Annotated in this window: 43 protein-coding genes, 3 other RNA genes and 2 pseudogenes (2 of these 48 cut by a window edge); 16 read left to right on the plus strand and 32 right to left on the minus strand. The window is 64.5% G+C overall.

Features of this window, described 5'->3' with window-relative positions; translation table 11 throughout:
* On the minus strand, positions 1 to 163 hold the 5' portion of the coding sequence (locus ABQZ00_RS14430) for an RNA polymerase sigma factor (protein ID WP_115512300.1). 362 nt of this gene lie to the left of the window's left edge; only the first 163 of its 525 coding nucleotides appear in the window; its start codon is at positions 161 to 163; its stop codon lies beyond the left edge, outside the window.
* 280 nt (positions 164 to 443) lie between these two features.
* Between ABQZ00_RS14430 and ABQZ00_RS14435 the strand changes: the two genes are divergently transcribed.
* From ABQZ00_RS14435 to ABQZ00_RS14445, 3 genes are read left to right on the plus strand one after another with little or no spacing between them, the layout of a single operon-like run.
* Positions 444 to 1,028 (plus strand): (2Fe-2S)-binding protein, encoded by a 585-nt coding sequence (locus tag ABQZ00_RS14435; RefSeq protein ID WP_323537980.1) that lies wholly within the window; start codon positions 444 to 446, stop codon positions 1,026 to 1,028.
* Positions 1,001 to 2,089: an FAD binding domain-containing protein gene (locus tag ABQZ00_RS14440; protein ID WP_323537979.1), complete on the plus strand. Its 1,089-nt coding sequence runs from the start codon at positions 1,001 to 1,003 to the stop codon at positions 2,087 to 2,089. The genes ABQZ00_RS14435 and ABQZ00_RS14440 overlap by 28 nt, the downstream gene beginning before the upstream one ends.
* Entirely contained in the window at positions 2,086 to 4,383 is a 2,298-nt protein-coding gene (locus tag ABQZ00_RS14445) for a xanthine dehydrogenase family protein molybdopterin-binding subunit (RefSeq protein ID WP_323537978.1), read from the plus strand. The genes ABQZ00_RS14440 and ABQZ00_RS14445 overlap by 4 nt, the downstream gene beginning before the upstream one ends.
* Before the next feature lie 303 nt (positions 4,384 to 4,686).
* Here the strand turns inward: ABQZ00_RS14445 and ABQZ00_RS14450 are convergent, their stop codons facing one another.
* Positions 4,687 to 5,262 (minus strand): TetR/AcrR family transcriptional regulator, encoded by a 576-nt coding sequence (locus ABQZ00_RS14450; protein WP_323537977.1) that lies wholly within the window; start codon positions 5,260 to 5,262, stop codon positions 4,687 to 4,689.
* A gap of 132 nt (positions 5,263 to 5,394) precedes the next feature.
* Here ABQZ00_RS14450 and ABQZ00_RS14455 point away from each other — a divergent pair, with 132 nt between their 5' ends.
* From ABQZ00_RS14455 to ABQZ00_RS14465, 3 genes are all read left to right on the plus strand, one after another.
* Complete coding sequence (locus ABQZ00_RS14455) at positions 5,395 to 6,468, plus strand: NAD(P)-dependent alcohol dehydrogenase (protein ID WP_323537976.1); 1,074 nt, start codon at positions 5,395 to 5,397, stop codon at positions 6,466 to 6,468.
* A 183-nt stretch (positions 6,469 to 6,651) separates the two neighbouring features.
* Positions 6,652 to 7,029 (plus strand): hypothetical protein, encoded by a 378-nt coding sequence (locus ABQZ00_RS14460; protein WP_323537975.1) that lies wholly within the window; start codon positions 6,652 to 6,654, stop codon positions 7,027 to 7,029.
* On the plus strand, positions 7,020 to 7,676 hold the full coding sequence (locus ABQZ00_RS14465) for a fibronectin type III-like domain-contianing protein (RefSeq protein WP_323537974.1): 657 nt from the start codon (positions 7,020 to 7,022) through the stop codon (positions 7,674 to 7,676). The genes ABQZ00_RS14460 and ABQZ00_RS14465 overlap by 10 nt, the downstream gene beginning before the upstream one ends.
* 234 nt (positions 7,677 to 7,910) lie before the next feature.
* Here ABQZ00_RS14465 and ABQZ00_RS14470 read toward each other — a convergent pair whose 3' ends face one another.
* From ABQZ00_RS14470 to ABQZ00_RS14480, 3 genes are all read right to left on the minus strand, one after another.
* On the minus strand, positions 7,911 to 10,445 hold the full coding sequence (locus tag ABQZ00_RS14470) for an excinuclease ABC subunit UvrA (protein WP_323537973.1): 2,535 nt from the start codon (positions 10,443 to 10,445) through the stop codon (positions 7,911 to 7,913).
* A 338-nt stretch (positions 10,446 to 10,783) separates the two neighbouring features.
* A non-coding RNA gene (locus tag ABQZ00_RS14475) (sX9 sRNA) lies at positions 10,784 to 10,859 on the minus strand.
* A gap of 373 nt (positions 10,860 to 11,232) precedes the next feature.
* Positions 11,233 to 11,871: an HD domain-containing protein gene (locus ABQZ00_RS14480; protein WP_323537972.1), complete on the minus strand. Its 639-nt coding sequence runs from the start codon at positions 11,869 to 11,871 to the stop codon at positions 11,233 to 11,235.
* A gap of 177 nt (positions 11,872 to 12,048) precedes the next feature.
* Here ABQZ00_RS14480 and ABQZ00_RS14485 point away from each other — a divergent pair.
* Both ABQZ00_RS14485 and ABQZ00_RS14490 read left to right on the plus strand, forming a co-directional pair.
* Positions 12,049 to 12,124: non-coding RNA, sX9 sRNA (locus tag ABQZ00_RS14485), on the plus strand.
* Positions 12,125 to 12,164: 40 nt separating this feature from the next.
* Positions 12,165 to 12,911, plus strand: coding sequence for an EAL domain-containing protein (locus ABQZ00_RS14490; RefSeq protein WP_323537971.1), 747 nt, complete (start codon positions 12,165 to 12,167; stop codon positions 12,909 to 12,911).
* Between the two features lie 196 nt (positions 12,912 to 13,107).
* Here the strand turns inward: ABQZ00_RS14490 and ABQZ00_RS14495 are convergent, their stop codons facing one another.
* The 4 genes from ABQZ00_RS14495 to ABQZ00_RS14510 all read right to left on the minus strand — a co-directional run bounded on the left by ABQZ00_RS14495 (position 13,108) and on the right by ABQZ00_RS14510 (position 16,450).
* Positions 13,108 to 13,413, minus strand: a complete 306-nt coding sequence (locus ABQZ00_RS14495) for a UBP-type zinc finger domain-containing protein (protein ID WP_115512307.1) — start codon at positions 13,411 to 13,413, stop codon at positions 13,108 to 13,110.
* Complete coding sequence (locus ABQZ00_RS14500; protein WP_323537970.1) at positions 13,410 to 15,119, minus strand: FAD-dependent oxidoreductase; 1,710 nt, start codon at positions 15,117 to 15,119, stop codon at positions 13,410 to 13,412. The genes ABQZ00_RS14495 and ABQZ00_RS14500 overlap by 4 nt, the downstream gene beginning before the upstream one ends.
* Positions 15,120 to 15,334: 215 nt before the next feature.
* Positions 15,335 to 15,964, minus strand: coding sequence for an alpha-ketoglutarate-dependent dioxygenase AlkB (locus ABQZ00_RS14505; protein ID WP_323537969.1), 630 nt, complete (start codon positions 15,962 to 15,964; stop codon positions 15,335 to 15,337).
* 126 nt (positions 15,965 to 16,090) lie between these two features.
* Positions 16,091 to 16,450 (minus strand): hypothetical protein, encoded by a 360-nt coding sequence (locus ABQZ00_RS14510; protein WP_323537968.1) that lies wholly within the window; start codon positions 16,448 to 16,450, stop codon positions 16,091 to 16,093.
* Positions 16,451 to 16,691: 241 nt separating this feature from the next.
* On the opposite strand from ABQZ00_RS14510, the gene ABQZ00_RS14515 reads away from it, so the two are divergent.
* On the plus strand, positions 16,692 to 19,052 hold the full coding sequence (locus ABQZ00_RS14515; RefSeq protein ID WP_323537967.1) for a GH92 family glycosyl hydrolase: 2,361 nt from the start codon (positions 16,692 to 16,694) through the stop codon (positions 19,050 to 19,052).
* On the opposite strand, the gene ABQZ00_RS14520 is transcribed toward ABQZ00_RS14515, so the two are convergent.
* The 4 genes from ABQZ00_RS14520 to ABQZ00_RS14535 all read right to left on the minus strand — a co-directional run bounded on the left by ABQZ00_RS14520 (position 19,046) and on the right by ABQZ00_RS14535 (position 23,635).
* The gene (locus ABQZ00_RS14520) at positions 19,046 to 19,762 is read right to left on the minus strand and encodes a DUF429 domain-containing protein (RefSeq protein WP_323537966.1); all 717 of its coding nucleotides are present in this window, start codon (positions 19,760 to 19,762) and stop codon (positions 19,046 to 19,048) included. The two genes, ABQZ00_RS14515 and ABQZ00_RS14520, sit on opposite strands and share 7 nt — an antisense overlap.
* Positions 19,763 to 19,992: 230 nt before the next feature.
* Positions 19,993 to 21,453 carry a glycoside hydrolase family 30 protein gene (locus ABQZ00_RS14525; RefSeq protein ID WP_503064282.1) on the minus strand — a complete coding sequence of 487 codons (1,461 nt, stop codon included), beginning with the start codon at positions 21,451 to 21,453 and terminating at the stop codon, positions 19,993 to 19,995.
* A gap of 525 nt (positions 21,454 to 21,978) precedes the next feature.
* The gene (locus ABQZ00_RS14530; protein WP_323537964.1) at positions 21,979 to 22,854 is read right to left on the minus strand and encodes an NAD(P)H-hydrate dehydratase; all 876 of its coding nucleotides are present in this window, start codon (positions 22,852 to 22,854) and stop codon (positions 21,979 to 21,981) included.
* A 1-nt stretch (position 22,855) separates the two neighbouring features.
* A complete protein-coding gene (locus ABQZ00_RS14535; RefSeq protein WP_055846294.1) occupies positions 22,856 to 23,635 on the minus strand; it encodes a histidine phosphatase family protein in 780 nt (259 codons plus the stop codon).
* A gap of 179 nt (positions 23,636 to 23,814) precedes the next feature.
* Between ABQZ00_RS14535 and ABQZ00_RS14540 the strand changes: the two genes are divergently transcribed.
* The 4 genes and pseudogenes from ABQZ00_RS14540 to ABQZ00_RS14555 form a co-directional block, all read left to right on the plus strand.
* On the plus strand, positions 23,815 to 24,444 hold the full coding sequence (locus ABQZ00_RS14540; protein WP_055845724.1) for a TetR/AcrR family transcriptional regulator: 630 nt from the start codon (positions 23,815 to 23,817) through the stop codon (positions 24,442 to 24,444).
* A 383-nt stretch (positions 24,445 to 24,827) separates the two neighbouring features.
* Positions 24,828 to 26,123: an XVIPCD domain-containing protein gene (locus ABQZ00_RS14545; RefSeq protein WP_323537963.1), complete on the plus strand. Its 1,296-nt coding sequence runs from the start codon at positions 24,828 to 24,830 to the stop codon at positions 26,121 to 26,123.
* 2 nt (positions 26,124 to 26,125) lie between these two features.
* On the plus strand, positions 26,126 to 27,064 hold the full coding sequence (locus ABQZ00_RS14550; RefSeq protein ID WP_323537962.1) for a hypothetical protein: 939 nt from the start codon (positions 26,126 to 26,128) through the stop codon (positions 27,062 to 27,064).
* A gap of 117 nt (positions 27,065 to 27,181) precedes the next feature.
* Positions 27,182 to 28,249 (plus strand): annotated as a pseudogene (locus ABQZ00_RS14555) (XVIPCD domain-containing protein); the annotation flags it as partial.
* A 295-nt stretch (positions 28,250 to 28,544) separates the two neighbouring features.
* Here the strand turns inward: ABQZ00_RS14555 and ABQZ00_RS14560 are convergent.
* The 9 genes from ABQZ00_RS14560 to ABQZ00_RS14600 all read right to left on the minus strand — a co-directional run bounded on the left by ABQZ00_RS14560 (position 28,545) and on the right by ABQZ00_RS14600 (position 40,715).
* Complete coding sequence (locus ABQZ00_RS14560) at positions 28,545 to 31,211, minus strand: M1 family metallopeptidase (protein WP_323537961.1); 2,667 nt, start codon at positions 31,209 to 31,211, stop codon at positions 28,545 to 28,547.
* A 660-nt stretch (positions 31,212 to 31,871) separates the two neighbouring features.
* Positions 31,872 to 33,164, minus strand: a complete 1,293-nt coding sequence (locus ABQZ00_RS14565) for an adenylosuccinate synthase (RefSeq protein ID WP_055845741.1) — start codon at positions 33,162 to 33,164, stop codon at positions 31,872 to 31,874.
* Positions 33,165 to 33,580: 416 nt separating this feature from the next.
* A complete protein-coding gene (locus ABQZ00_RS14570; RefSeq protein WP_055846303.1) occupies positions 33,581 to 33,766 on the minus strand; it encodes a DUF2065 domain-containing protein in 186 nt (61 codons plus the stop codon).
* A 523-nt stretch (positions 33,767 to 34,289) separates the two neighbouring features.
* Positions 34,290 to 34,754, minus strand: a complete 465-nt coding sequence (locus tag ABQZ00_RS14575) for an REP-associated tyrosine transposase (RefSeq protein ID WP_323537960.1) — start codon at positions 34,752 to 34,754, stop codon at positions 34,290 to 34,292.
* A 441-nt stretch (positions 34,755 to 35,195) separates the two neighbouring features.
* Entirely contained in the window at positions 35,196 to 36,059 is an 864-nt protein-coding gene (hflC, locus tag ABQZ00_RS14580; protein ID WP_323537959.1) for a protease modulator HflC, read from the minus strand.
* Positions 36,056 to 37,192 carry an FtsH protease activity modulator HflK gene (gene hflK / locus ABQZ00_RS14585; RefSeq protein ID WP_055845750.1) on the minus strand — a complete coding sequence of 379 codons (1,137 nt, stop codon included), beginning with the start codon at positions 37,190 to 37,192 and terminating at the stop codon, positions 36,056 to 36,058. The genes hflC and hflK overlap by 4 nt, the downstream gene beginning before the upstream one ends.
* A gap of 908 nt (positions 37,193 to 38,100) precedes the next feature.
* Positions 38,101 to 38,487, minus strand: coding sequence for a twitching motility response regulator PilH (pilH, locus tag ABQZ00_RS14590; RefSeq protein ID WP_008578169.1), 387 nt, complete (start codon positions 38,485 to 38,487; stop codon positions 38,101 to 38,103).
* A 449-nt stretch (positions 38,488 to 38,936) separates the two neighbouring features.
* On the minus strand, positions 38,937 to 39,833 hold the full coding sequence (locus ABQZ00_RS14595) for a DnaJ C-terminal domain-containing protein (protein WP_115512318.1): 897 nt from the start codon (positions 39,831 to 39,833) through the stop codon (positions 38,937 to 38,939).
* A gap of 405 nt (positions 39,834 to 40,238) precedes the next feature.
* Positions 40,239 to 40,715, minus strand: a complete 477-nt coding sequence (locus tag ABQZ00_RS14600; RefSeq protein WP_323537958.1) for an Hsp20/alpha crystallin family protein — start codon at positions 40,713 to 40,715, stop codon at positions 40,239 to 40,241.
* A 162-nt stretch (positions 40,716 to 40,877) separates the two neighbouring features.
* On the opposite strand from ABQZ00_RS14600, the pseudogene ABQZ00_RS14605 reads away from it, so the two are divergent.
* Both ABQZ00_RS14605 and ABQZ00_RS14610 read left to right on the plus strand, forming a co-directional pair.
* Positions 40,878 to 41,361: pseudogene (locus tag ABQZ00_RS14605) on the plus strand (peroxiredoxin).
* 42 nt (positions 41,362 to 41,403) lie between these two features.
* Positions 41,404 to 41,964, plus strand: a complete 561-nt coding sequence (locus ABQZ00_RS14610; protein ID WP_055845761.1) for a ferritin-like domain-containing protein — start codon at positions 41,404 to 41,406, stop codon at positions 41,962 to 41,964.
* A 215-nt stretch (positions 41,965 to 42,179) separates the two neighbouring features.
* Here the strand turns inward: ABQZ00_RS14610 and pbpC are convergent, their stop codons facing one another.
* The 6 genes from pbpC to ABQZ00_RS14640 form a co-directional block, all read right to left on the minus strand.
* On the minus strand, positions 42,180 to 44,576 hold the full coding sequence (gene pbpC / locus ABQZ00_RS14615; RefSeq protein WP_503064283.1) for a penicillin-binding protein 1C: 2,397 nt from the start codon (positions 44,574 to 44,576) through the stop codon (positions 42,180 to 42,182).
* 16 nt (positions 44,577 to 44,592) lie between these two features.
* A complete protein-coding gene (locus ABQZ00_RS14620) occupies positions 44,593 to 45,096 on the minus strand; it encodes a sensor histidine kinase (RefSeq protein WP_323538343.1) in 504 nt (167 codons plus the stop codon).
* Between the two features lie 799 nt (positions 45,097 to 45,895).
* Positions 45,896 to 47,287, minus strand: a complete 1,392-nt coding sequence (locus ABQZ00_RS14625) for a sigma-54-dependent transcriptional regulator (RefSeq protein ID WP_323537956.1) — start codon at positions 47,285 to 47,287, stop codon at positions 45,896 to 45,898.
* Between the two features lie 157 nt (positions 47,288 to 47,444).
* On the minus strand, positions 47,445 to 49,886 hold the full coding sequence (locus tag ABQZ00_RS14630) for an ADOP family duplicated permease (RefSeq protein WP_323538342.1): 2,442 nt from the start codon (positions 49,884 to 49,886) through the stop codon (positions 47,445 to 47,447).
* Positions 49,886 to 50,653, minus strand: a complete 768-nt coding sequence (locus ABQZ00_RS14635; RefSeq protein WP_323537955.1) for an ABC transporter ATP-binding protein — start codon at positions 50,651 to 50,653, stop codon at positions 49,886 to 49,888. Before ABQZ00_RS14635 ends, ABQZ00_RS14630 begins: the two co-directional genes overlap by 1 nt.
* A gap of 18 nt (positions 50,654 to 50,671) precedes the next feature.
* On the minus strand, positions 50,672 to 51,922 hold the full coding sequence (locus tag ABQZ00_RS14640) for an efflux RND transporter periplasmic adaptor subunit (protein ID WP_323537954.1): 1,251 nt from the start codon (positions 51,920 to 51,922) through the stop codon (positions 50,672 to 50,674).
* Between the two features lie 400 nt (positions 51,923 to 52,322).
* Between ABQZ00_RS14640 and ABQZ00_RS14645 the strand changes: the two genes are divergently transcribed.
* A non-coding RNA gene (locus tag ABQZ00_RS14645) (sX9 sRNA) lies at positions 52,323 to 52,398 on the plus strand.
* A gap of 160 nt (positions 52,399 to 52,558) precedes the next feature.
* Here ABQZ00_RS14645 and ABQZ00_RS14650 read toward each other — a convergent pair.
* The 4 genes from ABQZ00_RS14650 to ABQZ00_RS14665 all read right to left on the minus strand — a co-directional run.
* A complete protein-coding gene (locus ABQZ00_RS14650; protein ID WP_323537953.1) occupies positions 52,559 to 53,506 on the minus strand; it encodes a glycerophosphodiester phosphodiesterase family protein in 948 nt (315 codons plus the stop codon).
* A 151-nt stretch (positions 53,507 to 53,657) separates the two neighbouring features.
* The gene (locus ABQZ00_RS14655) at positions 53,658 to 56,624 is read right to left on the minus strand and encodes a TonB-dependent receptor (RefSeq protein WP_323537952.1); all 2,967 of its coding nucleotides are present in this window, start codon (positions 56,622 to 56,624) and stop codon (positions 53,658 to 53,660) included.
* 251 nt (positions 56,625 to 56,875) lie between these two features.
* The gene (locus ABQZ00_RS14660; RefSeq protein WP_323537951.1) at positions 56,876 to 57,343 is read right to left on the minus strand and encodes an REP-associated tyrosine transposase; all 468 of its coding nucleotides are present in this window, start codon (positions 57,341 to 57,343) and stop codon (positions 56,876 to 56,878) included.
* Positions 57,344 to 57,495: 152 nt separating this feature from the next.
* Positions 57,496 to 57,671, minus strand: the 3' portion of a protein-coding gene (locus ABQZ00_RS14665; protein WP_503064284.1) for an alpha-2-macroglobulin family protein. 4,762 nt of this gene lie beyond the right edge of the window; only the last 176 of its 4,938 coding nucleotides appear in the window; the start codon falls outside the window, past its right edge; the stop codon is at positions 57,496 to 57,498.

A 57,671-nucleotide genomic window follows, 5' to 3' on the forward strand; every position in this document is an offset into this window, starting at 1 on the left:
TGCCCTCGCCCTGATCCTGCTGCGCGCGCAACAGGCGTAGATAGGTTTCCTGCACCAGGTCCTCGGCGTCCTCCTTGGCACCGCGGCGCACAAAAAAACCGCGCAGCACAGATCCGTGCTGCGTGAACACCTGGGTCCACGCGCGGCTGGCGTTGGCTTTCATCGTGCGCGCTCCCCTTGCGCTGGGTGGGCTAGCCTGGCCAATTCAGGTGACACCACGATGACGCGCAACGCGCAACGCACCTGCAAAGCGGGCCACTGCGCTGCGCAACCAATTGCCCATTGCACGCCATCGCAACGCAGCTGAGCGAACGCCACAGCATTGCGATTGGCGTGCGCAAGCGCGATCGAGCATCGCTACATCTACACCGTCCCTACACCGCACCTTGACCCTAGGCGCGTCAAGGTGAGCCCCTCCTCCCAGCCATCGCCACGGGGTTCGCATGAATGCCACGCCCGCCACTGCCAATCACACGGCGCCGGCAATCGCCACCGCTGCGCCGACTTACCCGGTCAACCTGCGCATCAACGGCCAGCCCTATCAATTGCAATTGGAAGCCTGGATCAGCCTGCTCGATCTGCTGCGCGATCGGCTCGATCTCACCGGCACCAAAAAGGGCTGCGATCACGGCCAATGCGGTGCATGCACGGTGCTGGTCGACGGCCGTCGCATCAACAGCTGCCTGACGTTAGCGGTGATGCAGGACGGCGCCGACGTCACCACCGTCGAGGGTCTGGCCGATGGCGACCAGCTGCATCCGCTGCAGCGCGCCTTCATCGCGCACGATGCGTTTCAGTGCGGGTATTGCACGCCGGGGCAACTGTGTTCTGCGGTTGGCCTGCTCAATGAAGGAAAAGCGCACGACCGCGATCAGGTACGCGAACTGATGAGCGGCAACCTCTGCCGGTGCGGTGCGTATCCGCAGATCACCGATGCGGTGATGGAAGTGATGGGCAAGCCCAGCGACAGCAGCGACAGCAGCGACAGCGCTGCCACGCCGTGGACGCCCGGGACGGTGCCGGCATGATCCCGCTCAGCTACGCGCGCCCAGACAGCGTGGATGCCGCACTCGCTGCCATCGCATCGCGCGGCAACGACCCGCAGCCGGTGCCATCCGACGCATCCGTGCGCCTGATCGCCGGCGGCACCAACCTCACCGACTTGATGAAGCTGCAGCTGATGCGCCCCAGCAGCCTGGTCGACATCAATCGCTTGCCGCTGGACAGCATTACCACGCTGCCGGAGGGCGGCCTGCGCCTGGGCGCGCTCGCACGCAATGCCGATACCGCGTACCACCCTGAAGTCGAGACGCGCTACCCGTTGCTGAGCGCGGCAATCCTGGCAGGCGCGTCGCCGCAGATCCGCAACATGGCCAGCAACGGCGGCAATCTGTTGCAACGTACGCGCTGCCTGTATTTCTACGATCACGCCACACCTTGCAACAAGCGTGCACCCGGCAGCGGGTGTTCGGCCATTGGCGGGCTGACCAAGTACAACGCCATTCTCGGCACCAGCGCGCACTGCATCGCCACGCATCCGTCGGATATGTGCGTGGCATTGGCCGCGCTGAATGCAGTCGTCCATGTGCAAGGCCCGCAAGGCGAACGCGACATTGCCTTTGCCGATTTTCATCGGTTGCCTGGAGATCATCCGGAACTGGACAGCACGCTGGCGCCGGACGAGTTGATCGTGCATATCGATCTGCCCGACGCGCAGCGCTTTGTCGCCCATAGCGCCTATCTGAAAATCCGCGAGCGCCTGTCGTATGCGTTTGCACTGGTGTCGGTGGCTGCTACGCTGGATTTGAACGATGACGGCAGCATTGGCGAGGTGCGTGTCGCACTGGGCGGGGTGGCGCATAAGCCGTGGCGCAATCCCGATGCAGAAGCGCACCTGGTGGGATTGCCAGCAACCGCAGATACCTTCGCAGCTCTGGCCGATGTCTTGCTGCAAGGTGCACAAGCGCAGGGCGAAAACGCCTTCAAGCTGCCAATGGCGCGCTGCGCCATCGTGCGCGCACTCGAGGTCGCACGCGAGGGCACCACCGACAACCGCGGGCGCACCAGTGCGCTGGAGCAAGCGCCATGAACGCACGCAGCACTGATCTGTCCAACAGCGAATTGACGCCGCCGGTCGCCGATCAAGGCACCGGCTTCCGCCCCACCGGCACTGGTGTGCCGCGCATCGATGGGCGTGCAAAAGTCACCGGCCAGGCACGCTATGCCGCCGAGTGGCCGGTACCGGATCTGGCCTATGGCGTGGTGGTCAGCAGCACGATCGCCAAGGGCACGATTGTCGGCTTCGATCTGGCTGCCGCACGCGCGGTGCCGGGTGTGCTGGAGATCATCACCCACGACAATCGCCCGCACATGCGTGGCATGGATCTGTTCTACAAGGACATGACCGCGCCGGCCGGCTCGCCGTTTCGCCCCCTGTACGACAACACCGTGCGCTACAGCGGGCAGCCGGTGGCGCTGGTGGTGGCAGACACGTTCGAGGCTGCGCGCCATGCAGCGCATCTGGTGCAGGTGGAGTACGCGCAAGAGCCGCACGCAACCAACTTGATGACCAATCTGGAGCGTGCGCACAAACCCAAGGCGTTGAAGGCAGGCTTTTCGCCACCGCCCAAGGACAAGGGCGAGCCGGACACTGCCTTTGTCAATGCCGCCTGTCAGGTGCAGGCCGATTACTACAACGGCGTGGAGCACCACAACCCGATGGAGTTGTTCGCCTCCACCGTGATCCGTGAGGAAGACGGGCACTTCACCATCTACGACAAGACCCAGGGCTCGCAGAACAGCCGTTGGTATGTGTCGCATGTGTTCGGCCTGAGCAAGCGCAAGGTCACCGTGCGCAACCCATATGTGGGCGGCGCGTTCGGCTCCGGCCTGCGGCCGCAATATCAGCTGGCGCTGGCGGTGATGGCGTCGATCAAGCTGGATCGCTCGGTGCGTGTGGTGATGACGCGGCAACAGATGTTTACCTTCGGCCATCGCCCGGAAACCGTGCAGCGGCTCAAGCTCGGTGCCGACCGCGATGGCAGCTTGCGCGCCATCTGGCACGAGGCCATCGCCGAGACCTCGCGCATCGAAGATTACGTCGAGGTGGTGGTCAACTGGAGCGGACAGCTCTACGCCTGCGACAACGTGCATCTTGGCTACAACCTGGTCAGCCTGGATCAGTACAGCCCGATGGACATGCGCGCGCCCGGTGCCACTCATGGCATGCATGCGCTGGAAGTGGCGATGGACGAGCTGGCCTACGAAGTCGGCATCGATCCGCTGGCGCTGCGGCTGAAGAATTACGCCGAGATCAATCCAGCCGATGACAAGCCGTTTTCCAGCAAGGCGTTGCGCGAGTGCTACCAGCAAGGTGCCGAGCGCTTTGGATGGGGACAGCGTCCGCCGCAGCCGCGCGCACGCAAGGAAGGCCGCGAGTGGGTCGGCTGGGGCATGGCCACCGGGCAGTGGGATGCGATGCAGATGTTTGCGCGCGCCCATGCCGTGCTGCACGCCGATGGCCGACTGGTGGTGAGCAGTGCCGCCAGCGATATCGGCACCGGCACCTACACGGTGATGGCGATGATCGCTGCCGAAGCGCTGGGCCTTCCGCTGGAACAGGTGACCTTCCAGCTTGGCGACTCGACGCTGCCTGTCGCACCGATTGAAGGCGGCTCCTCGCATGTCACCACGATCGGCTCGGCGGTGGACGGTGTATGCGGCAAGTTGCGCACGCGCCTGCTGCGCCTGGCCCAGGCCTCGCCCAACTCGCGCTTTGCGCGGGTCAAGCTAGACGATGTGGTGTTCGCCGATGGCACGATTGCATTGCGTGCCGATGCCAGCAGCGCGATTGCGTTACCTGCATTGTTGCGTGCAGCCGAACTGGAGCAGATCGAAGACAAGTTCCTGCTGCTGCCCAACGTGCTCAAACAGCGCAAATACACACGTGCCACGCACGCTGCGGTGTTTGTGGAAGTGCGCGTGGACGAGGAGCTGGGCAGCGTGCGGGTGACGCGTGTAGTCAGCGCGATTGCTGCGGGGCGCATTCTCAACCCGACCACCGCGCGCAGCCAGATCATCGGCGGTGTGGTGTGGGGCATCGGCCAGGCCTTGCACGAACATACCCAGGCCGATCACCGCTTCGGCCGCTTCATGAATCACGATCTGGCGCAGTATCACGTCTCCGCCAATGCCGACATCCACGACATCGAGGTGATCTTTGCCGACGAAGACGACCGCGTGGTCAGCAGCCTGGGGGCGAAAGGCGTCGGCGAGATCGGCCAGGTGGGTGTGTCGGCAGCCATCTGCAATGCCATCTTCCACGCCACCGGCAAACGCATCCGCAGCACGCCAATGACGCCGGACAAGGTGATGGCAGACTGAGCGACCTGCTGCGGGATCTCAGGATCTCGCAGTCAGGGCTGATGGCGTCTCCCAACGGGCTCGACATCGCACGATGTCGGGCCCGCTGCGTGATTACGAACGCGCCTTGCAAGCACAAGCTAACCCGGCTCAATCACTCAAACAGATGCACACCGCATAGCTCGCCGACATCCGGCAGGCGCCATCACGCATCTGTCGCCGTTGAGCACACGACACAGTGCCGCTTGACGACTGACGTCAAAACACGATGACCAATCCAGATCAACACGCCGCACCAACCATCTCACCTGTACGCCAACAGCATCACCGTCCGCGCACGGCCTTCTTCTTGCCCGGCGTCTGCGCACTGCCCGCCTGCACCGTGGACAAGGCCATGGTGATCAGACCAGCGATCAAACGCCGCAACACCGCTTCGTTATCCGCCGATGCCTTGAGGCTGGTGGTGGTAAGCCGCAGGATGTAGGCAAGATCGGCTGCCGACATCGCGCTGTTGCCGCGCACATGCGGGCGCAGCAGCTGCACCAGGGTGTCTTCCATCTGCTGGTACAGCGCATCCAGCGCGTCGGGCGCATACACGCCGCAGTTGGCAACCAGATCCATCCCGTTTTCAGAATCGATCACCGCAGCCACCGGCTCCAGCACCCAGATATCGAACAACTGCCGTAACTGGGTCTGCAGGTCCTGCGTATCGCGTACGCGCTGCGCCGTTGCGGCCGCGCAAATGTCGCGCTGACGCACGACCTGCGCGGCAAAGATCGCCTCCTTGTTGGGGAACGTGGCATACAGCGACGGCCGCGACATCTGCGCAGCCTGGGCGATGTCGCTCATGCTCACCTTGCGGTAGCCATGCCGTAGAAACAGCTGCAGCGCGGTCTCCATGACACGCGCCTCCTTGCTTTCGGCAGGTGCTGTGGCGGGGGTAGCCGCCTTCTTCGTTGACTTTACACTTGACATTATTTGTAAATACGTAAATCTTACACGTTCCGCCAATTGTAAAGCACAGCGACCGCCATGACCTCTGCCAATCCGCACACCAGCGGCGCAAGCCGCACTACCCGCGCCTATGCAGCGCTCGAAAAAGAAGGCGCCATGGTGCCGTGGCAGTTCGAACGCCGCGCGGTACGCGCCACCGATGTCGCAATCAAGGTGCTGTTCTGCGGCGTCTGCCATTCGGACCTGCACTCGATTAACAAGTGGGCAAGCGAATACCCGCTGGTGCCGGGCCATGAAATCGTTGGCGAAGTGATCGAGCTGGGCGCGGAGGTCGAAGGCTTTACGTTGGGCCAGCGCGTGATGATCGGCACCATCGTCGACTCCTGCCGGCACTGCGCGCCGTGTCAGGCGCATGACGAAGTGTATTGCCACGCCTTCCCCACCCTGACCTTCGATGGTGTGGATCGCGTGGACGGCAGCCGCACGCGCGGCGGCTATTCGGAGTACTACGTGTCCGACGCTCGCTTCGTCTACCCATTGCCCGACGGCCTGGACCCGGCGGCCGCCGCGCCATTGCTGTGCGCCGGCATCACCTGCTTTGCTCCGCTGCACCGCTACGGCATTGGCCCCGGCCAGACCGTCGGCGTGGTCGGCATCGGCGGGCTTGGCCATCTCGGCATCAAGTTCGCCCGTGCCATGGGCGCGCATGTCGTCGCCTTTACCACCTCGCCGAAGAAAGCCGCCGAAGCGCACCGTCTGGGCGCGCACGAGGTGGTGGTCTCCACCGATGCGGCGCAAATGCAGGCGCAGGCCTACCGCTTCGATTTCATCCTCGACACCGTATCGCGCAGCTACCCCATGAACGACATGCTCAAGGCGCTCAATCTCGACGGCACGCTGTGCACGCTGGGCCTGCCCGACCAACTGGATTTCCGCCCGGTGTTGCTGGCCATGAGCCGCCGCAAGGTCACCAGCTCCGGCACCGGCGGCACCGCCGACACCCACAGCATGCTCGCGTTCTGCCAGCAGCACGGCATCGTGGCCGATATCGAATTGATCAAACTGCAGGACATCAACGCTGCATTCGAGCGCGTCCACAACAACGACGTGCACTACCGCTTTGTGATCGATCTGCAAGCATCGGCCTTGTAAGCGGACAGCCGCGCAATGCCGGCGCGGCCGGTGCGCGTGCCGGCATTACATAGGTGCGTTGCAACGTCGGCCCGATGCGCAAACCGGCCTTCCCCAAGTCCAAGATCCGATGCGAACCCAATCGGCCGCAGGGCATCACGCTGATGTAGCGTGAGCGCATCTTCCGCCCAGCAAGGTTCCCGCATGCCTGCGCGCACTGCACGTCGCGAGTTGCTCCGTGGTGCGGCCACGCTCGCGGTGCTTTCCTGCATTCCCAGCGGCTGGGCGTTGCCACCGGGGCCATTACGTGGGCCGGTCTTTATCGAGGCGTTGATCGCGCGCATGAGCGTGGAAGAAAAGGCCGGCCAGCTCAGTCTTTTCAGTTCTGCAGAACAGGTCGACAAGGCGATTAACGCCAACCCGGCGAGCAAGGATGGGGCCGGGCGCAACCAGTTGGCCGCGGCGCGGGCCGGGCAGCTAACCGGCGTGTTCAACGGCTCCAATGTGCGCTGGCATCGGCAGCTGCAAGAGGCTGCGCTGACTGGCCGCAGTGTGCCACCGGCACGCCGGTCGTGCTGCTGAGCACCGGCCGTACGCTCGCGCTGCAAGGCCCGGCCCTGCAGAGCGCGGCGATCCTGGTCACCTGGTTTTTGGGCTCGGAAGCCGGCAATGCAATTGCCGATATCGTGGTCGGTGTGCACGCGCCCTCTGGCCGCTTGCCGGTGAGTTTTCCCCACGCCGCAGGCCAGGTGCCCTACACCTATGCGCACCCGCCCAGCGGCCGCCCCAACCTGGATCCGCACGGCTTGCAGCGGTACACCACGCATGACCGCGACGTGCCCAACACGGCGCTGTTCCCGTTTGGCCATGGCCTGACCTACGGGCGCATCGCCTACACCGATCTGCAGCTAAGCGCACCGCAGATGACGGCGACCGGCAGCCTGCAAATCACCGCACGCATCAGCACCCATGGCAGCCGCGACGCCGACGAAGTGGTGCAGCTCTATCTGCGCGACCGCACGGCCAGCGTTGCCCGCCCGGTGCGTGAGCTCGAGGACTTCCGCAAGGTCAGGGTGCCTGCCGGCGGTAGCGTCAGCGTGCAGTTCGAGCTGCGTCGCGCGCATCTGGTGTTTGTCGGGCAGGCAATGACCCCGATCGTGGAGCCGGGCCTGTTCGATGTGTGGCTTGCGCCATCTGCCGAAGCCGATGGCGTGCATGCGCAATTCTAGTTGTTGGGCTGAGTCACCAACAAAGCGCAGCGGGCCGCTGCCAATCGGGCATGGATGGCGCACAGGCGCCACGGGGCGGCCGAGGTGCATGGCACCGTCGAGCACAGGCAGCGCGCGTTCGCTGCTGGCGGTCACTTCATCGGTTGCTCCAAGCGCGCCGCTGCTGAGACCGCCGCTGCACCGGCTGATGTTGCGAGTGCTCGACAACCGCGGCGCATCGGATGTCGCCGCGTGCTATTCCCCGGCCAGCACCTGTGCCAGGAACGGCGCGGTGCGGCTGGCACGGTGCCGCGCAACCGCATCCGGCGTGCCTGCAACCACCACGTTGCCGCCGGCACCGCCTGCGCCCGGCCCCATGTCCAGCACCCAATCGCTGCTGGCGGCCGCGCGCATGTCGTGCTCGACCACGATCACCGTATTGCCGGCGTCCACCAGTCCTTGCAGCTGGGTCATCAAAGTATCCACGTCGGACGGATGCAGGCCGGTGGTGGGCTCGTCCAGCACGTAGACGGTGTCGCGCCGCTGGGCGCGTTGCAGTTCGGTAGCCAGCTTGATGCGCTGCGCTTCGCCACCGGACAATTCGGTGGCCGGCTGGCCCAGACGCAGATACCCCAGCCCCACTTCGCGCAACACTTGCAACGGCCGCAACACGCTGGCGTCGTCGGCAAAAAATGCCACCGCCTGATCCACCGTCATTGCCAACACCTGCGCGATGGTGTGCCCGCGCAGTTCGATCTCCAGCGTCTTGGCGTTGTAGCGCGCGCCGTGGCAGGTGGGGCACGGTGCGTATACGCTGGGCATGAACAGCAACTCCACCGACACCGAGCCTTCGCCTTCGCACGTGGCGCAGCGGCCCTTGGTGACGTTGAACGAAAATTGCCCGGGGTCGTAGCGACGACGGCGCGCAGTGGGCGTGGCCGCAAACAACTTGCGCACCGGATCGAACAAGCCGGTGTAGGTGGCCAGGTTGGAGCGCGGCGTGCGGCCGATCGGTTTCTGATCCACCCGCACCAGCCGGCGCACGCGATCGAGCCCGCCGACGATCGCACCACCCAGCGGCACCTGCGTGCCGCGCTCCAAGGGGTCCAGTGCGTCGTCCTCTTCAGACGCTGCATGACCAAGATGCGCGGCCAGCAACTCCACCAGCGCCTGGCTCACCAGCGACGACTTGCCCGAGCCGGACACACCGGTCACCGTGGTGAACACGCCCAACGGCAGATCCACATCCAGCGCGCGCACGTTGTTGCGGGTAATGCCGCGCAGCTGCAGCCAACCGGTCGCGGCACGCGCATGGCTTAGCACCGCTGGTGGCGTGCCGAACAGATAACGCCGCGTGGACGATGCCGCCACCGCCTCCAGACCCGCTGGCGGCCCGCTGTAAAGCACCTGCCCGCCATGGACGCCGGCCGCAGGGCCCACGTCCACAATCCAGTCGGCATGGCGGATCACATCCACCTCGTGCTCGACCACGAACACCGAATTACCCGCCGCCTTCAACTGGTCCAGCGCGCCCAGCAGCGCCTGCGCATCGGCCGGGTGCAAGCCCGCCGATGGCTCGTCCATCACATACACCACGCCGAACAACTGCGAGCGGATCTGCGTAGCAAGCCGCAGGCGTTGCAGCTCGCCCGGCGACAGCGTGGGCGTGCTGCGCTCCAGGCTGAGATAACCCAGGCCCAGCGCCTGCACCACCGCGATCCGTGCGCGCAAATCCTCGGCAATCCGTTGCGCGGCGATCACCTGTTCCGGGTGCTGCGTGGCGCCCTTCTTTTTTGCCTGCGTCCGCACATCGGCATCGGCGGCCGGGCGCAACAGTTCGGCGACTTCATCCAGCGGCCTGCGCGACAACTCGCCGATATCCAGCCCTGCGAAGGTCACCGACAACGCCTCGCGTCGCAGCCGCTTGCCATCGCATTGCGGGCACAGCGTGCTGACCAGATACTGCGCAACGCGCTTTTTCATCTGCGCGCTCTGCGTGCTGGCAAAGGTGTGCAACACATAGCGCCGCGCACTGGTAAAGGTGCCCATGTAGCTGGGCTCTTCCTTGCGTTTGAGTGCGCGCTTGACCTCGTCCAGGCTGTAGCCGGCATACACCGGCACCACCGGTTGCTCATCGGTGTACAGAATCCAGTCGCGGGTTTTCTTCGGCAGCGTGTGCCACGGCACATCTACATCGTGGCCCAGCGTGGTGAGGATGTCGCGCTGGTTCTGCCCATGCCAGGCGCCCGGCCAGGCAGCCACCGCGCGCTCGCGGATGCTCAGGCTGCGGTCGAGCACCATGGTGGTTTCGGTGGCGTCGTAGATGCGGCCCAGGCCGTGACAGGTGGGACAGGCACCGGCCGGCGTATTGGGCGAAAACCCGTCCGCATAGATGATCTCCTGCCCCGGCGGATAACTGCCTGCACGCGAATACAGCATGCGCAGCGAGTTAGAAATGGTGGTGACGCTGCCTACCGACGAGCGCGCACTCGGTGCGCCGCGTGCCTGCTGCAGGGCCACCGCTGGTGGCAGCCCGTCGATGGCATCCACCTCCGGCACGCCTACCTGGTCGATCAGGCGACGCGCATACGGCGAAATCGAATCCAGATAGCGGCGCTGCGCCTCGGCAAAGATAGTGCCGAACGCCAGCGACGACTTGCCCGAACCAGAGACACCGGTGAACACCACCAGCGCATCGCGCGGAATGTCCACGTCCACATTCTTGAGGTTGTGCTCGCGCGCACCACGCACGCGTACCAGGCCGGAGGAAGACGACATTGCGTTAGACATGACTAGCGAACCGACATTCGACAGCGTCATAGCCTAGCGCGGCATGCATGCAGCCGATGTCGTTGCAACATCGTAGCGTCGTTTAGATGCAGGCAGATGCTTGGACCAAAAGCGAGGTTGGTCGACGGCGCGGTGCCCTCACCGCTCGCGGGACACGCCGTGAATCCATCCGTGGAAGCTCGGTGGCGGCATCCATGCCGCCACACGGTCCCGCCAGCGGCGAGGACACCGCACCAGAGAGTTGGTCGGGCGCCAGATGAAAAGCGGGCCATTTCGCGACCTGCGTTGGCTTGCTGGTACGAGTCGCACAGCTGCATCTGAGCCAGCGAGTTAAAAGCGACTAACAAAACGTAGCGAGCAGTCGTCAGGTGGGTGCGGACGTCGCGCAGGAACCGGAGTGTACGAGTGGTACATGCTGATTCCGAGCACCGGCCGCGCCCGCCTGGCGGTGAGCACAGTCGTTTTGGTAGCTGCTCTAAAAGCACACCATGCATCTTGCGACTCTGCACACCGACCATCTCCGGTGGTCCTTGCCCGCCTACCATCGCGGGACCTTACGCGGCATGGATGCCGCGTAAGAGCTTACAAGGACGTACTTGCAGCGTGTCCCGCGATGGTGGGCGGACAAGGGCCCTGCAGCCAGGCCGCAACTCAGCCGCTCTGCAATCGACGCATCGAGACCGTAAATCGCACCTGGCAAGCTGGTCGTGGATCGATGGGAACCGCACCCCGGCCGCGCGCACCTGGCGGTGAGCGCAGTCGTGTTGCCGGCTGCTCTACAACGTGCTCATCCCAGCGCGTGCGTCGGCGCCGGCTGCTCGCCGGTATCCGCAAGTGCCTGCATGCGCATGACAACGCCACTAAACAGCCGCGCGGTGGCGGCATCGCGCGTGCGAAAGATGGCTTCCAGTTCACCGTAGTACCACAGCGTGCCCTCGCGCCCGGCGGTGAACACGTTGAAGATGTCCTGGCCCACGGCGGGGTTTTCCAGGTCCTGCACAATGGTGCGCGCGTTATAGAGCTTGTCGCAGCCGGACACCAGCAGCGCACGCTCGGGTGTCTTACGCAGGTGCTCCAGGTAGGCCTGCTTGCGCTCGCGCCAATCGCGTTTGCGCGCACGCTCGGTGTTGTCCACCTCCGCCTTGTCTTCGGCAGTGGCATCGGTACACGCCATCACGATGTCGGCCACGGTATCGCCGAACTGCGCGCGGATCGAGGCCTCGTGCCCGCCGCCGCAGTCTTCCACCACATCGTGCAGCAAACCGGCAATGGCCTGCTCTTCATCGCCACCGCATTCCAGCACCAGCGTAGACACGCCGAGTAAATGGCTCAGATATGGAATCTGCGTGCCCTTGCGCACCTGTCCGGCATGGGCGATGCGCGCGTAATCCACGGCCTGAGCGTAACGTTCGGTGAGAGCGGTCATTGGGCGTCCGATGCGAGCGATGGCACATTATCGCCGAGCCCGACCACGCGCAGGGTGAGGATGCTGCGATGCGCAATTTGGGCTCAATGACGCGCCATTGCGGCCGATAGGATCAAGAGCAGCAAACAAAAGGATTGTGCAGCCGCCAGGCGGGCGCGGCCGGTGCTCGGAATCAGCGTGTACCACTCGTACACCCGGTTCTGAGCGCGCGGTCCACATCCACCTGAAGACTGCTCGCTATGTTGTGTTAGCCACTCTAAGCTCGATCCACGCCGTACGATTTTCTCTACGCCATGACCCAACTTCCTGTTTGCAACGCCTGCCGCGACGGCCACGACTTTCCCACCGCCATCACCATGGCCTTCCAGCCGATCGTGGACGTCTCCACGCGCAGCATCTATGCCGGCGAGGCACTGGTGCGCGGCGTCAACGGCGAGTCGGCCGGCAGCATCCTGGCCGCCGTGGATGAGCGCAACCGCTATGCCTTCGACCAGGCCTGCCGTATCAAGGCGATCGAATGCGCCGCGCAGATCGCGCTACCAGCGCTGCTGTCGATCAACTTCATGCCCAATGCGGTCTACAACCCCGAGCACTGCCTGCGTGCCACGCTCTCGGCCACTGCGCAACATGGCTGGCCGCTGGACGCGATCATCTTCGAGGTCAGCGAGCAGGAACACCTCACCGACCCCGCGCATCTGCTGGACATCCTGCGCACCTATCAGGCGCGCGGCCTGAAGACCGCCATCGACGACTTCGGCGCCGGCTATGCCGGGCTCGGCCTGCTGGCCGACTTCCAGCCGGACCTGCTCAAGCTGGACATCGCCCTGATCCGCGGCATCGACACCGACCGCAGCCGCCAGGCGATCGTGCGCCACGTCACCCGCATGTGCGAAGAACTCGGCATCGCCGTGATCGCCGAAGGCATCGAACAACCCGACGAATACCACACCCTGCGCGACATGGGCATCCACCTGCAGCAAGGCTACCTGTTCGCCAGACCGCAGATCGGCCTGCTACCGCAGGTACAGTGGCCGGAGTGAGTGCGTGCAGGCGTGCGCATGAGTGAAACGAAACAGAACGCTCATCATCTCGCCTCATCAACGATCAGCCACACACCACCCAAACACGTAAGACCTCAGCAGCACAAAAACCGCTCCAACGATTCCCCACTCCCGATTCCCGATTCCCAGCGGCGCGCCAGCCAACCATCAGCACCCCACCAACCCGACGCGCCGCTCACACATACCGCGGAATCGGCCCCAGCTGCGGCGTCTGATCGGGTAGCTCCACTTCCACTTCGTCCACATAGCACCAGCCCCAGCCTTCTGGTGGGTCGTAGCCTTCGATGATGGGATGGCCGGTGGCGTGATAGTGCGCGGTGGCATGGCGATGCGGGGAGTCGTCGCAGCAGCCCACGTGGCCGCAGATGCGGCACAGGCGCAGATGCACCCAGGCGCTATCGATGGCAAGACACTCTTCGCAGCCGCGCGCACTCGGCGTGACCTCTTCAATCTGCGTGGTGTGGGTGCACTGGTGGCTCATGCGGTGGTCGACTCCTGATTGGCGCTGGCAAGTTCGGAGGCCGGCACCGGGTTGGCCTGATGGGCGAGATATTGATGGATCTGTGCGACCACGGCGGCACCCTCGCCCACCGCAGCCGCCACGCGCTTGACCGAGCCGGCACGCACATCGCCGATGGCGAACACGCCGGGGCGATTGGTTTCCAGCGGCAGACACGCCGGCACGCCGTCGCCACGCGCAGTGCCGGTAATGACGAAGCCACGCGCGTCGGTGTCCACGCATTGCTGCACCCACGCGGTATTGGGATCGGCGCCGACAAACAAAAATAGGTGCCGCAACTCCACGCGCGTGGTTGCACCATCGCCGCGCGTCCGCAGCACGGCAGCCTGCAGGCCGCGATCGTGGTCGCCTTCCAGCGCGGTCACTTCGGTGCCGGTATGCAGGTGCACATTGGGCAACGCGGCAATGCGCTCGATCAGGTATTGCGACATCGAGGCTTCCAGCCCGGTGCCGCGAATGATCAGGTGCAGTTCCTTGACGCGCGGCGCTAAAAACGCCACCGCCTGCCCTGCAGAATTGCCCCCGCCCACCAGCGCCACCACGCCGCCCTCGCACAGGCGCGCTTCCACCGGCGAGGCCCAGTACGACACGCCGTGTCCCTCGAAGCGATCCAGCCCTTCGATCTGCGGGCGTCGATAGCGCGCGCCCGAGGCGATCACCACGGTGCTGGCCAGCAGCTGCTTGCCGTCGGCCAGATCCAGACGCAGCGCGCCATCGTCGCGACTGCACTCCAGCGTTGCCGCTTCGATCGGGATGGCCAACTCCGCACCAAATTTCAGTGCCTGGTTATAAGCGCGGCCGGCCAGCGCCTGCCCGGAAATCCCGGTCGGAAAGCCCAGATAATTTTCGATGCGTGCCGATGCGCCGGCCTGCCCGCCGATGGCGCGCTGGTCCATCACCAGCACCGACAAGCCTTCGGACGCGGCGTAGACCGCCGTCGCCAGACCCGCAGGGCCGGCGCCCACAATCGCCACGTCGTAGCGCTTGTCCGGGTCGATATCCGGCGTCATGCCCAGGCAATGCGCGGCTTCGGCATCGCTGGGCTGGCGCAGCACGCGGCCGCTGGGGCAGACCATCACCGGCAGATCGTGCTTCTGGATGCCCAGCCGCTCGACCAGGGCGCGGCCGTCGGCATCGGACACATCCATCACCGTGTTGGGATAGCCGTTACGGGTCAAGAACCCCTGTAACCGGGTCAGATGCGGATCGTCCGGCGCGCCGATCAAGACCGACCCCGACGCATCGCCTTCGATCAGGCCCACGCGGCGCAGGATCAACGCACGCATCACCACCTCGCCCACTTCGGCCGAACTGATCATCAGCGCGCGCAGATGCGCGGTGTCGAAGGGCAGCGCCAGGCAGCCGTCGGTCCCCGCACGTCCAGCCGCCAGCGATGCGCGACCGGCCAGTTGACTCACCTCACCGGTGAACTGGCCGGGCGTGTGCCGGGTAATCGGCTTTTCGTTGCCGAGCCCGTCGCGGCGCACCACCTCGATGGCGCCCTCCAGCACCACCCAGACCGGTGCGTGCGCGTCGCCGACCTCGAACACGATCTCGCCGGCGTCGAACCGCTGCGCCGACCCGCTGGCAAAGCGCCGCGTGATCGCCAACTGGCCCGCGTCCAGCTCGGGAAACATCTGATGGTGACGGGTATCGTCCAGAGGCATGGATCGGCAGCATTTGAGGGGGGATTGCATGCAAGCATGGCCAGTGGTGACGGCAATGGCAATCACCCGAAATGGGCAATGTCAGGCATGACAGACAAGACAGAGTGGCAAGCGCACGCGAGCGCAGGCAGCTGCCAGAGACGCGCGTGCAGGTCGTTGTAAAACCACCCGCGCTCAGCCAAGCACCACCGGCCAATCGACTACCCGCATGTGCATCAGCGCTGCGCCGGTTGCCAATGCGGGCCGTGCTGCCCTGCCGCCATGCGCTCGGCCGGACGCACACGAAACACAACACTCATGCGCTCGCCCACCGCCCGGCTGGTCTTGGGAATGCCATGCGTGTGCGTGAGCTGCGAGGCATGGCTCATCGCCAACAGGCTGCCCGACGCCAGCTCCACACCGATGGTGCGGCTGCGGCCATCGTTCGCACGCAGATGCATGCGCCTTGCAGCCCCCAGCGACAGCAGCGCGATGGGATGCGGCGCAAGCAGCGTGTGTAGCGCGTCGTGATGCATCGCCACGCTGTCGCGCCCATCGCGGTACAGATTCAACCCCACTGCGTTGTACGGGGCGGGCAACACCGCCTGCACCGTCTCGATCAGGCGCTGCAACGGCAGGCCGGGCGGCAAGGCCGCGTCCAACCGGTAAGAGGCCAGCAAGCGCGGCACCGCCACCATGCGGTCGTACATCTCACGCCGCTGGCTGTGCCAGTCGGCGCGCTCGCGCAGTGCCGCGAAGCACTCCAGCGCCACTGCAGGTGTCAGCAGCTGCGGCCAATAGCGCACGCCGCCTTCGGCATCGTCCAGCACCTGCAAGGGCGCGACGGGGGTGTCGAACAAATCCATCTGCGTCATATGCGGGCGAATGCCCTGGATTTCAGGTACGCGCTGTCGTTACGCAGTGCGACCACCCGACTAGTTCAGTTTCATGCTGCGGTACGCAAATGCCCCACGTGTTGTTCATGCCATGCGCTACGCGTGGTTGTCTGGAAGTTGCAGCGTCGTTCTGTGCATTGCAGCTCTCCTGCCGAGGCTGTGGTTTGCGGCGCGGCCAGCTGCGTTGAACAAGCTGCTGACAAACTCGTTGCCGTTGCCGTTGCCGTTGCCGAGCAAGTGGCACACATCACGTTGGCCGCACGCAGCGAGGCGGTGTTGCATACAGCTACTGCGTGCAGCGGCACAGCTGGCGTACGTATCGTAAGAGTTGTTCTCGTACATATCAGTGGCGAGCATGCCGAGCAGGTCAAGGCAAAGACGCGCATCGCGCACATCGATCGACGATGGCGGCGTTGCAATCTTGTTGATTGACAGGGAGTGATGCGACAAAGACAAGGCGTTGAACCATTGCGACGCTTAGCCGTCAACGATGCAGCTGCATGCCGCGCTTCACTGTACTCGGCACATCGGTATGGCTGCTGCGCCGCTGCTTGCGTGCTCGCTTAACGACGCATCGCCAACCCATGAGCACCTAGCGGCCCCAACAACAATCACGCCATCGTGCACGGTGCGACGCCTGTGGCAGGCAACGTCGCTGTGCTACGGTCCGGCGCTGCATCCGCCGGAGACGTTTCGCATGCCGCACCGATCGATCGCATCCTCGCATCTGCGTTGGCTGATGCTGCTTGCCAGCCTTGCTGTCACTGCCGGCAGCGCAGCGCCACGCGCGGCCGAGTCTGCCTTCAACGCGGTGGACCCGTTCATCGGCACCGGCGGCGAAGGACACACCTATCCCGGTGCCACGGTGCCGTTCGGCATGGTGCAGTTGAGCCCGGATACACAGATCAAACCGCGCAAGGAGGCCTACGGCTGGGCTGCGGGGTATCGGCATAGCGACAGCACCATCGTCGGGTTTTCGCACACGCATTTTTCCGGCTCCGGCCATTCGGATCTGGGTGACATCCTGCTGATGCCGCAAGTTGGCGAGGTCAAGCTGGAGCGCGGCGATGCCAGCAAACCCGGCAGCGGCTATACCGCGCAGTTCGATCACGCCAGCGAGCAGGCGCAGCCCGGCTATTACGCAGTGACGCTGAAAGACCGCACTATCCGCGCCGAACTCACCGCCAGCGCGCGCGTGGGCGTGCATCGCTACACCTTCCCCAAGGGCAAGCCGGCACATGTGCTGGTGGATCTGCGTACCAGCCTGTACGACTACCCAGGCAAGGTGCAGTGGTCGCGGCTGCGCGTGCGCAGCGATGGCACCGTCACCGGCTTTCGCGAAACACGCGGCTGGGCACCGGGGCGGCAGTTGTATTTCGCCATGCGTTTTTCGCGCCCGCTCACCGCCACCCAACTGCACGACACCGAGCAAGACATCCGATACAAGGGCTTCCCGCCGCCGGGCGACAAGCACCCCGCGCAACGCGCGCAGATCGAAGGCCGGCAATTGGTCGGCGTATTCGATGTCGCCAACGACGGCACACCGCTGGTGGTCACCGTGGCGCTGTCGCCGGTCAGCGAAGATGGCGCCATCGCCAATCTGCAGGCCGAAGTGCCGGACTTCGATTTCAACCGCGTCCGCGCAGATGCCCGCGCGCAATGGACCCAGGCGCTGTCAGCGATCGATGCGCAAGGCACGCCGCAACAGCGCACCCAGCTTTACACCGCGCTGTATCACACCCTGCTCGGGCCCACGCTGTTCATGGACAGCGATGGCCGCTACCGCGGGCCGGACAACGCCGTGCATCAAGCCAACGGCTGGACCAACTATTCCACCTTCTCGCTGTGGGACACCTATCGCGCCCTGCACCCGCTGCTCACCCTGGTGCAGCCAGCGCAACGCAGCAGCGACGTGGTCAATTCCCTGCTCGCGTCGCGCCGCGAAAGTGCCTACGGCATCCTTCCCGTTTGGGCATTCCACGGCCTGGAAACCTGGTGCATGATCGGCTACCACGCGGTGCCGGTGATTGCCGATGCCTACATGAAAGGCATCGGCGGCTTCGATGCCAACGAAGCGCTCGATGCCATGATCGCCAGTGCCAACTACGGCCCCTACGACGGCATCGCGCAATACCGCGAGCTGGGTTACGTACCCATCGACGAAGAAGGCGAAGCCGCATCCAAGACACTGGAATACGCCTTCGACGACTGGACCATCGCGCGCATGGCCGGTGCGCTCGGCAAGCGGGAGATTGCCGCCGAATTCACCAAACGCGCCGGCAACTGGAAGCATGCCTTCGACCCGGCCACCGGCTACCTGCGTGCCCGCACCCGCGCTGGTAATTTCCGCGAACCGTTCGATCCCTCGGCCAGCGGCTATGGCAGCGACTACACCGAAGGCAACGCATGGCAATACTCGTGGTACGTGCCGCAGGATGTCGCCGGGATCGCCGCCGCGCATGGCGGCGAAAACAAGCTACTTGCGCGGCTGGACGCGGTGTTCGACGCCAAGGTCGACCCCAAGGTGTTCGAGCACATGGAAGACATCACCGGCTTGATCGGCTGGTACGCACACGGCAACGAACCCAGCCACCACGTCGCCTATCTGTACGCCTACGCCGGCCAGCCGTGGCGCACGCAGGCGCGCCTCACCCAAATCATGGACAGCCAATACCACGCCGGCCCCGAAGGCCTGGCCGGCAACGACGACCTCGGCCAGATGTCGGCCTGGTACGTGTTCACCACGTTGGGGTTTTATCCGGTCGCGCCGGGTAGCAACCAATACATCATCGGCCGCCCGTTCCTGCCGCGCGCCACGCTCAACCTACCCAACGGCAAGCATTTCAGCGTCATAGCAGATGGCGTGAGCAAAGCGCGCCCGTATATCGGCAGCGTCTCGCTCAACGGCACGCCTTTGACCCGCGCCTACCTGACCCATCAGGAGATTCAGGCCGGCGGCGAACTGCGCGTGCGCATGCAGGCAACACCGAACACACAATGGGCCACCGACCCGGCACAGCGGCCGTATTCGATGTCGGCACCGGCGTCGGCTCAGTAATAGATGCCCATTCGCAACCCGCAGGCATCGCGCTCCACCACCGCTGGCAGACTACCCGCGGTTCCTGCGGCAATGCGCTGCGCGCTCCAATGGGCCGCCAGGGCATCGAGGACATCGTCTGGCTGGGCGCATGCGCGCGGCACGCGCTCCAGCAGCGACGCAACGCGCGCCGCGCCGTAGTGATCGCCTAACAAGGTGCGCCGTTGTCGATGTCCTTCGCTGCTTTTCTTGGGTGCCGCCAGGCCTTGCCCGCCGGCAAGCGCTGCAAACGACACTTCCGGATGCACCTCGAATACGTGCTCCGCCCATGCGGGGTCTGCACGCAACGCGCTGTCCCAGTCGCGAATCTTGGGCAGTAACGCAAACGACTGCACACCAAAGCCGCGTTGCTTTTCATGATCCAGCACGCGATGCAACGCCGATGCTTCTGCTTGTGTTTCAGCCTGCAAGATGCCGCGCAACGGCGCCGCAAAGATGCTGCACGCACGGCGCCCACCCACAAAGCGGCGCGCTTGCACCTCTGCCGCGCGTGAGGCGTGCTCGCTCAAGCCCAGCGGAATATCGACACCCAGCAAATCCACCGCGTGCAACGCCACCTTCAGCTCGGCCACCGTTGCGTAATACGCAAATGCCAGCGCATCGCCCGCCCACCACACCGCAATCCAGCCGCTGCGTGCACCGTCCACGCCTACACAATGGTGTCGTTTCACGTACAGGTTCTCGCTAAAGGATTGCATCGGTTGACTGGCATGTGATGCAACAGCGCCAGTCCTACGTTACACGTTCACATGGCGCACAAGATTTGAGCAGCGTTGATCCACCAGTGACCCACTGCCGGCTTCGATCAGACGAAAGCCTCCCCTTCTCCCGCCGGGAGACGATGCCCGAAGGGCGGATGAGGGTACGCAAGCTCCACCAACACTCCGAGCACCATCCACGCTTACTGCGTCATCACCACCGTCTGGATCGCATGCGCCGGAATCTCCAATTCACTCGACGCCTCACCCACATACAGGTTGTAGCGGATTGCCACGTCGCTGGCATTCATCACCACCGTCGCCAGTGAGCCATCGCGGTTGGCAAATGCAGTCGTCATCAGATTGCTGCGGCTACTGGCCGCACTTACCCGCCGAGCACCCGGCCGGATGAACTTGGAAAAGTGGCCGATATACCAATAGCTCGGCGTGTAAGTCACCTCACCCGTGCGCGTGTCGGCGTGCACCGGGGCAAAGCAGTAATTGCCCACATGATTGGGCCCACCGTTCTGGTCGAGCAGGATGTTCCAGTCGGTCCAGCCCACCGCGCCATGATTGAGGTCATTGATGATGGCGGTGCCATAGCGCTCGCCATTGGGCCAGTACTGCAACTTCGCGGGGTCAAACTTTTCCACCGCCGCTTCGGTGAGCAGCAGATGCTTGTCCGGGTACGCCTGCGCAACCGCTGCCACGTTCTCCACCATCGGCTCGAATCCAGCCCAGGTTTCGTACCAATGAAAGCCCATGCCCCACGCGTATTTGGCCGCTTCCGGGTCGTCGAAGATCACGTGCGCACGGTGCACCATCATGTCGCGGTTGTGGTCCCACACGATGATCTTGCGTTCGCCATAGCCGGCGCTGGCCATGGTCGGGCCAAGATGGTTCTTCAGGAAGTCACGCTCTTCTTCAGCCGAAAACAGCATCGACTCCCAGGTCTGCACCGCCATCGGCTCGTTCTGCAGGCTAATGCCCCAGATCGGAATGCCGGCCTTTTCATAGGCCGCGATAAACCGCGTGTAGTAGCTGGCCCAGGCCTGCGCATACTCCGGCAACAGCTTGCCGCCCTTGAGCATGTTGTTGCTGTCTTTCATGAAGGCCGGCGCGCTCCATGGGCTGGCAAATGTGGTGAGCGCGCCGCCGGCCGCAGCGATGGCCTGGCGCAGCATCGGAATGCGGTATTTCGCATCGTGCTTGACCGAAAAACTCCTCAGCGCCGCATCGCCTTCTTTGATGTAGGTGTAGCTGCCGCTACTGAAATCCGAGCTGTGGATGGTGGTGCGCGCCAACGTATAGCCGATGCCCTTTTGTGGGTCGTAGTAGGCGGTGAGCAGCGCACGTTGCGCAGGCTTGGGTAGCTTGGCAAAGGTCTCCGCACTGGAATCGGTAATCGCCCCGCCGATGCCCAGCAGCTCCTGAAACTGGCGCTGCGGATTGACGAAGATGGAGTTCTCTTTCTCAGTCAGCGCATGCCCTGCCCTGGGCGCATCAGCGGTGCTGACACGCATCTGCTGCGATGCGCCTTGGGCGGACGTGTAGACGCGTAACGCGCCGGCGGGTGCTGCTGGCGGAGTAGCAGCACCTACAACGGCAGCTTCTAGCGTATTCGCCGCAGGAGTAGAGGCAGATGATGCCGTTGATGCCGGCATCAGAATCGGCGTTGTTGCTGCAGCGGCGGATGCCAACACTGTTTCAGTCGCAGCGCTCCAAACGCCAAGCGCTCCCATCACCGACCACGCAATCGCTCGCTTCACCGTGCACCCTCCCAGGTTGGTCGCACAGCCTAACCGACCCACGCGCCGCAAAATGCCCCGACAAACGAGCACAAGCGCGGATTGCTTCTCCCCATTGAACAAGTGCCCGGGGAGCGCATGAAGGTATGTCGGCTGAGCTTAGAGCCAAGCCAGTCAATCAACGCCGCAGTCTCACCCTTCTACCGTCGGGAGAAGGTGGCCCGAAGGGCCGGATGAGGGTACGTCTGCGCGGATTGGTGTCAGTCCATGAATCAACGCAACAACACAGATGCCCACCAGGACAGCACGTCCATTATTCGCAGCCCCCTTACTCGTGCCCAGCCAATCTTGCGGCGCGAGCGCTCCAAAACACGTACGCCAGTCGTGAACAAGCTGTATTTCACCCGGAGCGGTGCAGGACGCAAATCATCTGCAAGTCCACTACAGCGCAGACCGTGCCAACCGATCCAGAATCCCCGGCACTTCCACCCCAAGCTCCCGCGCCAGAAACCCCACCGGCCCGATTCTCTTGGCCAACTGCCTGCCCGCGGCCGCATGCACGAACACGCCCCATAACGCAGCGGTCAACGCGTCGCAGCCGCGCGCGGCAAAACCGGCAATCAATCCCGCCAAGACATCGCCAGAGCCGGAGGTGCCCAACCCGGACGCACCGCCGCGATGCACCCACAGCGCGCCATCCGGCCCGGCAATAACACTGTCCGCGCCCTTGACGATCACCACGCTGCGCATCGTCTTCGCAAACGCCAACGCGTAATCGCCAGGCGCCGCTTCCACCGCCGCCTTGTCGTCGCCGGCCAGCGTGGCCATCTCGCCGGCATGCGGCGTCAGCACGAACGGGCGGCCCACCGGCGCACGCAAACGTGGCGACAACGCGCCCGCATCCAGCACCAATGTGCACACCGCCTGCGCAATCGCACGTTTGACCAACGCCGCAGTGGTGTTGGTCGACGCCATCCCCGGCCCGATGACCGCCGCATCGCAGGACGCCATGGCCGCATCGAGCGCGCGGTGCCCGCGCACAATCTCGCCTTGCGCGTTCTGCCCCAACCCGAGCACCAAGGCTTCCGGCACCGCCAACGCCATCCCCGGTGCAACGCTCGCCGCGGTGGCGATCTGCAGCTTGCCCGCGCCCGCACGCAATGCCGCCTCGCCAGCCAACAACGCGGCGCCCGGCACGCGCATCGATCCACCCACAATCAGCACGCGCCCACGCTGCTCCTTGTCGCCACCGGGCGATGGCAGCGGCATCGCCCGCAATGCCGCTGCGGTGAGCATCCGCACGCGTGCCGCAGCCATGTCAGCGCGCTCCTGCCGGCCGATCGGACTCGGTGGTCACCGGCTCCTGCGCCAGCTCCGGCGACACGAACTTGGTGCGTACCAGCTCCAGCGACTGCCCATCGGCTGCGGCCACGTACTCGGTCACCCCGCAATTGGGCACATCGCCCTCGCGGTCGATGCCCAGAATGGTGGCCTCGTCCATCCGCTCGATCAGATAGCGGAAGCAATTGACGATCACCTGATGCCCCACGATCAACACGCGCGCACCCACATGGTTACGCTGCAAATCGCCCACGATGCTGCGCAGGCGAAAGATCACATCGCACCAGCTTTCGCCACCGGGCGGGCGGAAGTAGAACTTGCCCACCAAGTTACGTTGCTCAAACAACGCAGGAAACGCATCTCGAATACCGGAGGTGGTGTAGCGGTCGAGCACGCCGAATTCCTTTTCGCGCAGCCGCTCGTCCAAGCTCACTGCACCGGCGGGTTGGCCCAACGCCCGCGCCACCGCTGCGGCGGTCTGCCTCGCACGCACATAGGTGGAACTCAGGATCAAGGTCGGCCGCTCGTGCTCTGGCAGGCCCGCCATCCAGGCACCCAGGGCCTCCGCCTGGCGCTCACCCAGCGGCGAAAGCGGAATATCCGCATCGCGATGCTCCAGCTCGATCAGCGCCGCTCCCTTGGCCTCGGCCACATCGCGCGCCACATTGCCTGCGCTCTGCCCATGCCGCACCACCCATAACCGCGCCGGCCACTGTGCCGACACCCCTGCAACCGCACTGTTCTCACTCACATGCATCTCCTGCAACGAGCTCCACATGTCGCACAGCGGCCGTGAAAAAACGGTCGACCAGCGCATCTGCACGAACTGCAACGCAGCGCACGCAGCACCCATGACCAATGGCCTACAGCCCAGCGAACGCAACGGATGGCTAACGCAACGCCGCTATACTGCAGCCCCCCGCCTGCCTGCTCCCCATGTCCAACGTTCTGCTGCTACGCACGGCGAAAGAGCGCGAAGAACTGCTGCTGGAAGAGGTGCTCGACGCCACCGAACAGTGCATCGACGAGATCGGCCTCAACGCCACCAGCTTCGAACTGATTGCCGAACGCGCCAAGGTCTCCTGCGGCAGCCTGCTGCAACGCTTCGAAGACAAAGACGCATTGGTGCGCGCATTGCTGGAGCGCAACTACATGCGCGCCATCCGCCAGATGTGGCTGGTGGACCGCCCGGCCAACGTGCACGTGGTGGATTTCATTGCAGGCCTGCTCGAAGAGTGGCTGCTGCAGGAAATCAACATCAAGCGCACCCGCATCGACCTTGAGCTGCACCTGGCCACCCTGCGCGACCCGGTGCTGGCCGCCTTCATGCGCCGCCAGAGCGCATCGCTGATCGAACACCTCAGCGCCCTGCTCAAGCGGCTACTGCGCGGCCACGCCGACCCGGCCAGCAGCGAACAGGAATTCCAGGCCCGCGTCTTCGCCGTCGCCGCCATGTGCGGCGGCCTGCACAGCGTGATGACCAGCGGCATGGAACTCAACCGCATGCATTTGCAGCTGATTTTGCGCGAGAGTTTGTCGGGGATTTTGAAGTCTGCGCCGGTGTAGTGACTGAAAGCCCAAGCGTTCAATCTTCAACCGAATTTGTCCGACATCTGAAGCCGGGTCAGACACAGATTGATGAGACATTCCTTACCCTTACGGGTAAGCCCGCTATTCATACAGACCAGCTGCTGGAAAGCGATTGAATCATCGCTACTTTGGTGGTGAATCGGCAACTTGTTCAGCTCGCTGATCGCCGTCCAAGGACCTCAAGGAGAGAGACATGCCCGAACTCGATATCAACGCATCTGCAGACGAAGTCGCACGCCTATTCAACCAAGGCCAGTCCCGCGAAGCGGCCACTCGGCTAGACGCCCTGCGCCAAGGCCAATCACAACTCGTACAAGAGGCGTTGGACCGCTCAGTCGCCTCGCGTGCAGCGGAGCGGATTGATTGCGCTTCAGCGCCCCGGCGGGCTGCCTGCGACAGACGCTTCGGCAGTGGGGCCAGTTATTACTCGACTGGAAGCAGCACGTAATGCACCCCGTTTCCCTGGTGCTGAGGAAACGCGCGATCTTTCTCAGGCGCAGCAACACGACGTTTACGCAAGCATTGTTGAAACGCGAGGCAATGATGTCGCACAGCAAGCCTTAGCGACGCAAGATAGGGTCATCGTTGGGCTCCGCAACGAAAATCGAACAACGCAAGGAACGGATTCACAAACAGGGGACACGAATAGCCGGGGTACGGGCGTGTATGACGATCGCATCGTTGTGTTGTGGAGAGCTTCCGACGGCACACGTCATGCACGAGAATTCAATAATGTGACAACGGAACCCACTGCTCAGTACGACGGACACGCCAAAACAACCCCGCGCAGCCAAGGCTATGAGCAGGTAGTCACCAGGGCCAAAACCGAGGGCGAGGACGTCAATGGTGACAATGTTCGTGATCTTGGGCGCATGGCGGAGGGAACAACAGAGATGGGCCGAGCAATGCATCCGCGTCGCGGCCATCCCGATGAATTCGCATTGCGTCCTACGGATACAGCTGTGGCGAACGGCAGTCGCCGGGTTGAGCGCGATAGTAATGGCGATGGGTGGTTCGATGCTCGCGACACACAAGGCGTTCAAGACCTCAACAACACGTTTAAAATTCATCGCGGGAGCGGACGCAATACGGACTCAGCTGGCTGCCAGACCATAGGAGGCAACGAGTACGACGCCTTTGTAAACACAGTGCGCGGAACGCCTGGCCAGGACCGTTGGCAATACGTATTGACGTCGGTGGCACCGACGCAAACGTTGCAACAGAATCAAGAGCGAGAGAATTTGCAGCCAACTACCACCCCGGATCCTCGGGCGCCTGGGCACCCGGACCATGGCCTACAGCAACAAATCAGCGGCCATTTGACTGCACTAGGCGGGCGCTACGCGCAAAATGCGGATAGCTACAGTTTGGCATTGCTCTACGAAGCCAAGGCAAACGGCATGACGCGTGTTGACAATCTTGTCGCTAGCAACGCAACCGGAACCCAGGCCGAAGGCACACGAATTTTTCTGGTTCAGGGGCAAAACAACGATCCTGCGGCGTTGCGGGTCGCCAGCGAGACGGCCACCATTGCAGCAACGCCCGTTGAGACAAGTCTGCAGCGGCTTCAGCAGCAGCAGCAAACTACGATCGAGACGCAAGGGCAACAGCAACAGCAACAGCAACAGCAACAGCCTGCGATTGGAGGCAGATAAAAATGCGAAGCAACCTTTGCTTGCCCATACTCGCAGCTCTCGCGTTTCTGACACTTACAGGCTGTTCTCAGCAAGCGCCTGCGTCATCTGGCAAGATCAATTCACCGGCTACCACAATAGTTCCCGACTCCAGTACGGGCATCAAAAATGTACCTCACCTTGCCCAAGCTTTACCTGGGGTCGCAAGCCCTAACAATCGAACTGCAGCCAACGGCCGCTATCGACCTATTCCCGAAGAGGTCGTTGCTGCGCTGCTTTCGCTGCCAACAGACTCACTCCAAGTCCCACGCCCGCTTCTGAAGCATCTGCTGGAGAAGAAAAGTAGTTACGTCGTCGAGATACCGCATGGCACCTCGCCCTCCGACTACCGCATCACCAGTACCGGGCAATCCGGCGCCGCGTATTTTGTATGGGTACGTGTTTTTCAAGGCGCGTCCCCGGGCGTGATGGGCTACCTTGCGCTCGTCAGCGCATCCTGCAAAGAGCTTGAGCAGCTTCCGCCCGACAAAACGCTGGATGCGGCAAGACAGCAGTGCGCAAAACCAGGCAATCAGCGACTAGGCGGCGGTCTGCGCGCATACCGCATTGCGAATGGCCAAGCCGAGGATGTGACCACGGGCATCCGACAGCCCGTCGACACGCTAGGCCCCGAACTTTACAAGCGCTATCAGGCAGCCGGTGCAAGCGAGGCGTTTCTCGATGCCTCGCGCCTGGATCAAGTCCCCGTCGGCCGATGGATCATGGAGCTCGACCCCGAGCAACCACTCGCCGAAGACGCGCCCCGCGCCTTCGATCACGGCATGCTGGTGCATGCCGGCTTTTTCCTCTGGAACGGCGACCACTTCGAGGACCGCGACACCGTGCCCGCAAGCCTATGGCCGTGTACGGACAGACCGTCGGAATGCATCAAGGAAGATCGCTACGTCACTGCCGACAAGTGAGGCATCTGCGCGACAACCGTCCACGCGTACAGCCTTGCCCACGTAGTTGCCCGACGGTGCGGTGACAGGGCGAACCTCCGCTGAGTCGCGCATCTAATCGGCTCATCGAACGATGCGGGGCAGACGCTGGTCAAGCAGGATTTGGCGCAAAGGATGCATTGGATGGAACAGCGCCGCCCAGACCTGGCCTTGAACCTTCCCGGCAAGGACGTGATGACCGCACATGATCGAGCATTCGAATTCCACCAGCTCGACCCCAACTGCTGGACACCACGCGTGCTCCTGCAAGCGTCCCTAGAAAAAAGCGGCCCCCAGAAGCTGGAACAGATCTGGACCAACATGCTCGACAACGAATACGTCGGCGCCACCCGCATCAGCAATACCGGCTACGAGACCTTTGCGCAGATGGGCTTGGTGGACGGTAGCCAGTACCTGGCCAAGTTGGGGGCGACCGAAGCGATCCAGATGCTCGAGGGCCGTTCTGCGATCGATCCGAACGTCATCGGCAGCAACAGTTTCTATGCGATGTACTTCGAAAAAGAACAGAAGTGGATGAATGTCAGCGTCGGTGGCGGGCATCCTTCCATGCGCGAAGAAACCAATCCTGCGCGCCTGGCGGAACTCAACGATACACGCCAAGTCCGCATGGAGCGCCAGCAGAAAGCGACGCAATTTCATGAGGACGATCAGCACCGCTCCATCACTCGCAGCCCGTTCACGGCATCGGTCGATGGCCTGCCAGATCGGACGCAGGCACCTACCAAGCTAGCCGATATCGGCCCGGGCCACCGCGACTACGCGTTGCTGCAACAGGTAAGCGCTGGCGTGAGCGCGATCGATGCGCAAGCCGGGCGCACACCGGACGAAAGCAGCGAGCGCCTGGTAGCCAGTGCCATGAACCTGGCCCGCCAGAACAATCTGGACCGGGTGGATCATGTGGCGTTGAGTACGCAGACCACGCAACACCCGGCCGGTTACACGGTGTTTGTGGTGCAAGGTGCGTTGAACGACCCTGCACACCTGCGTGCATCGATACCCACCGATGAGGCGGTGCGCACACCGGTGGGACAATCGCTGCAGCAGCTGGAAATTGCGACGGTGGATCGTCAACAGGCAGCGCTGCAGAGCCAACAGCAGGAGATGGACAACCGCTCACGCGAGGCTCCGGCAATGCGGATGGCTTGAGTGCAATCTGGCATGACGCAGCGTTGCGAGGCATCTCTGCAGGGCAAGACGGATTACCCCTAGACGACCAGCGCCGCTTCGTGATGCAAGTAGCCATGTTGAAACGCCCAACAAAAGCTGCATGCCGCGCAACCCCAGAAGTCGCACTAAGCTCAAACGCACAACTGCTTGCCCATCCAGTGCAGTACGCCCTTGCGCGAATCGGCAGACTGCAAACAGGCACTTACCTCCAACACGTGACACAAAAAAGCCCGGCGGTTGCCGGGCTTTTTCGTTAACTCACAGCCGGCAATGCTCAGCCCTTACGCGCCTTCAACCACGCCTCGATCTGCGGCACCAATGCCGCGCGCAGCTTGATCCGGGTCTGGATGCCGGTGATGGCGGTTTCTGCATCGCGGCGCGAGGTGGGAGCCAGGTACTGATCGGCATAGGCCTTGATCTTGTCGGCCGTCTTCGGGTCGACCGAGCCGGAACCCAGACTCGGGTAATAGCGGGCACGCGAGGTGGAGTCGATCAGGCCGTCCACCTGCTGCCGATGCGCCACGGCGAAGTCGAAGCCCAGGTCCGGATGTTCGCTCGCCACCATGTCGATCATGCTGGCACCGGTGGTGGCGCCTGGCTCGGCGGTCAAGGCCAGCTCCAGTGCACGCTTGGCCAGGGCCTGGTCCTTTGTTGCCGCCAGCAGGCCGTAGTACTGGTCGCGGATCATCGAAGAGGTTTCCTTCTTTGCCATCGCATGCAGCGTGTCCCAGGTGGCGGCATCGGCATTGCGCGCGACGATGCTCAGCACGCTGGTGCGCAACTCCGGCGACAGCGACGCCGGGTCGGCCTGGAAGGCGGCAAAACGGCGGCGCGCTTCGGCAATGAGCTGCGCGTCGCCCATGTCGCTGAGGCTGTCAATCAGCCGCGTGCGCAGTTGCTTGATCTGCGCGGAATCGCCAGCGCGGTCGTCCCAGCCCAGGGTGGCAAATTGCGGTGCCAGCCGCGAGGTGGCATACGACCGCCATGCGGCACGGGTGGCCGGGTATTGCTTGAGCATGTCGTCGACGCTGTCCACAGTGCCGGCCACCGTTTCCCACAGGTCCGGCGAAGCGCCCACCGCCACCTTGGTGGTCAACTCCAGCGCATCTGCCTGCGGTTGCAGGCCAACCGTGGCAAGCGCACTGGTATCCATCATCAAGCCAAGCTGGTCCACCACCGGCAGGCTGGAAAATGCAGTGCTGAGCGCCTTGAACTGCGCAGGTGCATAGCGGGTGCGGAAGTAGCCTTTCTGCCCGGCGTTGACCACCACCGGTGCATCGCAGCCGGGCAATTGCAGCTGTGCGCTGCCATCCACCAGCACGCGTACCGGCGCGCCGTTGCCGGCACGCACGGCGACCGGCACATGCCAGCGCAGTGGCTGCTTGTCGGGGCGATCGAGCGTGTATTCGCCCTGCTGCAGGGTGAGGTTGGTCTGCCCGTCCACACACGTGGAGGCGACATTGATCAACGGCACGCCGGGCTGGTTGGTGAAGTCGTGTGCAACCTGGGTGAATTGCTTGCCCGGTTCCATCGCATCAACCTGCTGCCACAACGCATCGGTCACCGCGTTTCCGTACTGATGCTGCTTGATGTAGTTGCGCACGCCGGCACGCCATTGCTGGGCGCCGACGTAGTCTTCGAGCATGCCGATGACCGCTTCGCCCTTGTCGTAGGTGATCACGTCGAATGCCTGGCTGGCCTGCTCCACGGTGTCCACGTGCTGCACGACCGGATGGGTGGTGGCATAGGCATCGCGCCGCATCGCTGCACGGCTCTTGAAGGCTGCCTTGGTCTTGTCGATATCCCATTCCGGGTGAAGCATCGTGGTCGTCCGCGATTCCATCCAGTTGGCAAAACCTTCGTTGAGCCACAGGTCGTCCCACCACGCCATGGTGACCAGATTGCCGAACCACTGGTGGGCGATTTCATGCGCAGCGGTCGTGAACACGGCCTGCTTGCTGTTGATGTCGGCCACCGCCGGGTCGAGCAGCAACACGAATTCGAAACTAAAGATCGCGCCCCAGTTTTCCATGGCGCCGAAAAACTGGCTCTGCCCGGGCGCAGCAATGTTGTCCAGCTTGGGCAGCGGATACGGCACGCCAAAATAATCGTTGTACGCGTGCAGCACATCGCGGCTGGATTCCAGTGCGAACTTGGCTTGATCGACCTTGCCGGCCTGCGCGATCACACCGATCTCGGTGCCGTTATCCGTCTTGACCGTGGCGCGCTCGAAGTCGCCCAGGCTCATGAACAGCAGGTAGGTGGACATCTTGGGCGTGGTCTGGAAAACGACCTTCTTCATCCCGCCCGCCGCTGCGCTGGAACGCGCCACCGGCATGTTGCTCACCGCCATCTGCTTGGCCGGCGCATTCACCGCCAGGTCGAACGTGGCTTTGAAATTGGGCTCATCCCAGGACGGAATGAAGCGACGCGCATCGGAGTTTTCGAACTGGGTAAACAGCGCGCGGCGCTTGCCCTGCGGCGTGGTGTAATCCAGCGCAAACAAGCCATTGGCCTGCGTGTTGATGATGCCGCTGTAGTCGATGGATAACACGTAGTTACCCGGTACCAGCGGTGTGCCGGTATCGAAGCGCGCGGTCTGCGCATCGGCGTCGGTGGCGATCTTGGTCGCTACCGGCTTGCCGCCCGTTGCTGCGAGCGTGGCTTTGGAAAAGCGCAGATTGGCTGCCTGCAACACGATGGCATCGGTAGCGGTGAGCACCCGGACATCGATGCGCACCTTACCGTCGAAGGTCATCTTGTCGGCATGCGGGGTGATCTCCACCGCGTAATGCGTCGGCCTGGCGGTTCGCGACACCTGGGTAGTGACCTGCGAGATCGATGGAGCCCCCGTCTCGGGAGCAGCGGCAGCATGGGCCACGGTAGCGGCGGACGTGCTGGCCAGCGCCAGTGCAATTGCAGTCACCAGGATCTGGCGCATTTGGTTCCTAACGTGATGGAAGTTGTCCGTGCAGAATCATCGCGTCAACGCAGATACCCCAACACAGCCGAAAGTCACGTCCACGCCTTGCGAGCACGAAAACGTAGACGTGGAAAAGAAGCGTTGGTGCTGCCGATGATAATCAAAGCAAGCCGGCGCGAACGGACACCGGATGGCGGGGGCCATGCTACAGGCCAGCGGTGAACACGACTCGTATCAAGGCGGCTGATGCGCAGTTGGCAATGACCGTGATGCGTCGCGCGCCCAATACCCTTAGCACCACTCGGCATGGCGCTGATCCAATACATCCGCCCTAATTGCAGTCGGCCTGCCTGATCGGCTGCGCTGCGTGCGCAAGCGGGCCTTGGACTGCAGTCAGGCTGCCGGCACGTACACCATTACTCCGCCACCCAAGGCGACGCACGATAGCGTGACAAAGAAAAGCCCCGCTTTCGCAGGGCTCTCTTGTTTCAATGACGCATCAGCCGATCAGGCGAACGGGTCCTGCAGCACCATGGTGTGGTCGCGGTCCGCGTTGGACTGCAATCAGGCTGCCGGCACGTACACCATTACTCCGCTACCTAAGGCGACGTGCGATAGCGTGACAAAGAAAAGCCCCGCTTTCGCGGGGCTTTCTTGTTTCAATGACGCATCAGCCGATCAGGCGAACGGATCCTGCAGCACCATGGTGTGGTCGCGGTCCGGGCCGGTGGAGACGATGCTGATCGGGCAGCCGGCCAGTTCTTCCAGCGCGCGCAGGTAGGCGCGTGCAGCAGGCGGCAACTCGTCCCACACGGTGATGCCGTGGGTGTTCTCGCTCCAACCCGGGAACTCCAGGTACACCGGCGTGCACTCTTCCCAGCCCTGTGCATCCAGCGGCGCGTATTCGGTGCGCTTGCCGCGGTATTCGTACGCGATGCAGACCTTGAGCTTTTCCATACCGTCCAGCACGTCGAGCTTGGTGATGCACAGGCCGGAGATCCCGTTGATGGCCACCGCGCGCTTGAGCGCAACGATGTCCATCCAGCCGCAACGACGCGGGCGGCCGGTGGAGGCGCCGTACTCGGCACCGCGGTCGCGGATGCCCTGGCCCACTTCGTCGTCCAGTTCGGTCGGGAACGGGCCGCCACCCACGCGCGTGGCGTAGGCCTTGGCGATGCCCAGCACGTAGTCGATCGCATCGGCGCCAACGCCGGTGCCGGCCAGTGCGCCGCCCACGGTAGTGTTGGAGCTGGTGACGTACGGATAGGTGCCGTGGTCGATGTCCAGCAACGCACCCTGCGCGCCTTCGAACAGCACCCGCTTACCCTGCTTGCGCAGGTCGTGCAGGATGCCGGCCACGTCGTACTTCATCGGCTGCACGTAGTCGCCGAACGCCAGCGCTTCGTCGTAGGTCTTCTGGAAATCGACCGCTTCCACGCCCAGGTACTTGGTCAGCACGAAGTTGTGGTAATCCAGCGCGGTGCGCAGCAGTTCTTCCAGCTGCGGCGGGTAATGCAGGTCGGCGATGCGGATACCGCGACGCGCCACCTTGTCTTCATACGCCGGGCCGATACCGCGACCGGTGGTGCCGATGGCCTTGCCGCCAGCGGCCTTCTCGCGCGCCTGATCCAGGGCGATGTGGTACGGCATGATCAGCGGGGCAGCCGGGGAAATCTTCAGGCGCGAACGCACCTCCACACCGGCGCCTTCCAGCTCGCTGATTTCCTTGATCAGCGCAGCCGGGGAGATCACCACGCCATTGCCGATCAGGCACAGCGCGTCGTCGCGCAGGATGCCGGACGGGATCAGATGCAAGACGGTCTTCTTGCCGTTGATGACCAGGGTATGGCCGGCGTTGTGGCCGCCCTGGAAGCGGACGACCGCACCGATCTCTTCGGTAAGCAGATCGACGATCTTGCCTTTGCCTTCATCGCCCCACTGGGCACCGAGCACGACAACTGACTGACCCATGACGGGTGGACTCCTGAGTTTTGCTGCGGCCATCGGGGCCGCGGGATGGGACCGGTTCGGGGCTGGCGGCGCCACCTTGCGCGCAGCTCCATCGGGGAGCGTTGCAGCAGCGACCAACCCGGACACGGAAAAAGCCGAACGGAGTGCTCTGGTTGGAGCGTGCCCGGCCGGCTTTTGTGCATTATCCGGGTTTCGGGTGACGTGCACTACCCCTGGCGAGGCGGCGGATCGGGGGGCCGGTCAGATTGCGGCTGGCCGTCGGTTGGTGGGTGCGGCCGAATGCTGCCGGTCTCTAGCCTGGTCGTCGAAAATCTCCAATTCCCTCGGGCCGTAGTAGCGCACTTGGGCGCGACGCTTTGCTAGGAATGCCTGTCGCGCCCAGGTGCGCTCCTACGCTGCCGGAATGGACGGCCCGCTCAGTGCCGCACGATCCACAGCGCGATCGCCCCCATGACCAGGGTGACGCCGCCGATAGCGCGCAGTTGGGCGGTGGGCAGGCTGAACAGTTGCTCGACCATGCGCTTCCAGGCGGTGGGCGCGGCAAACAACAGCAAGCCTTCAATGACGGCGATCAAGCACAACGCTGACAGAAATTCGTGCATCAACAACACCAGGACAACGTGGGGATCTGCAGTGTGCCGGTTCGGCAACCAACAGGCCTACAGCGTAGGAGCGCACCCGGGCGCGACGGGCATTACCAGTAAAGCTTTCGCGCCCAGGTGCGCTCCTACGCGGCTGGGTCTGGCTCATAAAACCAAGCAAGCCTCACTCGGCATCTGAGATGCCCGGGCGCGATAGACACCCTGGGAATCTACAAAAAACAATCCACCCGGCAGGCAGGCCAGGCAGGCCTGCATCGTAGGAGCGCACCCGGGCGCGATGGGCATTACCGGTAAAGCTGTCGCGCCCAGGTGCGCTCCTACGCGGCTGGGTCTGGCTCATAAAACCAAGCAAGCCTCACTCGTCATCTGGGATGCGCGGGCGCGATCGACACCCCGGGAATCTACAAAAGACAATTCATCCGGCAGGCAGGCCAGGCAGGCCTGCATCGTAGGAGCGCACCCGGGCGCGACGGGCATTACTCAGAAACCGAGTCGCGCCAAGTGCGCCCCACGCTGCCCGGTCTCACAGCCAGATTGCGTCCCAGAAGGGGTAATCGCCGAGGCGGGTAACCAGTCCGGCCCGCAGTGGATTGGCGACTAGGTAACGCGCCACTGCGTGCAGGTCGTCGTCTTTGCGCAACGCGTGGTCGTGGTAGCTGCGGCTCCAGACCGGCACGCGATGTTGACGCTGATCGTTCACCGCACGCGCTGCGCACGCTTTCATGCGCGATACGGTGTCGGCCAACGATGTGGCGCTGCCGAGTTGCACCAACCAATGCACATGATCAGGCATCAACACCCAGGCCAGCAGCCTGGCATCGGGTGGCGTTGCTGCGGTGAACGCCCGACAGGCCGCGGCGGCGAGCAGAAAATCTGCGAACACAGCGCGACGCTGCCATGTCGTGGTGGTCAACAGGTAACCGCCGTTGGGCAAAGACTGTCTGCCGCGGCGCAGCGCGCGATGCCCGGGTGAGTGGACGTTGGCCATGCGGCAATGCTGATGGCCTCGCAGCATGGGGGATATCGGGGGTTGCCTGGTATGGTTCTAGGAAATCTACGGGTTATTTAGCTGTTTAAAGTTTGAAGACGGTCTGTTGGGTATGCCGGCAAGGCCCTGTCGCGCCCGGGTGCGCTCCTACGGCGGCATCGGGCTAGAGACTTGCTAGGTAACTGCGGCTCCTGACGCATGCTTCAACACCCCGAAACGCACACCCACGATAAGCGCAACGCGTAGGAGCACACCTTGGGCGCGACGCTTTGCTGGGAATGCCTGTCGCGCCCAGGTGCGCTCCTACGTGACGGGCTCTTTGGGCGAGCATGCAACTGTTTGGCCGTGACGGGCACAAAAAAACGCCCGCATTGCGCGGGCGTTTTCGGTTCAACACTGAGCGACTCAGTACAAGGTGATCAGCAATTCAACACCCAGCGATCAACGATCGCTCTTGAGGTACTGCAGGAACGGGTCGTTCTTGTCGAGCACGATCACGCCGTTGCCGTCGGCCATCGATTCGCGATAGGCCTCCAGACTGCGGTAGAAGGCGTAAAATGACGGATCCTTTGCGCCGGCCTGGCCGTAGATGCGGGCCGCGTCGGCATCGCCTTCGCCACGCAGCTTCTGCGCATCGCGTTCGGCGTCGGCCCTGATGACCGTGCTTTCGCGGTCGGCTTGCGCACGGATGGTCAGAGCCTGCTCTTCGCCTTCTGCACGCAGCTTGCTGGCTTCCTGCTTGCGCTGGGCGCGCATGCGCTCGTAGACTTCGGTGATCACCTGGCTGTCGGTCGGCAGGTCGATCTGCTTGATGCGCAAGTCGGTGATCTGCATGCCCAAGCCCTTGATGGCGCCGTTGATGCCCTTGAGCTGGCTGGCAATCAATTCGCTGCGGTCGCCGGAGACCAGCTGCTGCAAGGTGCGCGAGTTGATCTGGTTGCGCAGCGAGTCGGTGATGATCGGTGCCAGGCGGGAATTGGCCACCGACTCTTCACCACCGGTGGCGCGATAGAACGCACGCACATCGGAGATGTAGCCGATGGCAAAGAAGTCCACGCTCACGTCTTTCTGCTCGGCGGTGAAATACCGCGCCGGGGCGGTGTCCAGCACCTGGAAGCGGCGGTCGAACACGCGCACCGATTCCACCACCGGAATCTTGAAGTGCAGGCCGGGCTTGAGGTCGGCGCGCACCACGCGGCCCAGGTTGAGCACCATGGCGGTCTGGTCTTCGCGCACCACGAACACCGAGCCCATCAGGGTTAGCAACACGGCGACGATCAGGCCGATGACTAGCGAATTTTTCATTGTTCGGTTCCCTCACGGCCGGTCGGACGCGGCCCGCGTTCCGGATTGCGGATGGCCTCGCTGCTGGCGCTTTGCGGCGGATTCAGCAGCACGTCCTGCGGCACCATCGACGGCATGCCGCCATTGCCCGCGTTGCCGCCGGCGTTGGCAGCCTTGCCAGCATCTGGCAGCGGCACATAGATGACCTGGCGACCATCGCTGCCGATCACCTTACGGTTCTCCGACAACACCTTTTGCACGGTTTCCAGCCACAGCCGCTTGCGCGTGACCTCGGGGGCATTGGCGTACTGCTCCTGCAACAGGGTGAAGCGGTCGGCGTCGCCCTCGGCCTTGGAGATCACCGCTTCCTTGTAGCCTTCAGCACCGGTACGGGTGCGTGCGCCCTGGCCGCGTGCCTCGGGCACCACCTTGGCGGCGTAGGCCTGGGCTTCGTTGATCAGGCGCTCGCGCACCTGCTGGGCACCGTTGACCTCGTCGAAGGCCGGCTTCACTTCTTCCGGCGGACGCGCGTCTGGCAGGGTCACGCCGGTCACGGCCAATCCGGTGTTGTAGGCATCCAGCGCCATCTGCAGACGGTCCTTGGAGGCGATCGCCAGCGGGCCGCGATTGTTGAGCACGGTATTGAGGTCAGACCGCCCCACCTGCTCACGCACGGCACTCTGCGCGGCCTGCTCCAGCACCAGATCGGCATTACGCGAGCCGAACAGGTACTTGCGCGGGTCGCTGATCTGGTACTGCACGTTGAGCGAGACGTTGACGATGTTCTCGTCGCGCGTCAGCACCGGGACCTGATTGCTGAAGGTCTTGATCTCGGTTGCATTGACCTTGCGTACCGACTCGATGGGCCAGGGCAGCTTGAAGCTCGGGCCGGGCTGCAGGATGCGCGAGAACTGGCCGAAGCGCAGCACCACGCCACGCTGCTGTTCGCCGATGAGCTGGAAGCTGGAGAACAGCACCATCAGCACCACCGCGACCAGAATCCAGCGCCCCACGCCGCCGTCGAACAGCTCCTTCAACGGGGCGGGCAGGTTGCCCCAGCCACCACCGTTGCCACCACCGCGCGGGCCCCAGGACCTGCGACGGTTGGGATCCGGGCCGTCTCCGCCCTTGTTGCCGGGTGTGTTCCAGGCCATGCACGCTCCATGATCGAGGGGCTGTGCGGGCCAGTCCCGCAGTGCCGCCGTGTTGTTTGATTCGCCGATTCTACTAGATGGGGCAGACCGGCCGTTTTGAAAGGCCCTGATTGGTGCATCGGCGGTTTAGCCGGCGGGGTGAATCAAGGGGTTGGCAGTTCTTGGCGGGGTGGAGACGAGGTAGCGGCGCCAGGTTATAGGTCGGCGGGAGCCCTCAATGCGCGAAACCGGTGCCGAGATCGAAAGCGCGGAGCCGACCGCTCCGCTACCGGGAGGCTTGGCCGAACCGACCCAGCGCGGCCGACGCGCCCCCGGCGCTCCCGCGCACGACCTGGGCACTTCGAGACCGTGACCGGCACCGGCACGCGCCATGACGACAGCGGCTGTACCGCGCCAATCAATGGTGGCAGCGATTGGGCTGGTGCACTCACGCGCACTGGCACATCGGCCAGGAGGGACGGCTGGTGCTGGAATGGACGGCTGCTGATCGAGGACAGCGGCGCAGTGGCACATCGCTCGCGTTGCGCTGCGCTTTGACAGCGCATGCAACGTCACGCATGCAGGCATGTGACTGACGATCGACCACCTGACTGATTGGGCGGTGCCTGCTACACCGGCGCGCTGACCCGCGCGGCAGCCAGCCGTCTGCGGTCTGTCGCGCGCTGCCATCGATATCGTGGGCAGCGTCCGAGAACTGCGTGCTGGCATGCAACGGAGCGGAGAGACAACGACGACGCCCCATCGGGCGTTGCCGCACCGGACACGCCCGATGGCAAGCACGCATGCGCGCAGACCGTTGGCAATTGCCGGTTCGCAGCGAAGCGTTTGTCATTCGCCAAGGCGATGACGCTGGAAGTCATCGCCTGCTAGCCCGAGACTCCCGGCTCAGTTGCCGCGGATGTCAGCGATCACGCCTTGGGCGGTTCGTCCTTCTGGTTGAACACCCGCTCCATCACTTCCAGCAGCTCGTCTTCGGAAAACGGCTTGGTGATATAGGCGCGCGCGCCTTGGCGCATGCCCCACATGCGGTCGGTGTCCTGGTCCTTGGTGGTCACCAGTATCACCGGGATGTGCTGGGTGGTGGGCTCGCGCTTGAGCGTGCGCGTGGCCTGGAAGCCGTTGAGGTTGGGCATGACCACGTCCATCAACACCAGATCCGGCAGCGACTCCTTGGCCGCTTCCACACCGGCGGCGCCATCGGTGGCGGTGATGGTTTCGTGTCCCAACTTCTCGACGATGCGCTGAATCCCCAGCAGCTGCGACGGCGAGTCGTCGACGATCAAAATGCGTGCCATGTGTTTCCCCTAGTGTGCGCGGCGAGTGTAGTGCGCCAGCTGCGCTTTCGGTAGCTGGGGGCAATAGCGCGATGGTCGAAGGCTGTGCTGCGCTGCGGTGCACGCGGTGCTCGCCTTCGCACTCCTGTGCGCCGTGGTGGGCGGTGAGGGGTTGGAAGCGAGGTGCAGGCGATGCGTCGCGCTTCGGCTAAGGAGGCTGCTGGCGCTGACTGCTGGAGGGACGCATGGATCCAGCTTCGCTCGCTGCGCGCAACTGACGCCATTGAAGTGGCGCCCGGCCGAAGTTGACTGACGCCGGCAGCCGCACCGGGCGGCCGTACCCTCACCCCAACCCCTCTCCCGCAGGAGAGGGGCTTTCGCGCCTCCTCATATTGGGAGGCTTGCGCGTTGCGACGGGCGAGACGTCTGGACCTCAGGACCTCCTCTACGAAGAGAGGCGCCTGTGGACCTCACACCGTCTCGCCGAAGGCCTTGGCCAGGTTGCGGTAGGCCTTTTTCTGCGCGTCGTCGGTGGGGGCCGGGGCCAGGATTTCCAGCTCCACGATCTGATCGCCCGGGGGGGTGCCCGGCAGGCCGCGGCCGCGCAGGCGCAGTTTGCGGCCGGCGTCCGAGTCGGCGGGCACCTTCAATTCCACCGAGCCGCCCAGGGTGGGCACGCTGATGGTGGTGCCCAGCGCCGCCTGCCAGGGCATGACCTGCAGGAAGTAGAGAATGTTGCGCCCGTCCACCTCGAACTGCGGGTGCGCGGCGTATTCGATCTCCAACAGCAGATTGCCGCCGCCGTTGCCCTGCCCGCTCAGGCGAATCACCTGGCCGGGCTGCACGCCCTTGGGCACGCGCACGTCCAGCTGCTTGCCGTTGATGGTGATGCGCACGCTGTCGCCCGAATGCACCGCTTCCAGCGGCACCGCCAGCTTGGCGCGGGTGTCACCACGCGCCTGCGGCCCCGGCCCTGCGCCAGGACCGGCACCCGGGCCGCGCGGGCGGCCGCCGCGCTGGCCGGCGAACAGGCTTTCGAAGAAGTCGCTGAAGCCGCCACCGGCGCCCCCGTTGCCGAACACCTCTTCATAGTCGAAGCCCTGCCCGCCCCCGTGGCTGGGCGGCGCCTGGAACTCGTCGCCCGGGCGATAGCCCTGCGCCTTCAACTGGTCGTAGGCCTTGCGCTTTTGCGGATCGCGCAGCGCCTCATAGGCTTCATTGATCGCCTTGAATTTGTCTTCGGCGCCGGCTTCCTTGCTGACGTCGGGGTGGTACTTGCGCGCCAATCGGCGATACGCGGTCTTGATCTCCGCATCGCCTGCGCTGGGCTCCACGCCCAGCGTTGCGTAGTAATCCTTGAATTCCATCTATTCACCTCTGGAAAAAAAACGGCCCGCAGCCAGGGCCACGAGCCAGTTCGAGAGGCAGACACCAGGTGGGACGGCCATGCATGGCGCGGGCGGTGGGAATCGTAGGTACATGCCGTCCCTACCGATTCCAGACACCAGCCGCGCCCACGTGGCGGTCACGCAACAGGGTTGCTGGCCGATCTCTTCGCAGCCGGGCGGGCGACCGTGCCTATTCTACGGCGCGGCCGTCGCCGGGGAGCGAAGTCGGTGACCTCGCTCCAGGTCCATGACTTGTCAGCACGTGCCCCGCAGCACGCCGCGATGCCGATCGGCGGCAACTGGCGAGCCGGGCCGGGGTGTCATGCACACCCCGGCCACAGTCCTGACCAGCCGCAGCCGCGCATGCAGCGGCTGCGATAGCGCTTACTGCACCGTGCTGCCGCCGGTGTCCTGCGCGTTGCCCACCTGAATGGGACGCGGGGTGGCTGCCGGCCGCTTGGGAATGCGGATTTCCAGCACGCCGTTGTGACCGGCGGCGGTGATGCCGTCGGCATCGGCACTGTCGGGCAGCGCGAAACGCCGATGGAAACTGCCGTAGCGGCGTTCGATGCGCGAGAAGCGCTCGGTGTCGGTACTGGACTCGCTCTTGCGCTCGCCCTTGATCGACAGGATGCCCTTGTCCATCTGCACCTCGATCTGGCTAGGGTCGATGCCCGGCAGATCGGCATAAAGGACGAAGTGGTTGGGCTCTTCCGTGATGTCCACACGCGGCACCCATTGGGCGGTGACCACGGCCGATTCGTCGGTATCGCTGTTCTGTTCGAAGAAACGATCGAACACGTGCTTGATCTCGTTTTGCAGCGCGTGCGTGGGCCACTGGGGATAACGAACGATGCTCATTGCAAGCCTCCAAAAGTTGGGTGAGGGGCCGGCGACGGCGGCATGCACCACCGCGCCGGCCATGTGCGTCAGATAGGCGTGGCCGTGCGGATTTCAAGCGCGTTGACGCGCTTTTTCCCTGCCCTTTTCTAGACTTCGTTCAGCCACACAGAGCCCAGCCCCATGACCATTGCCGTTGGTGACAGCATTCCCGAAGTGGTGCTCAAGCGCATGCGCGAAGGCATCGAAGCGGTCGACACGCATCGCTTGTTCGCCGGCCGCAAGGTGCTGCTGTTCGCAGTGCCGGGCGCATTCACGCCGACCTGCTCGGCCAAACACTTGCCGGGGTATGTGGAGCACTTCGAAGAGTTCCGCAAACGCGGCATCGACGTGTTGTGCACCGCCGTCAACGACCCGTTCGTGATGCAGGCCTGGGGCCGCGCCCAGTTAGTTCCCGATGGTCTGCACCTGCTTGCCCGACGGCAACGCCGAACTGGTTCGCGCACTAGGCCTTGAAATCGACGCGAGCGCTTCAGGCATGGGCCTGCGTTCGCGCCGCTATGCGCTGTATGCCGACGACGGCGTGGTCAAGGCCTTGTTTGTCGAAGAACCCGGCGAGTTCAAGGTGTCTGCGGCCGATTACGTGCTGCAGCATCTGCCCGATTGAAGTCACGATTCCCCCGTCCACTCAGAAGGAAAACGGCCAGCCATGTCTGATCAGCCAGCCACCAACATCCCCGCCGGTATCACCGATACCGCCACCTTGCGCGCACGCGCACGCCAGAGCATCGAAGACGGCGCCATCACCGAGAGTTATCACGCCGACCGCGAGGCAGTGATCGCGCTGCTCAACACCGCGTTGGCGACCGAGTACGTGTGCACCCTGCGCTACTACCGCCACTACTTCATGGCCAAGGGCATGCTGGCCGACGCGGTCAAGGGCGAGTTTCTGGAGCATGCGCAGCAGGAGCAGGCGCATGCGCACAAACTGGCCGAGCGTATCGTGCAGCTGGGCGGCGAACCGGACCTCAACCCGGACACGCTGACCAAGCGCTCGCATGCCGAGTACAAGGAAGGCACCGATCTGCGCGACATGGTCAAGGAGAACCTGATCGCCGAGCGCATCGCCATCGACAGCTATCGCGAGATGATCGATTTCATCGGCGACAAGGACACCACCACCAAGCGCATCCTGGAAAGCATTCTGGCCCAGGAAGAAGAGCACGCCGATGAGTTTGCCGACATGCTGGAAGGCTGGATCGGCGAGTGACTGTGTTGCGTCGGTGCTGATGGCACCGATGCGACTGCAGCATCGAAGACGCAACACAAACAGGGCGCCGCTGGGCGCCTTGTTTGTGTTTGTGGTCTGGTGCAAACGCTGGCAGAAACCATGGTCTCCGTAGGAGCGCACCTGGGCGCGATGGGGTTTTACCGGTAACGCCTCATCGCGCCCAGGTGCGCTCCTACGTGCACGTCGATGCCCACTCAACGCAAGACGCGAAACCGCACTTGCGTCCAGGCACCGTCGCTGGCCATGGCGGTGAGCGTGTGCTCTCCCACGTCCGCAAAGTCGCGCTGAAATCCCTGCCGTCCGTTGGTCTGTGCAATCCAACGACCGTCCAGCAGCCAGTCGATGCGCGCCTCGCTGCCCAGCGCACGCAACTGCAGGCGCACCGGACGTGCGGTGTCGTTTGCGCGGGCCAACGTGGCGCGGTCGCTCAATCCATCGATGCGCAGCACGCCGCCGCCGGTCATGCGCCCGTCCGGTAGGCAGTCCGGTGCCAACGGCGGCAGCTGCGCGGCGGTGCGTTCTGCCGCGCTGAGCCAGGGCGACACCAGTGCCGGCCAGCGTGCCAATGCGCGTGGCGTGCGCGCATGTGGCTGCGTGCACTCCTGCGACAGGCGCTGGCCGCTGTGCGCGTCCACCTCGAACTGCAACCGCCCGCTTTGCCACAACCGCGCGTCGCGTTCGCCAAAGGTGGGCGGCAGCGCGCCATCCAGTGCGTAGGCCTCGGCACGGCGTGCGCACAGTGGCGGCGGCGTCTGCTCCAGCGCGCCGCCGAGCGGCCAACAAATCTCCCTGGCCTGCACCGTGGCCGGCATCGGCAGCGGCGCGCTGTCGCCGGCGTTGCGCGGCAATGCATCGATCACTTCGAACATCAGCGGCAATGCGGTTACCGCACCGTATTGGCCGGGCAACGGTGTGCCATCCGGGCGGCCAACCCACACACCCACGGTATAGCGCCGCGTGCCGCCAATGGCCCAGGCATCGCGGTAGCCGTAACTGGTGCCGGTCTTCCAGGCCACCCCCGGGCGTGCGGCGGTATCGAAGGTGCCGCTGCCGTAGCCGGGGCGCGGATTGCTCTGCAAAATCTCGCGCACGATCCAGGCCGCGCCCGGCGACATCAACCGTCGATCGATCCGCGCATCGTCCGGCGTGTAGCGCACGCGCCCGGCGATACCGCCACGATTGAGCGCCGCGAACGCGCCGACCAATTCCTGCAATTGCGCACCGGTGCCGCCCAGGATCAACGCCAGCGATGGCGTGCTGCCACGCGGGAAGTGCAGCGCAATGCCTGCATTGGACAGTCGCGCGGCAAAGCGTGCCGGGCCGATGCGATCGAGCAGGTCCACCGCCGGCACATTCAATGACAAGCGCAACGCAGTGGCGGCACTCACCGGCCCGTTGAAGGCAGCATCGAAGTTGCCGGGCCGGTAGTCGCCGAAGCTCTGCGGCGCATCCACCAGCAGACTTTCCGAATGGATCAAGCCATCGTCCAACGCCATACCGTACAAAAACGGTTTGAGCGTAGACCCGGGCGAGCGCCAGGCCTGCACCATGTCCACATGGCCGAGCCGCTTGCGATCGCCGAAGCTGGCCGAGCCAACATAGGCACGCGCTTCCATGGTGGCATTGTCGATCACCAGCAATGCAGCCGAAGTGCGCTCGGGCAATTGCGAAAAATACGTAGCCACGCGCTCTTCCAGGGTGCGCTGCAATTCCGCATCCAGCGTGGTGACGATGCGTGCAGCGCGCGGTTGCGCGCTATGCAACCGCTGCGCCAGCAGCGCGGCATGCAAGGGCGGCTTGAGCGCGCGCGTCACCACCGGTTCGATGCGGGCATCGTCGACCTGCGCGCGCGACCACACGCCCAGCTCCACCATGCGATCGAGCACCTTGTCGCGCGCGCGTTGCGCCGCTTCCGGGTGGCGGTCCGGGCGCAGCCGGCTGGGCGATTGCGGCAACACCGCCAGCAACGCCGCTTCGGCCTGCGACAACGCGGTGGCGGGCTTGCCCAGGTACGCCCAACTGGCCGCTTCCACGCCTTCGATGGTGCCGCCGTAGGGCGCGCGCTCCAGATACAGGGTGAGAATCTCGCGCTTGCTCAGATGCGCTTCCAGCTGCAGCGCGCGCAGCAACTGCTTGGCCTTGCCCCATGGCGTGCGCGTATGCGGGTCCAGAATGCGCGCCACCTGCATGGTCAAGGTCGAACCGCCGGAGACGATGCGTCCCTGCCCCAGCCACTGCCCGCCGGCACGCAACAAACCCCATGGATTGACGCCGGGATGCCGCCAGAACCAGCGGTCTTCGTAGTTCAGCAAGGCATGCAGATACAGCGGCGATACCGTGTCCGGGCTGGCCGGATAGCGCCACACGCCATTGCGATCGGCGAACGCGCGCAACGGTGTGCCATCGCGCGCCACCACCAGGGTGGAGGTGTCGCGCGATTTGGGCAGCGGCAGCGGGAAGACCAGGTCCAGCACCAGCACCATGGCCAGCACCGCCGCTGTGCTCCAGCGTAGCCACCGTCGCCGGTGGTGCCTGCGTGTGTGCGTCACTGCCTTGTGCTCGGCCACACTGTCCTGTGTCGTGGTGCTCATCGTGTCGGTGCGTCGATCATCCATCGCGCAAAGCATGGAGTGGCACGCGAATTTCGGCCACTGTGCCAGGCGCGTCGGTGCGTGCGTGCAGGCTCAGACTGCCGCCTTGGGCCTCGATGATCTGCCGCGACAGCACCAGCCCGATGCCGGAACCGCCAGGCTTGGTGGTGAAGAACGGCACAAACAGATTGTCGCTGGGCGGAAGCCCGGCACCACCGTCGACGATCTCGATGCAGGCGTCGGTGTCGCCGCCGCGCGCGCGTAGCCAGACCTGTGCCTGCCCACCGGCCTCCAGCGCATTGCGCACCAGATTGATCAGCACCTGCTCCAGTTGATCCGCATCGGCCTGCACCTGCAGTGCAGGTGCGATATCGATACACAGGCGTGGGTCGTCGAGCAGATGCTGCACGCGCGCGCACAGGGGCTGCAGTGCAATCGGCATCACGCTGGGTGTGGGCAGGCGCGCCAGGCGTGCATAGCCGCCAAGAAAGCGCTGCAGTGCGGCGCTGCGCTGCTCGATCACCGCCAGCCCGCCGCGCAGATCGGTGTGCAGCTCCGCATCCACCACCGCTGCCGGTGGCGGCACCATGCGCGCCAGGGTGTCGGCAATCGAGCCGATCGGCGCCAACGAGTTGTTGATCTCATGGCTGAGCACACGCAGCAAGCGCCGGAATGCCTGCGCCTCTTCGTCACGCAAGGCGCGCTCCATCGGCTGCAGCACCAATAGATGACCGGCCTGGCTGCGGCTGCGCAAGGCCCCATGCCCTACCTGCCAGCGTCCCTGCTGGCCGGCGAATGTCTGCACGTGGATGCTTCCGGAGGGCACCGCGAACAAGGCCGACAGGCCAAGCGCCTCGGCAGAGCGCCCCAACAGCGTCTCGGCCGCGGCACCCAGCAAACGCTCGCCGGCCGGGTTCACCAGGCGCAGGCGCCAGTCCTGCTCGAAGGCGAACACTGCACCGTCCAGCGCCGCCAATGTCTTGCTCAACAGTTGCAGGCTTTCGTGCACGTCGCGCTGCTCATCCTGTAGCCGTTGTGCCAGCAAATTAAAGCGCGCAAACAGCATGGCATCGCTGCCGGCAACCGATACGGCGCGTACGCTGTAGTCGCCCTCGCGCAATGCGTCCAGCAATCCGGCCAGCGTGCGTTGGCGGTGACCATCACGGCGCTGACGCAGGCGCACCATCGCGGCCGTAAGCAGGACCACGCAGGCGAGCAACAGCACGGCCTCGGTGGCCGCCGGCGCTCCCACACACAGCACGACCGCCAGTGCGAGCAGCGCGGGCACGGCCACCCACCACGGTTGCCAGCGCAGGGGTTTACCCGACATCGTCGCCACGCAGCCCGTGCTTGCCGATGCGCCGGTACAGGCTTTGCCGGGTGATGCCCAACTGCTCTGCGGCGCGCTGCAGGTTGCCCTGCTGGTCGGCCAGTGCGGTGCGCAGCAGCAGCGCCTCGGCCTGATCCAGGGTCATGCGTGCTGCGACTGTCGTTGTGTCCTGGGGCGCGGTACGCATGCGCAGGTCCTGGGCACCGATGACGTTGCCATCGACCAGCAGCGCAGCGCGCTCCATCGCATGCGCCAGTTCGCGCACGTTGCCCGGCCATGCGTAGCCGAGCAAGGCCTGCTCGGCATCGCGCGCCAGCGTGGGCAAGGCCCGCCGATAACGCGTGCACGCCGCAGCCAGGTAGTGCCTGGCGAGCGGCAGGATGTCGTCGTGACGTTCGCGCAGGGGCGGCACGCGTAGCTGAAACGTATTGAGGCGATACAACAGATCCTGGCGGAAGCGCCCGGCGGCGACATCGGCCTCCAGATCAGCGTTGGTTGCCGCCACGATGCGCACGTCCACGCGCTGAGTGCGCGAGGCGCCGACCCGTTCGAACTCGCCGTCTTCGATCGCCCGCAACAGCTTGGCCTGTTGTTCCAGCGGCAGGTTGCCGATTTCGTCGAGGAACAACGTGCCGCCATCGGCCAGCTCGAAGCGGCCGCTGCGGTCCTGGCGTGCATCGGTAAACGCGCCACGCACATGGCCGAACATCTCCGACTCGAACACGCTGGCGGCCAGCCCGCCGATATTGACCTTGATCAGGGGCTGCGCATGCCGTGCGGACCACTGATGCAGCAGCTCGGCCACCACACTCTTGCCGGTGCCGTTTTCGCCGAGCAACAGCACGCCGACATCGCTCTTGGCGATACGCGACAGATCGTCGAGCAGACGGCGCATCACCGGCGACTCGGCGATGAAGCCGCCGGCCGCCTCCTGCAGCCGCAACGCCTGTGCCTCGCTGAGGTGGCGCTCGCTGCGGCGGCTACGGTCCAGCGCGATGCGGCTCTCCAGCACACTCAATACGCGCGCGTTCTGCCAGGGCTTTTCGACAAAATCCACCGCGCCATGCTGCATGGCGTTGACCGCCAGCCCGACGCTCGCCCAGGCCGTCATCGCAATCACCGGCAACCCCGGCCACTGCGCGGCGATCTGCGCGATCAAGTCCAGCCCTTCTTCGCCCGAGGTGGTGTCGCGGCGGTAATTCATGTCCACCAGCACCGCGGCAAAGGTGTCGCCACGCAGGCAACCCAACGCGACCTCCGGCGACTCCGCGCCGACCATGCCGTAGCCGGCGCTCTTGAGCAGCAGCCGCATCGCCTCGCGGACGTCGGGCTGGTCGTCGACCACCAGGATGCGGGCTGCGGGGGTTGAAGGAACCGTCATGTGCAGAGTCTAGCGGCCACGCGCCGGTTCGCGGCGCCGTGCGAAGCGCATGCCCGGAATGAGGCTGCAGCGCCCACCAGCGCCCACGCTGCTGCATGCGTGCGCAACTGCATCGTGCATGCAGCTTGCCCGTGTGTCGGTGGAGCGGTGCATGTCTTCATTCCAGTCGCAACGCCTGCATCGGCGACACGCACGCCGCGCGCCAGGCCGGGACCAACGCAGCGAACAGGCCCGCGAGGCTCAGTGCCAGCAGTACGCCACCAATGGCCAAGGGGTCGGCCACCCGCACATCGAACAAGAACCGTTGCAGCACGCGTGAAAGCGCCATGGCGATGCCCAAACCGATCGCCAGGCCAATACTCAGCTGCAGCGCCGCTTCGCGCAGCACCTGGCCCAGCAAGCGCGCGGACGAGGCGCCCATCGCGGCACGCACACCGAACTCATGCCGCCGCGCGGTCACCGCCACCGCCATCACCGCGTACAGGCCGACCACGGCAAGCAGTAACGCCAGCCCGGCAAACAACCCCACCAGCAACAAGTTGAGCTTCTGATCGCTGGTGGTGGTGGCGACCAAGGTTTGCATGGATTCCAGCCCGGCGATGGGTTGCTGCGGGGCGACCTCGGCAATGGCGGTGCGCAAGGCTCGCTCGTCCACACGCTGCGCCTGGGCACGCAATTGCACCGCATAGGTCAAGCCGCCGAAGCTGCGCAGGATCTGATACATCGCATCGCTCATCTGCGCCAATGGCTGATAGACCATGGGTGGCGCAGGCTCGGCCGGCCCGGCCTGGCGGACGTCCCCGACCACCCCCACCACACGCATGGGAACGCGCTTCCCGCTGCCTTCGTCTTCCAGCACGACCTGCTTGCCGATGGCGTCATTGCCCAGATAGCGCTGCGCAAACGACGCACTGACCAGGCAGACTTTTTCAGCGCCGGCGGTGTCGTTGCTGCCGATCGCGCGGCCGGCAAGCAGCGGGATCTGAAAGACTTCCATAAATCCCGGCGTGACCAAGCGGTATTGCGTATTGAACGACGGCGCCTGCGCGGTCGACACGCTCCAGCTCAGCTGCGTGGTGGTGGGTGGATTGGTGGAGACGCCTGCCAGCGCAATCCCCGGCTCGCGCTGCAAGCGTTCGACGATGCGGCGCGCCTGCTCCACCGCGTCGGCCGCCTTGGCGTAGCGCTGCTTGACCGGTGCCAGGGTAAAGATGGCTGCGGCCCTGCTCTCAAATCCCATCGGCACCTGTGAGAGTTGCTGCAGCGAGCGTGCAAACAAGGCCGCACCGACCAACAACACCACGGCAATCGCCACCTGCACCACCACCAACGCACGCGCCAATCGCCCGGCCTGCAGACTCCATCCGCCGCGCCCCCCGCCGACCAGTTCCAGCACCAGGTTGCGGTTGCGATTGCGCGCGACACCGAGCACGGCCGCGAGCACGGCAGTGCTTATCCCTGCCAGCAGCGCAAACAGCGCACTGCCGCCAGTGAGATGCGCACTGTCGCCGCGCAACCACATCACCGGCACCCAGCTGCCCAACAGGCGCAGGCCGATCCACGCCAGCAGCACTCCGCCCAGGCTGCCGATCAGACCGATCAACACACCTTCGGCCAGTGCGGGCAGGCTCAGCCGACCCAGCGATGCACCGAGCGCCGCACGCACGGCGCTGTCGTGACTGCGGCCGAGTACGCGCAACGCCATCAGGCTGACCAGATTCACCGCAGCAATCACCAGCACGCACGCCGCGGCGGCAAAGAACAACCACAGCGTGTTGCCGCTATTGGCGCCATACAGCGCGTTCTTCAGCGGCAACGCGTTGGCCGGATGCCGCTGAAGTTCCTGAAACCAGGTGTCGGTCATGCCGGGATTGGTGCGCAGTGCAGCCTCCAAAGCCGCTGCCACCTGCGCAGAGGCCTGCTCCGGACGCACACCCGGCTTCAACCGCCCGACGATGATTTCGTTGGTGGAGAGATTGGTGGTGGCCAGGTCCGGCTGCATGGTCTGGATCAGATCGAACGGCTGGGCCCACGGAAACTGCGCCGGCAACACGCCGACCACGGGGACCGCCCGGCCTTCCACCTGCAACACGCGCCCCACCGCCGCCGGGTCGCCACCAAAGTAGCGCTGCCAGAATGCGTAACTCAGGATCACCGCCGGCGGGCCACCGGGCTGATTTTCTGCGTCGTCGAAGTTGCGCCCGGCCGCCATGCGGACACCCAGCGTCTGCAAAAAGCCGCGGTCTGCGCTGATCGATTGCACCACGTCGGCGCTGTCGCCGCGGGCGATATTGATTGGCAACGGCCAGGCACGCAGCATTCCGGTGGCCGACAGGCCCGGCAAGCGGCGCAGCGGTGCGTAATAGCCCGGCCCGGCCACATTGCGCCCCTGCTCGGAGGGGCGCCCCAAGGTGACCAATTGCTCGGCCTGCGGAAACGGCAACGGTGCCAGCAACGCCTGGTCAAGCAGCGCGAACACCGCAGTGGTAGTCGCCACGCCCAGCGCCAGGGTCAGGCTGGCCAGCAACAGGTAGCCGGGCCGGCGCAACAGGCCCCGCCAGGATTGTCTGGCTTCGCGCCACAGCAGCGCATGCGCCATCACGGCGATGGCTCCGTGACCAACGTCGGCAAGACGCTGTCGTGTTCGTGGCGAATGCGTTCGAAGGTGTCTTCGTCGACGATGCGGCCGTCGAGCATGTGCACGATCCGCGAGGCCCGGCGCGCAAACGCGGGATCGTGCGTGACCATGCACAAGGTAGTGCCGGTGAGATTGAGCTGCTCCAGCAACTGCATCACGGACTCGCCGTTGCGCGTGTCGAGGTTGCCGGTGGGCTCGTCGGCGAGCAGGATCGCCGGCTCGCCGACCAGCGCGCGCGCCACCGCAACGCGCTGCTGCTGGCCACCGGACAATTGGCCGGGATAGTGCCGCTGCCGGTGGTGCATGCCGACCAGTTCCAGCACCTCGCGCACCCGCTGGCGCAGCGCGACAGCACTGACGCCATCGCGGTAGGTCAGCGGCAAGGCGACGTTTTCTTCGACGGTGAGATCTGCGATGAGGTTGAAGGCCTGGAAGATGAAACCGATATGGTCGTTGCGCACGCGGGCACGCGCGCGGGCAGTGAGATCGGCAACATTGCGGCCCTGCAGCAGGTAGTCGCCGTGGCTGGGCACATCCAGCAGGCCCAGGATCGACAGCAGCGTGGATTTACCGCAGCCCGACGGCCCGGTGATCGCAACAAAATCGCCCGGCGCGATATCCAGCGCGATCTCGGCAAGCGCGTGGGTTTCCACCTCATCGGTGTGAAACACCTTGCTCAGTCCCTGCAGGCGAATCAGCGGGGCGGTGGGGGTGACTGTGGGCTGCATGGAGCTCTCCTTGAAGGTCTAGCGTAGACGCAACCGTGGAAACGTTGCCCACTGGCTGGTGTCGGACAGGATGAGTTGGTCGCCGGGCCGGAGCCCGGCACGTATTTCGATACGGTCGCTGGAGACGGCGCCAAACCGCACCGGCACGCGGATGGCGGCATCGCCGCCGGGCTGCACGACAAACAGGGCCGCCGATGAATCCGGCGCAGCCAGCGCAGGGCGCGCGACGCTGATGACATCGCGCAGCATGCCAAGACGGATACGGCCATCGACCGACAGGTCCGGCCGGGCGCCGGCAGGCAGCGGCTGCACGAAGCGCACGTCCACGCTGACGCTGCCGTTACGCACTGCAGGGTCGATACGGACCACGCTGCCGGCGACCAGGCCGTTGCGGGTATCGACACTGACCGGCAGATCCAGCAACAGATCCTTGGCCAGCACTTCCGGCACCTGCAGACGCGCCAGCAACTCATCCGGTCGCGCCACCCGGGCCAGCTTGGCACCTGCGGCCACCTGCTGGCCGGGCTCCACATCGACCTGCTGCAGGATGCCCGCGATGCCGGCGCGCACCTGCAGCGCGGCCAGTTGCTGACGCGCGATCGCAAGGCTGCTGGCCACCTCGTCGCGGCGTGCCTGCGCCGCACGCAACTGGGCGGCCATGTTCTGCCGGAATGCGCCAACGCGCTGCTGTTCGATCTGCGCGCGGCCGCGCTGCTGCGCTTCGGTGATCTGGCTCTCGCGCAATTCGATTGCCGAAATGACACCCGCCGCATGTGCGCGCTCATAGGCCTGCGTCTTGATTTCGGCAATGCGCCAGTCAGAGTTGGCACGCGCTTGCAGCGCCTGTTGATCGAGCAGTTGCGAGGCCAATGCGGTGCGTGCAGCGGACACCTCTGCTTCGGCGCCGGCCAACGCCGCCGTGGCCTTTTCCTGGTTGGCCACCAGCTCGGGATTTTGCAGACGCAGGATCACCGTCTCTGCTTCGACCCGGCTGCCGGCCTGCACCACCACCTGCTCCAACGTGGCCGGCGCACCAGCGGTGATCCAGCGCGTGTCGCGTGGGACCAACACACCGGTGGCGCGGATCTCGCGCAACATATCGCCGCGCTCGGCGGTGCCGATCCACACGCTGGCACGCTCCACGCGGGGGCTGGCGCGACCAAGGCCCACCGCGGCGATGATGGCGGCCAGCACCACGGCGCCACCAACGAGCACACCCACATGCAGGCGGCGCAGACGAAAACGACTGGGAGACTTGGCGATATCCATGCCAAGGTGAGAGCAGGACGCGTGCCATGTCCTAGCGGCCTGCAACCCCTTGATTTTCAATGTACTCGCCGATTCGAGGCGCGCATTGCGATGTACGATTTCGTACATGCGCCATCGATACCGGACAGTGACGCGGCCTGTCCCTGCAGGCGCGCGGCAGCGTTGTGCGAATCGAGCGGTGCGGATGCCGCTGGTGCGAGGCTCTACGACGTGCGCGTGTCACGTCCAGAACGGGTTGCTGCATCGCGCTTTATCGAGCACGACAAGCCGCTACATCGAAGCGCGTGGCACCGGTGATGCAGGTCTTCGATCAGGCATCGGCCGAAGCGCGATCGGCTTGGAGCGGCTGACCCACCGCTGCGCGCATCGCCAGGCGGGCGCGGCCGATGCGCGGTGCGGCATGGACAGCGCGTCCACTCCGGTTCTCAGTGCGCTGTCCACGCCCACCTGATGACTGCTCGCTATGGTTGTAAGCCGCGCTCTCAGCGTGTCGATGTCATCGCAGTGCGCGCTGGCGCTTGTGTGCATGATCAAACGCCGCGCTTGTCTGCGCGCAGCCTGCGGCCCTTATTGCCGCAGCGCCAACCACAGCCGCTCTGCTCAGCCGCAGCAAAGCTGGTCGCACAGCGATCTCCATTACCGTTTTTCAAGCGTCTGCCGATACCGCAACAACGCTTCCGGCGCATCAGTCTGGATGATCGACACACCATCGCGGTACAGACGGCCCCACACTTTGTCCGGGTCGCGTTCGGCATCGGCGTCGCCGCCGTAGCCCGCGATAAACCCTTCCCACAGCGAGTTGACCATCAGCCGCACGTTGTGTGTCTTGCTCACTGCCGCCAAGGCTGGCAATTGCGACGCGGCCATCTTGGGCAGTTCGAAGGCCATCGGGCGCGCATTGCGGGTTTGTGCAGTGGCGATCGCGGCCAGATCGGCCGTGCCGTGCGCGTTGATCAGGATCGGGAAGAAATACACGCGGTCGAACGGCTGCATCGCCGCCAGCGGCGGGGTCGCAATGCCGGCTTCGGCCTTGACGATCACCTGGTGCTGCATGCCGGCACGCGTGACCGCATCGACTACCTGCACGTAGATCGCATCCTTGACGTCCAGATTGAGCAGGATGTGGCCCTTGGCGGCGGCCAGCATCTGCTCCAACGTGACCACGCGCTGGTCGGTCAGCGCTGCCTGCGCGCCGCCTTCGTCGCTGCGCAACCGCAACTTTTGTAGATCGGCCAGCGTGAGCTCGGACAGCTTGCCGGTGCCATCGGTGGTGCGGTCCATGGTGGCGTCGTGCAACATCACCAGCGTGCCATCGGCGGCGCGGCGCACGTCGGTTTCCATCACATCGGCACCGATGGCGATGCACCGCTGCAGCGCCGCCAGCGAGTTCTCCGGTGCGGTGTCGGTGAAGCCATGCTGCGGTGCAGCCGCGTGGCAACCGCGATGCGCCACCACCACGATGCCGCCCTGCGGGTTGGTCAAGCGCGCCTGGATCGCCGCGACACCAGTGGGCGCTGCATTCACAGGGCTGGCAAGCGTCGCGCACAGCATGGCGGCGACAGTGGCAACAGAACGTAGTGTCATTGAACAACTCTCAAGTGGGTGACTGATCGCCCGACGGCGTCTGCGCCAGGCGAAGCACATGCAAGCTGGATGCAGTTAGCAACTGCTCGCACGTCCGATCCAGCGCGCCATGGGTATCCGGCCCATGGCGGCTTTATTTCAAGCGCTACGCTCAAAACGTCGGCGTAAAGCGCAGACCAAACCAATAGGTCGTGGGCACCGAATAACTATCCTTGAGCAGGTTCTGCCCTGGGCCCGTCACGCTGGTGATGCGGCTGTGGGTGATGTTGCTGACCTGGCCGATCAAGCTGAGCTGCTTGCTGATGGCATAGGTGGCAGTGAAATCCAGTTGCGAGCGTGGCGACCAGTACAGATCCTGCCAATCGATATTACTGACGATGGCCCGCAAGGCCTTGCCTTGCCGGTTGTAGGCCGCGCGCAGCTCCAGGCCGCCGGTGTTGTAGAACAGTGTGGCGTTGGCGGTGTAATCGGGCTGGCCGACCAGGTTGTCGAGGCTGCGCTCGCGCTGGCTCACGTTGCTGCCGCTGCCGACGCTATACGGCACATCCAGGCTGCCATCGAGCACGGCGAGGTTTGCGCTGAAGCCCACACCGCTGAGCCACGGCGCAATCGGCGCCAAGGTGTTGACGATGCCGTTGAATTCCACGCCGCGAATGCGCGCCTTGGCGGCATTGGCCGGGGTGCTGATCAAGGCATTGGCGTAGTTGGTGCCGTCGAAGCTGAAGCTGTCGGTGCGCGAGAGCGTAAAGATCTCGTCCTGGATGCGCTTGTCGAACACCGCCGTGGACGCGAACGCATCGAAATCGCCGGGCAGGCGCCATTCCAGCGACAGGTCCAGGTTATTGGACACGCGCGGTTTGATGTCCGGGTTGCCGATGGTGACGGTGACACCTTGCGCATTCGGGTTGCCGGCGTCGGTCGTGTTGACGAAGCCGATCGAGGTACGCGCCGCATACGCATCGTACGGCGGGCGGCCGAGCGTGCGGCTGGCACCGGCGCGCAGGTCCAGCGCGTCGGTCAGATGGTAGGTCATGATGGCCGACGGCAGCAGATAGTCGTAATCGGCACTGGTCGGATTGTCGACGTAGACGTAGCGATTGATCGCGGTATCCAGCTGACGCTGGCGGCCCACCGTGTCCAGCTTGGTGCTATCCAAATGCACACCGGCCTGCACGTTGAGCCGATCGCTGCGATAGCTCACCAGCCCATAGCTGCCGAAGGTCTTTTCGGTATGGGTGAAGTTGTCCTGGTTGCTGAAGGCCTGCTGGTCGGTGCTGTTGAATGCGCTCAACGGCGTTGCCGCCAGCACGCGGTTGGCCTTGCCCGGATCGATGGTGATCAGGTTCAAACCGGCGTAACGCATCGGCGCCCTGCCGGTGCCGGCCACGTCGGCCAGGCCGAAGGCCGGCGCGCTGGTGTTGGGCTGATACTCGACACGATAGATGTCGTAGGACGGCTTGTCGGTGGTGTACGACACGCCCGCCGCAAAGCCCATGCCCTGATCGCTTTCGCCCTGATTGAAGCCGTAATCGAGCCGTCCGGTGAGAATGCGGTCGGCCGCGGTGCGTTTGTAGTCTGGCCGCCAGTACGACAGGCTGTAGTTGTCCAGGTTGTTATAGGCCTGCGGCGACACACCGAAGCGCTGATCGAACCCGGAGGTGTCGTAGTTGAACGCATAGTTGGGCGTGGCATTGAGGGTCACGCCACTGCCGGTCTGGCCCACCGGCACCGCTGCGGCGCGGGTAATGCCGGTGGCGTATTTGATCATGCGGATCGGCTCGTCGTAGGTCGCATCCGACCACGCCCCGCGCGCGGAAAACTGCTGCCGATCGGTCGGCCGCCAGATGCTGCCCAACTGCGCGACCTTGGTGCGCGTGGTGACGATCTGGTTGGAATATCCCACTTCGATATCGCCACCGGGATACCTGCCGGAGGTGGCGGTCTGGTTGAACACCTGGTTGCGGTTGCGCGGGTCGATAATGACCTCGTTGCGCTCCATGTTGTCCTTGAAATAGTAGTAACCGGCCATGGCATACGCTTCGAGCGCCGCACTGGGATGCACTTCGAACTTGCCGGTGACGCCATAGCGGTCGCGCTGATTCTGCACGTACCAATACTTGTCCTGCTGCGGCACCGCCCAGCCGTTACCGAGATTGGCGCCGGTCTGCAGTACGCCGTTATTGTCGTAGAACCCGTAATGCACCGTGTCGGTGGTCATATGGGTTTCGGTGTAACTGCTCAGCGTTTGGTAGTTGGCCGACAGGGTGAAGCCGTATTGCTGTTCGCTGCCGAAGGTGTGGCTGCCGGTGGCATTCAGGCGATAGCCTGGGTCGTCCTGGTCGCGCGGCTTGCCGACATCGTTGGCGTGGCCCAGCGCTGCTTCGGCACTGAAGAATGGCTTGCCGCCGTTTTCGAACGCACTGCGCGTCTTGAGATTGATCGCGCCCCCGGTGGCATTGGGGTCCAGATCCGGCGTAAACGTCTTGATCACCTGCAACTCGCTGACCATCGAAGCCGGCAGCAGATCCAACCGCACGCCGCGGGTGATCGAGCCGAGCGTACCGTTGGGCGTGCCGGGCGAGGCGATGGTCAAGCCATCGATGGTGACGTTGTTGTACGACGGCCCCAAGCCGCGCAACACCGGCGTGGCCGCTTCGTCGCGCGGATGTTCGTTATCGGTCGCCGGCAATACGGACAAACCCGGCACGCGACGCAGTGCTTCGACGATGGTGCTGTCCGGCAGTGCGCGCACGTCGGTGGCACTGATGACATCGGTGATGTTGGTCGCTGCGCGCTTGCTCTCCACCGCTGCCGCATTGGCGCGACGCACGCCGGTGACCTGCATGGCATCGAGAGTTTGCACGCCGGTGTTGGTGGCGGCGCGCGGTGCGTCGGCGTTGGCTATTTCACCTGAGGACGCGACGGATTCGGTGCCTGCTACGTCGCCCGGTGCCGCGATAGCGCCTGCTGGATTTGCAGAGACTGCAGGCGACGATGGAACAGTGCGCTCTGCGCTAGCAGAAGCCGCGTTGGTCTGCGCCTGCAACGCTGGGGAACATGCCGCGATGGCGACGGCGAGAACGGACAAGTGCAAACGGTACGAATCGGAGCGCTGCATGGAATCCCAAGATCGCGCAGCAAAGGCGCCGCGCCGGTGAGAAAGCACGCCACCCTATCCAGTAAAAATGACCCTTGCGTGTCGCCTGCGTCGCATCAAAAAGACAATGCGCAGCGATGTCGCCGCATGCGAAGCCGCGGCGCCCTTGCGCGGGATTGGGCTCTCCCGCTAACGTCCAACCGCGCGTATAGGAGCACGCTTGCGCGCGATGCGGCTCTCCCGGTGTAGTCCCATCGCGCAAAAGCGCGCTCCTACGGCAGCCAGATTGCATCCCAGAATGGATAGTCACCGACCCGGTCCACCAATCCGGCGCGTAGCGGATTGGCGATCAGGTAGCGAGCCACGCTGCGCAGATCGTCTTCATTGCGCAAGCCGCGGTCGTGGTAGGCCCGCGCCCAAACTGCGGCGGGCACCCCGCGCTGCTGATTGACCGCACGCGTGCTTGCTGCCTTCATGCATGACACCGTCCGCGCCAGCGGAGTGACGTCCCCCAGCTGTACCAGCCAGTGAACATGGTCCGGCATCAGCACCCAGGCAAGTAAGGTGGCATCTTCTGGCTGCGCGGCGATGAACGCGCGGCACGCTGACGCGGCAAGCTGAAAATCGTCGAACACACGTCGCCGCTGGACAGTTGTCACGGTGAGTAGATAGCAGCACTTTGCGAGCGAGCACCGGCCACGACGTCGTGCACGATGTCCTGCGGAGATGGGGCTGATCATCGATGCATGCTGGCCCGCCCACGCAAATCCTTGCATCGGGGTCGGGCGCTCGCTTCAGTGAGGAAACCCCGATCGTAGGAGCGCGCTTGCGCGCGATGGGGGATTGCCCGGAAAGCTCCATCGCGCGCGAGCGCGCTCCTACCTTGTTGCCTTTACGGCTGCACCACCGTGATCGTCGCCGGGGTGGTGCGGCCCACGCCACGCAACTCCGGCCGATACATGTCTTCCACCAGTGACGGCGGCACGGTGTAGGTGCCCGGCGTTACCGCGCGCACCAGGTAATACACCTGCGCCTTGCTGCCCGACGACAGCGCCAGCGCGGCCACAT

Origin of the sequence: Xanthomonas sp. WHRI 10204, from assembly GCF_040202875.1 — a bacterium.
GTDB lineage: Bacteria > Pseudomonadota > Gammaproteobacteria > Xanthomonadales > Xanthomonadaceae > Xanthomonas.

Excerpts from the sequence above, each read along its gene's own strand:
- ABQZ00_RS14435 (WP_323537980.1), top strand. The coding sequence starts at position 444 with ATGAATGCCACGCCCGCCACTGCCAATCACACGGCGCCGGCAATCGCC.
- ABQZ00_RS14445 (WP_323537978.1), top strand. The coding sequence starts at position 2,086 with ATGAACGCACGCAGCACTGATCTGTCCAACAGCGAATTGACGCCGCCG.
- ABQZ00_RS14450 (WP_323537977.1), bottom strand. The coding sequence starts at position 5,262 with ATGGAGACCGCGCTGCAGCTGTTTCTACGGCATGGCTACCGCAAGGTG.
- ABQZ00_RS14455 (WP_323537976.1), top strand. The coding sequence starts at position 5,395 with ATGACCTCTGCCAATCCGCACACCAGCGGCGCAAGCCGCACTACCCGC.
- ABQZ00_RS14460 (WP_323537975.1), top strand. The coding sequence starts at position 6,652 with ATGCCTGCGCGCACTGCACGTCGCGAGTTGCTCCGTGGTGCGGCCACG.
- ABQZ00_RS14470 (WP_323537973.1), bottom strand. The coding sequence starts at position 10,445 with ATGTCTAACGCAATGTCGTCTTCCTCCGGCCTGGTACGCGTGCGTGGT.
- ABQZ00_RS14480 (WP_323537972.1), bottom strand. The coding sequence starts at position 11,871 with ATGACCGCTCTCACCGAACGTTACGCTCAGGCCGTGGATTACGCGCGC.
- ABQZ00_RS14490 (WP_323537971.1), top strand. The coding sequence starts at position 12,165 with ATGACCCAACTTCCTGTTTGCAACGCCTGCCGCGACGGCCACGACTTT.
- ABQZ00_RS14495 (WP_115512307.1), bottom strand. The coding sequence starts at position 13,413 with ATGAGCCACCAGTGCACCCACACCACGCAGATTGAAGAGGTCACGCCG.
- ABQZ00_RS14500 (WP_323537970.1), bottom strand. The coding sequence starts at position 15,119 with ATGCCTCTGGACGATACCCGTCACCATCAGATGTTTCCCGAGCTGGAC.
- ABQZ00_RS14505 (WP_323537969.1), bottom strand. The coding sequence starts at position 15,964 with ATGGATTTGTTCGACACCCCCGTCGCGCCCTTGCAGGTGCTGGACGAT.
- ABQZ00_RS14515 (WP_323537967.1), top strand. The coding sequence starts at position 16,692 with ATGCCGCACCGATCGATCGCATCCTCGCATCTGCGTTGGCTGATGCTG.
- ABQZ00_RS14525 (WP_503064282.1), bottom strand. The coding sequence starts at position 21,453 with ATGCCGGCATCAACGGCATCATCTGCCTCTACTCCTGCGGCGAATACG.
- ABQZ00_RS14530 (WP_323537964.1), bottom strand. The coding sequence starts at position 22,854 with ATGGCTGCGGCACGCGTGCGGATGCTCACCGCAGCGGCATTGCGGGCG.
- ABQZ00_RS14535 (WP_055846294.1), bottom strand. The coding sequence starts at position 23,635 with ATGCATGTGAGTGAGAACAGTGCGGTTGCAGGGGTGTCGGCACAGTGG.
- ABQZ00_RS14540 (WP_055845724.1), top strand. The coding sequence starts at position 23,815 with ATGTCCAACGTTCTGCTGCTACGCACGGCGAAAGAGCGCGAAGAACTG.
- ABQZ00_RS14550 (WP_323537962.1), top strand. The coding sequence starts at position 26,126 with ATGCGAAGCAACCTTTGCTTGCCCATACTCGCAGCTCTCGCGTTTCTG.
- ABQZ00_RS14560 (WP_323537961.1), bottom strand. The coding sequence starts at position 31,211 with ATGCGCCAGATCCTGGTGACTGCAATTGCACTGGCGCTGGCCAGCACG.
- ABQZ00_RS14565 (WP_055845741.1), bottom strand. The coding sequence starts at position 33,164 with ATGGGTCAGTCAGTTGTCGTGCTCGGTGCCCAGTGGGGCGATGAAGGC.
- ABQZ00_RS14570 (WP_055846303.1), bottom strand. The coding sequence starts at position 33,766 with ATGCACGAATTTCTGTCAGCGTTGTGCTTGATCGCCGTCATTGAAGGC.
- ABQZ00_RS14575 (WP_323537960.1), bottom strand. The coding sequence starts at position 34,754 with ATGGCCAACGTCCACTCACCCGGGCATCGCGCGCTGCGCCGCGGCAGA.
- hflC (WP_323537959.1), bottom strand. The coding sequence starts at position 36,059 with ATGAAAAATTCGCTAGTCATCGGCCTGATCGTCGCCGTGTTGCTAACC.
- hflK (WP_055845750.1), bottom strand. The coding sequence starts at position 37,192 with ATGGCCTGGAACACACCCGGCAACAAGGGCGGAGACGGCCCGGATCCC.
- pilH (WP_008578169.1), bottom strand. The coding sequence starts at position 38,487 with ATGGCACGCATTTTGATCGTCGACGACTCGCCGTCGCAGCTGCTGGGG.
- ABQZ00_RS14595 (WP_115512318.1), bottom strand. The coding sequence starts at position 39,833 with ATGGAATTCAAGGATTACTACGCAACGCTGGGCGTGGAGCCCAGCGCA.
- ABQZ00_RS14600 (WP_323537958.1), bottom strand. The coding sequence starts at position 40,715 with ATGAGCATCGTTCGTTATCCCCAGTGGCCCACGCACGCGCTGCAAAAC.
- ABQZ00_RS14610 (WP_055845761.1), top strand. The coding sequence starts at position 41,404 with ATGTCTGATCAGCCAGCCACCAACATCCCCGCCGGTATCACCGATACC.
- pbpC (WP_503064283.1), bottom strand. The coding sequence starts at position 44,576 with ATGAGCACCACGACACAGGACAGTGTGGCCGAGCACAAGGCAGTGACG.
- ABQZ00_RS14625 (WP_323537956.1), bottom strand. The coding sequence starts at position 47,287 with ATGACGGTTCCTTCAACCCCCGCAGCCCGCATCCTGGTGGTCGACGAC.
- ABQZ00_RS14630 (WP_323538342.1), bottom strand. The coding sequence starts at position 49,886 with ATGGCGCATGCGCTGCTGTGGCGCGAAGCCAGACAATCCTGGCGGGGC.
- ABQZ00_RS14635 (WP_323537955.1), bottom strand. The coding sequence starts at position 50,653 with ATGCAGCCCACAGTCACCCCCACCGCCCCGCTGATTCGCCTGCAGGGA.
- ABQZ00_RS14640 (WP_323537954.1), bottom strand. The coding sequence starts at position 51,922 with ATGGATATCGCCAAGTCTCCCAGTCGTTTTCGTCTGCGCCGCCTGCAT.
- ABQZ00_RS14650 (WP_323537953.1), bottom strand. The coding sequence starts at position 53,506 with ATGACACTACGTTCTGTTGCCACTGTCGCCGCCATGCTGTGCGCGACG.
- ABQZ00_RS14655 (WP_323537952.1), bottom strand. The coding sequence starts at position 56,624 with ATGCAGCGCTCCGATTCGTACCGTTTGCACTTGTCCGTTCTCGCCGTC.
- ABQZ00_RS14660 (WP_323537951.1), bottom strand. The coding sequence starts at position 57,343 with ATGATCAGCCCCATCTCCGCAGGACATCGTGCACGACGTCGTGGCCGG.